The 42,020-nt window shown below is 47.7% G+C and carries 35 protein-coding genes and 1 tRNA gene; 25 read left to right on the top strand and 11 right to left on the bottom strand.

The window, feature by feature from the left end:
* The coding region (locus P771_RS0112915) for a 4Fe-4S dicluster domain-containing protein (protein WP_028575466.1) at positions 1–485 on the top strand (485 nt) is incomplete at its 5' end.
* A 109-nt stretch (positions 486–594) separates the two neighbouring features.
* On the opposite strand, the gene P771_RS0112910 is transcribed toward P771_RS0112915, so the two are convergent.
* The 6 genes from P771_RS0112910 to P771_RS0112885 form a co-directional block, all read right to left on the bottom strand.
* On the bottom strand, positions 595–981 hold the full coding sequence (locus P771_RS0112910; RefSeq protein WP_161635980.1) for a DUF192 domain-containing protein: 387 nt from the start codon (positions 979–981) through the stop codon (positions 595–597).
* Positions 982–1,135: 154 nt separating this feature from the next.
* On the bottom strand, positions 1,136–2,137 hold the full coding sequence (galT, locus tag P771_RS0112905) for a galactose-1-phosphate uridylyltransferase (RefSeq protein ID WP_028575464.1): 1,002 nt from the start codon (positions 2,135–2,137) through the stop codon (positions 1,136–1,138).
* A gap of 49 nt (positions 2,138–2,186) precedes the next feature.
* Complete coding sequence (locus P771_RS0112900) at positions 2,187–4,571, bottom strand: sucrose synthase (protein WP_035244529.1); 2,385 nt, start codon at positions 4,569–4,571, stop codon at positions 2,187–2,189.
* Complete coding sequence (locus tag P771_RS0112895; RefSeq protein ID WP_028575462.1) at positions 4,555–6,711, bottom strand: HAD-IIB family hydrolase; 2,157 nt, start codon at positions 6,709–6,711, stop codon at positions 4,555–4,557. Before P771_RS0112895 ends, P771_RS0112900 begins: the two co-directional genes overlap by 17 nt.
* Positions 6,704–7,630, bottom strand: coding sequence for a carbohydrate kinase family protein (locus P771_RS17615; protein ID WP_035244527.1), 927 nt, complete (start codon positions 7,628–7,630; stop codon positions 6,704–6,706). Before P771_RS17615 ends, P771_RS0112895 begins: the two co-directional genes overlap by 8 nt.
* 123 nt (positions 7,631–7,753) lie before the next feature.
* Positions 7,754–8,290, bottom strand: coding sequence for a hypothetical protein (locus P771_RS0112885; RefSeq protein WP_337833577.1), 537 nt, complete (start codon positions 8,288–8,290; stop codon positions 7,754–7,756).
* Positions 8,291–8,783: 493 nt separating this feature from the next.
* Between P771_RS0112885 and P771_RS0112880 the strand changes: the two genes are divergently transcribed.
* Complete coding sequence (locus P771_RS0112880; RefSeq protein WP_028575460.1) at positions 8,784–9,761, top strand: YheT family hydrolase; 978 nt, start codon at positions 8,784–8,786, stop codon at positions 9,759–9,761.
* Here the strand turns inward: P771_RS0112880 and tilS are convergent.
* A complete protein-coding gene (gene tilS / locus P771_RS0112875; RefSeq protein WP_035244525.1) occupies positions 9,749–10,771 on the bottom strand; it encodes a tRNA lysidine(34) synthetase TilS in 1,023 nt (340 codons plus the stop codon). The two genes, P771_RS0112880 and tilS, sit on opposite strands and share 13 nt — an antisense overlap.
* 34 nt (positions 10,772–10,805) lie before the next feature.
* Entirely contained in the window at positions 10,806–12,488 is a 1,683-nt protein-coding gene (locus P771_RS0112870; RefSeq protein WP_028575458.1) for a peptide-binding protein, read from the bottom strand.
* Positions 12,489–12,746: 258 nt separating this feature from the next.
* Here P771_RS0112870 and P771_RS0112865 point away from each other — a divergent pair, with 258 nt between their 5' ends.
* Together P771_RS0112865 and P771_RS0112860 are read left to right on the top strand one after the other, a co-directional pair.
* Entirely contained in the window at positions 12,747–15,953 is a 3,207-nt protein-coding gene (locus P771_RS0112865; protein ID WP_028575457.1) for a DEAD/DEAH box helicase, read from the top strand.
* The gene (locus P771_RS0112860; RefSeq protein ID WP_422614950.1) at positions 15,943–16,440 is read left to right on the top strand and encodes a tRNA (cytidine(34)-2'-O)-methyltransferase; all 498 of its coding nucleotides are present in this window, start codon (positions 15,943–15,945) and stop codon (positions 16,438–16,440) included. The genes P771_RS0112865 and P771_RS0112860 overlap by 11 nt, the downstream gene beginning before the upstream one ends.
* Positions 16,441–16,471: 31 nt before the next feature.
* Here P771_RS0112860 and P771_RS0112855 read toward each other — a convergent pair.
* Positions 16,472–16,547: transfer RNA gene (locus tag P771_RS0112855), tRNA-Val, on the bottom strand.
* A 211-nt stretch (positions 16,548–16,758) separates the two neighbouring features.
* Between P771_RS0112855 and rfbB the strand changes: the two genes are divergently transcribed.
* The 21 genes from rfbB (at position 16,759) to P771_RS0112740 (ending at position 37,684) form a co-directional block, all read left to right on the top strand.
* The gene (rfbB, locus tag P771_RS0112845; protein WP_028575455.1) at positions 16,759–17,778 is read left to right on the top strand and encodes a dTDP-glucose 4,6-dehydratase; all 1,020 of its coding nucleotides are present in this window, start codon (positions 16,759–16,761) and stop codon (positions 17,776–17,778) included.
* The gene (gene rfbD / locus P771_RS0112840) at positions 17,775–18,632 is read left to right on the top strand and encodes a dTDP-4-dehydrorhamnose reductase (RefSeq protein ID WP_028575454.1); all 858 of its coding nucleotides are present in this window, start codon (positions 17,775–17,777) and stop codon (positions 18,630–18,632) included. The genes rfbB and rfbD overlap by 4 nt, the downstream gene beginning before the upstream one ends.
* A 123-nt stretch (positions 18,633–18,755) precedes the next feature.
* Complete coding sequence (gene hrcA, locus P771_RS0112835) at positions 18,756–19,814, top strand: heat-inducible transcriptional repressor HrcA (RefSeq protein WP_028575453.1); 1,059 nt, start codon at positions 18,756–18,758, stop codon at positions 19,812–19,814.
* A 40-nt stretch (positions 19,815–19,854) separates the two neighbouring features.
* Positions 19,855–20,436 carry a nucleotide exchange factor GrpE gene (gene grpE, locus P771_RS17610; RefSeq protein WP_035244596.1) on the top strand — a complete coding sequence of 194 codons (582 nt, stop codon included), beginning with the start codon at positions 19,855–19,857 and terminating at the stop codon, positions 20,434–20,436.
* Positions 20,437–20,522: 86 nt separating this feature from the next.
* Positions 20,523–22,442 (top strand): molecular chaperone DnaK, encoded by a 1,920-nt coding sequence (gene dnaK, locus P771_RS0112825; protein ID WP_028575452.1) that lies wholly within the window; start codon positions 20,523–20,525, stop codon positions 22,440–22,442.
* Positions 22,443–22,569: 127 nt separating this feature from the next.
* Complete coding sequence (locus P771_RS18460) at positions 22,570–24,549, top strand: type 1 periplasmic-binding domain-containing protein (protein ID WP_051617334.1); 1,980 nt, start codon at positions 22,570–22,572, stop codon at positions 24,547–24,549.
* 29 nt (positions 24,550–24,578) lie between these two features.
* Positions 24,579–24,863, top strand: a complete 285-nt coding sequence (gene gatC / locus P771_RS0112810; RefSeq protein ID WP_028575451.1) for an Asp-tRNA(Asn)/Glu-tRNA(Gln) amidotransferase subunit GatC — start codon at positions 24,579–24,581, stop codon at positions 24,861–24,863.
* 14 nt (positions 24,864–24,877) lie between these two features.
* Positions 24,878–26,344 carry an Asp-tRNA(Asn)/Glu-tRNA(Gln) amidotransferase subunit GatA gene (gatA, locus tag P771_RS0112805; protein ID WP_028575450.1) on the top strand — a complete coding sequence of 489 codons (1,467 nt, stop codon included), beginning with the start codon at positions 24,878–24,880 and terminating at the stop codon, positions 26,342–26,344.
* A gap of 13 nt (positions 26,345–26,357) precedes the next feature.
* On the top strand, positions 26,358–27,404 hold the full coding sequence (mnmA, locus tag P771_RS0112800; RefSeq protein ID WP_028575449.1) for a tRNA 2-thiouridine(34) synthase MnmA: 1,047 nt from the start codon (positions 26,358–26,360) through the stop codon (positions 27,402–27,404).
* Between the two features lie 82 nt (positions 27,405–27,486).
* Complete coding sequence (locus P771_RS0112795) at positions 27,487–28,755, top strand: MiaB/RimO family radical SAM methylthiotransferase (protein WP_028575448.1); 1,269 nt, start codon at positions 27,487–27,489, stop codon at positions 28,753–28,755.
* An 18-nt stretch (positions 28,756–28,773) separates the two neighbouring features.
* Positions 28,774–29,307: a DUF4416 family protein gene (locus tag P771_RS0112790; RefSeq protein ID WP_028575447.1), complete on the top strand. Its 534-nt coding sequence runs from the start codon at positions 28,774–28,776 to the stop codon at positions 29,305–29,307.
* Positions 29,308–29,358: 51 nt separating this feature from the next.
* Complete coding sequence (locus tag P771_RS0112785; RefSeq protein ID WP_028575446.1) at positions 29,359–30,240, top strand: YicC/YloC family endoribonuclease; 882 nt, start codon at positions 29,359–29,361, stop codon at positions 30,238–30,240.
* Between the two features lies 1 nt (position 30,241).
* On the top strand, positions 30,242–30,517 hold the full coding sequence (locus tag P771_RS0112780; RefSeq protein WP_028575445.1) for a DUF370 domain-containing protein: 276 nt from the start codon (positions 30,242–30,244) through the stop codon (positions 30,515–30,517).
* Positions 30,510–31,136 carry a guanylate kinase gene (gene gmk, locus P771_RS0112775; RefSeq protein WP_028575444.1) on the top strand — a complete coding sequence of 209 codons (627 nt, stop codon included), beginning with the start codon at positions 30,510–30,512 and terminating at the stop codon, positions 31,134–31,136. Before P771_RS0112780 ends, gmk begins: the two co-directional genes overlap by 8 nt.
* Positions 31,129–31,827, top strand: coding sequence for an orotidine-5'-phosphate decarboxylase (gene pyrF, locus P771_RS0112770; RefSeq protein ID WP_028575443.1), 699 nt, complete (start codon positions 31,129–31,131; stop codon positions 31,825–31,827). Before gmk ends, pyrF begins: the two co-directional genes overlap by 8 nt.
* An 89-nt stretch (positions 31,828–31,916) precedes the next feature.
* Positions 31,917–32,714, top strand: a complete 798-nt coding sequence (locus P771_RS0112765; RefSeq protein WP_035244522.1) for a tetratricopeptide repeat protein — start codon at positions 31,917–31,919, stop codon at positions 32,712–32,714.
* Positions 32,715–32,790: 76 nt separating this feature from the next.
* Positions 32,791–33,645, top strand: coding sequence for an HDOD domain-containing protein (locus P771_RS17600; RefSeq protein ID WP_051617333.1), 855 nt, complete (start codon positions 32,791–32,793; stop codon positions 33,643–33,645).
* 8 nt (positions 33,646–33,653) lie between these two features.
* Positions 33,654–35,378, top strand: a complete 1,725-nt coding sequence (gene recJ / locus P771_RS0112755; RefSeq protein WP_028575441.1) for a single-stranded-DNA-specific exonuclease RecJ — start codon at positions 33,654–33,656, stop codon at positions 35,376–35,378.
* Positions 35,379–35,425: 47 nt separating this feature from the next.
* Entirely contained in the window at positions 35,426–36,298 is an 873-nt protein-coding gene (locus tag P771_RS0112750; protein ID WP_028575440.1) for a DUF6268 family outer membrane beta-barrel protein, read from the top strand.
* Positions 36,299–36,307: 9 nt separating this feature from the next.
* Positions 36,308–36,967 carry a TVP38/TMEM64 family protein gene (locus P771_RS0112745; protein WP_244147331.1) on the top strand — a complete coding sequence of 220 codons (660 nt, stop codon included), beginning with the start codon at positions 36,308–36,310 and terminating at the stop codon, positions 36,965–36,967.
* A gap of 12 nt (positions 36,968–36,979) precedes the next feature.
* Positions 36,980–37,684 carry a peptidoglycan DD-metalloendopeptidase family protein gene (locus tag P771_RS0112740; RefSeq protein ID WP_051617332.1) on the top strand — a complete coding sequence of 235 codons (705 nt, stop codon included), beginning with the start codon at positions 36,980–36,982 and terminating at the stop codon, positions 37,682–37,684.
* 122 nt (positions 37,685–37,806) lie between these two features.
* Here the strand turns inward: P771_RS0112740 and P771_RS0112730 are convergent, their stop codons facing one another.
* Together P771_RS0112730 and P771_RS0112725 are read right to left on the bottom strand one after the other, a co-directional pair.
* The gene (locus P771_RS0112730; RefSeq protein ID WP_028575437.1) at positions 37,807–40,290 is read right to left on the bottom strand and encodes a radical SAM protein; all 2,484 of its coding nucleotides are present in this window, start codon (positions 40,288–40,290) and stop codon (positions 37,807–37,809) included.
* Between the two features lie 213 nt (positions 40,291–40,503).
* Entirely contained in the window at positions 40,504–41,664 is a 1,161-nt protein-coding gene (locus P771_RS0112725) for an ATP-binding protein (protein WP_028575436.1), read from the bottom strand.
* Between the last annotated feature and the right edge of the window lie 356 nt (positions 41,665–42,020).

The following is a 42,020-nucleotide window of genomic DNA, read 5'->3' as shown; positions in this document are numbered from 1 at the left end:
GCCCGCCCTGTAAAATGGTCGGGGACATGGACGATGAACAGGCCATCCTGGAGGACTGGAACACAGGAGCTATCCTGTTCACCCAGCGCACCCAGAACCTGTTCTTTGATGAAATCCGCAATTCCTGTCCCTATGACATACCCAGGGAAAACGAAAAAAGTCTGATCATGTCCAAGTGTGACATGTGCAATGACCGGGTCACCAACGGACTTGTGCCGGCCTGTGTCAAGAGCTGTCCGACCGGGACCATGCATTTCGGTGATCTGGATGACATGAAGCAGCTGGCTGAAGAAAGGCTGGCTGAAGTCAAAAAGATATACCCCAATGCCGTCCTTGGTGACCCCAATGCGGTCCGGGTCATCTACCTGTTCCATGAACGGCCCAACCAGTTTCATCCCAGGGCTGTCTCAAGCGTGGGACCCAGACTCTACAACCGCAAAGAAGTTTTTGCCAGACTGTTCAGGTCCGGCAGAAACCTGAGCTGACAATGCCCCTCCTCCCGGCCTGAGATTGTTTCAGGTCGTAACTCCGGTCTGCCAGGTGCTGGGTGGCGCCTGCAGACCGGAGTTTAATTTTATCTGGCTTGTGAAAAAATCATTCCCAGGCCTTTATTTTGTTCAGATCAACCTGGTCACCAGGGTTGATTCCATTATTTTCAAACCAGCCCTGATTCATCTCCAGGGCGTAGGCAGCAATTCCCTTTGAATAATGAAGATCAGTGGTCAGTGGCTTCATCTCTTTAATATTTGATATGTATCCATCCTCACAGATAAACGCCACCGACAGGGGTATAAATGTGTTCTCCATCCACATGGCAGTCCTTCTGGGAGGCTCAAAAACAAAAAGCATTCCCTTATCCCAGGGCAAAGTCTCCCGAAACATGAGCCCATGGTTTACAGCTCCCCCCCTGGCCACTTCCACCACTATACTCTGCCCCTTGATGCTGATCTCTTTTCTGGGCAGGCCATTCACTTCATTCATCTGACCATCAAGCACCAATGAAGCTGCAGGCTCAAGAAAAAAGAACAGGTACATAAAAGAAATCAATCCAATAAAGAACAATGCCCAACGCCGCATAATTCTCATCTCCAACCTCTGGGCTGCCATGTACACCCAGGTCTTCTAGTGCCCATGCTCAACCCCTTAAAAACTCCGCATCTAGTTCGGGCATGGATGGATTGATGCACATGCCTGATCCAATTTCAAAGCCAGCCCTGGTGGTAAGCCTGGGAACAATCCTAAGATACCAGTGCAGCTGGGGCTCCCCACTTTTGTATCTGGTACAGGAATTGACAGTAAAGTTATAGTCAGGGTCTCCCAGCCTGAGTTTGAAGACTTTAAGAACCCATTCCATGGCTTCAGCCAGATCAACAAGTTCTGCCTCCTGGGTATCATTGAAATCTGCACAGTGTCTTAGTGGAACAACCCATACCTCAAAGGGGACCTCAGCTGCAAAAGGGACAAATACTGCAAAACCATGATTATCAAAAATCAGTCGTTCTTTTTTGCGGAATTCAAATTCAAGGATATCACACATGACGCATCTGCCCATTTCATCATAGTACCTCTGTTCTTCGCGTTCCCGCTCCCTAATGAATCTGGGGACAACACTGGAAGTAACAATCTGGGAGTGCGGATGAAACAAGGAAGCGCCAGCTGATCTGCCGAAATTTTTGAAGAGCATGACCATCATTATCCCGGGATCATCAGAAAGCATGGAGTAGCAATGGTGGTAGGCCCTGAGCACAGCCATAATCTGTTTCTGGTTCATGTCTCCAAGCTGGAGATTGTGCTTGGGAGACTCCAGGATGACCAGATGGGAGCCATAGCCGCCCCCCTCAAGATATATGCCCCTGGTCTTTCTGGAGCTTTCCCCCTCTGTGGTCAGGGCCGGATATTTGTTCAGGACTGCCCGGGAAGACCAGATTGCTGATCTGTCATCCTTGACCTCATAAACCACCCTGGCCAGGGCGTCTTCATTTCCTGGACAAAATGGACACTCAGGATCATATTCTGGCTGCTCAACCTCCACCACCTCCCTGACAAAGTCCATTGGACGCTTGCGCCTGGAAGGAGCAAATATCACCCATTCGCCTGTAATTTTATTCTGTCTGAATCGGCTTTTCATCTTATCCAAAAACCTGAACCTGAAGCCTATATTTAACTTTATCAGTTATCACAAGCGGTTATACGGACAAGCTTCTCATTTTGAGGGAATAAAACATTTCCAGATATCGCCTGCTCTCTTCGCGTTCCAGGTTGGAAACGTATTTCCAGAATCCGTAAATCCTGGAAAAAGACAGGAGCTTTCGGGCATAAAGCCGCCAGTTGTATTTTTCCTCAACTCTTTTAATGCTGTTCATGGATATTTTGTCCCAGAATTCCGGATCATCCTGACTTCTGGTAAAAAAATCAGCCAGCATTTCAGCTGCCCTATCTCCATGAGTCGGATCAATGTGAAATCCGGAAACCTCATGCTCGATTATTTCCAGGGGTCCGCCGAATATAGTGGCAAAAGTCGGCAGACCTGAACTCATGGCCTCAACCACAGTCAGACCAAAGGCCTCAAAAAGGGCAGGCTGAACAAAAACTCCTCTGGAATCGGCCACATACCTGTACAGCTCGCCAGTCATATTTTTATCCAGCCTGGCTCCAACCCAGCGGACCTGTTCATGAAGGCCGAATTCCTCAAAAAGAGCATGCATCTCATCGATGCAGGAGCGTTCCTCTTCATCCCTGGAGTCATCCTTGTTTATATATCCGGCCACCACCACAAGGTTGGCCAGACTGCGCAGCCTCTGATTCTGTCCATACCAGCGGACCAGGGCAGGAAGGTTCTTGATTTTGTCCAGCCTGGCCATGGTGAAGATTAGAGGCTTGTCCCTGCTTTTTAGCTGTCCCTTGGCCTGACTGCCTTCAGGACCGTAAACAAACTCATCAAGCTCTTCGTGGAGTTCAAGAAGCCGTCGATCCTTTTCATGATATGGAAAGTAGACATTCTCATCTGCCCCTGGCGAGACCACATTGAACTTGGGATCAAACACATCAATGCCGTTAACCACCCTGTAGAGATCGGGCATGGTAAAGGACTGGTATGTCTCATACTGACCAACACTCTCCTCGGTCCCGGCAATCTCCTGGTAGGTGCTGGTAATGATGAAGTCGGTCATGTTCATGGAGATGAGATCAGCTGTAAACTGACTGGAAAATCTGTACTGACTTTCCTTATGTTTCCAGTACTGGGAAGAAAAGAGATATTTTGATTTTTCCAGGGCATGGGCGATATTGCACTGGGTCACTTTGAGTTTTTTGGCCATAAGGGAGGCCACCAGGTTGCCGTCGGAGTAATTGCCGATGATCAGATCAGGTCTGCCCCCAAGTTCGCCTAACACTTCATTGGTGGAATCCAGGGAGAATCTCTCCAGAAATGGCCAGACATGAAACCTGGATATCCAGTGTTTAACAATTTCTCCACTGGGGTAGCGAAACGGGACCCGCAGTATCTTGGCGTTTCTGGTCCCGACAATATCTTCAAGACGCTGATTACAGGTCGTATCTCCAGCCTCAGGAATCAGTCTGCTCAAAACTATGATCCTGGGCTCAATATCCAGGCCCTGATTTCTAATCTGGATATGCATTTCTTTTTCCAGGGCTCTGACCTGATCCAGAATATAGACGATCTGACCGCCTGTATCCGGCATTCCCAGGACCTTGGACTGGCCAAAATATCCATGGGGGGAAACAATCACTATTTTAAAGATCATGGGGATTCTGCTTAAAAACCTTTCAAGAATCCTGGGGGTAGGCGCTTCAAGGATCTCCTGGAGAAGTTCGAAGTTTTCCAGAACATCATCAATTGCCCTGCCCCATCCCGGCTCAAACCCCAGATCTTTCATTTCCCTGGCCACCTCTGGCCAGTTGGTATCCGGGCTTTTCTTTTTAAGGAATTTCATTGCCTTACGCAGGGCATCCCGTAACTGGGAGGGAGAATCAATCCGGTCGTTGAGCATCAATGGACAGCCTTCGCATTGATGCAGGCGCAAAAACTCGTACAGCTTTTCATAACCTTTTTTTGTGGGATGAAAGAATCTGCCGGAAAGATGCCGATTCAAAAATTCCACACCCTTTCCAATATAAGATGAGTCCTTGAGCTTTGGAAATTCACGGTTGAAAGGTTCAAGATCAATTTCCAAAAGAAAATCGTCGGTCCCTGAAGTATTGTTGACCTGCATCTCCTCAAAACGCAGGTAATCATGAACATCAATCTCATCAAACAAGACATCATCCACATGAAACCTAAAATATTGCCATTGTCCGATCTGAGGACGGACCGACAAATAAACCCAGGGGTTGGAAATACAGGCCACCTGGGAACTTTTGAATATATCAAATACCTGCTCGTCTTGAAATTCAGCATGATCCTGATCCTCAAAAAACAGTTCAAGATGGTCTTCCAATTCCGAGCGCAGGATAAAGACCTTTTCCTTTTTTACAAGTTCACGCAAAAAAAGATAAACTATCTTTCTCAGTTCAGGGTCAGCAATTTCTATTTCATCAGTTCTTAGTACCATCAATCTCCTCCAAAAAACCGAAATGTTTCATGCCTTCTATAATCCCGGCTGAATAACCATCTGCAGCAAAGTAAGTGGTTGGCCCCGGGGTAAGAGTTTTGAGTTCCGGGCTGTAATTGCCCACAACAACGCTTAATGTGTTTCCTGAGAGCATTTCCCGGTCATTTCCTGAATCACCTGCCACCAGGACCTTTTTAAAATCAACTCCCCATTTCATGCAGATGTACCTTATGGCCAGCCCCTTGGATGCCCTCAGGGGTAAGAAATCAAGAAATTTTGCATGGGAGTGGATTATCTTGGCATGCAGATCATTCCTGCGCATGAGTTTGCGAATATGCCTGACACCGGGAAAAGCATCGGAATAAAAATTATAACTGAGCTTGAACTCCCTTTGATTTGCTTCTGACTGGAGTTCCACCCCATCGATTTCACGCATTATTTTTTTTATTTTTTCCGGTTTCCATCTGTAGTCGATATGTCGGCTCCAGCCATGATCCTTAAGAATATTCGGTCCATAGTAGATCTCACTCCCTACTGCCGTAATGATGATCTCAGGTATGGGCACGTTTTCCTCAGCCAGGACATTCAACGTGCTTTCCAGGGTTCGGCCCGTTGCCACTCCAAAGACCAGATTGTCCTTATATCTGGTCAGGTATCGTAAAAGTCTTTTCAATGATGCTCTGTTGCCCAGCAGGGTATTATCGATATCAGTGACAAACACCCTGTCTGACACAGGCAGCTTGCTTTTGATTATGGGCAGTCTGGGCATTGGCTCAATCCTGGGGGAGATCAAGGTAAAAATCTCCTTGATGTAGCGTCTGGAATGGGTTTCCCAGGAATAATGTCTCCTGACTCCTTTGATCCCGGCTGTTGAGGCCTGCTTCCACTTTTTCCTGTCCTGAACAAAGGACAGTACTGCCTGTCCCATCTTTTCCTCGTCCAAAGGATCAACCAGAATACCATTTTGACAATTGCCGATAATATCTCTGGGCCCGCCATCGTCAGTAGCCACCAATGGCAGACCACTTGCACCGGCTTCCAGCAGGGTCAGGCCGAAGGGCTCTGTGAGAGCCGGGTTGACGAACACGCCTTTGGTTTTCATCGCCAGACGGTACAGCTCAGGCACGTCATCAGGGTGATGGTTTTTGGGATAAGCTGCCATTCCATAAAGATCATATTTATCAACATCCAGCAAAATGCCGGTCAGGACCCGTTTGGAGCCTGCATCCATGTCTCTTATGTTTTGACGGTTGCCAGCTATCAAAACCAGGTTTGCAGCCTGGCGCAATTCTGGATTATTTCCAAAAGCCTTGACCAACGTGCTGATGTTTTTACGTTCGTCCGGTCTGGACAGGGCTAGAACCATGGGTTTTGAAGGTTTATGAAGAAATCTTTCCAATTCATCTGCGATTGCCGGCTTTTTCTGTCCGCGTTTGTACGGATAAAACCTCTCCAGATCTACTCCTGGTGGAATCACCCTGATCCTTGAAAAATGGTGGTTATCATATTCCAGGTACTGTTCATCCCTTTCTTGCGAGGTACTGGTGATCACCATGGACGCATTGCCAAGGGCCATCTCTTCGGCTTCTATTCTCGTGGATATGTTGTATCTTGATTCGATGAAATCAGTAGTTCTTCCCTTATCAATAAGCTTCTCCTTCTTGATAAGACCCAGGGAGTGGCCAGTAAAAATAAAGGGGATGCCAAGCTGCTGAGCCAGCTTTGCTCCGGCCAGTCCAGCATCGGCATAGTGGCCGTGAATTATGTCCGGAACCATGCGCAGCCTTCTGAAATACTGAAGAACTCTGTCGGTCAACTCATCCAGATGGGGCCAGAGCACTTCCTTGCGCAAATACCTTTTGGGGCCAAAGGGAATCCGGACGATATTGGATTTTTCTCCCAATTTTTCAATGGTTTTCCCGTACACAGGATCGACTTTCTCATCAAGGATCCTCCTGGTAATCAAGTCCACCCTGGCAATCTCAGGACGCCTTCCAAGGGCCCTTGCCAGTTCAACCACATACTTGACCTGACCTCCGGTATCTGCATCCCGGCCGAGCTCCATGTCGTACCCCCTGACCAGCCCATGGATGCTCAGGTGGACAAGATATAGTCCTTTGTTCTTTTTTGACTTAGGCATGCTCCTGCTCCCATTTCTGTCTGATGGACCGGTAAAGAGACCTGTCTTTTGGAACAGCCCCCTTGACCTGGCAGATCCTGGCTGCAAAATAAACAGCTCTGGCAAGAATTTGTTCCCAGGGCCAAGCCTCTACCAGCCCCAGCAGAAAGACAGAGGAAAAGGCATCCCCGGCCCCCACGCTGTCCTGAAAACCGGACACCTCAGGAGCTTCGGAAAAATAATCATCTTCCCCGGCCGGATAAAGTCCTGCACCCTGAGAGCCAAGGGTGACAATCAGGCATTTTAGATTATGCTTGAGCTGCAGTGCTCTGGCTGTTTTCCGAATGTCCGATGATCCTCCAATGCCCGAGACATCAGCAACAACCCTTAATTCATCCTCATTGACTTTCAGGTAGGAACACCAGGAAAGGATATCCCGGACAAGTTTTGTGCTCCACCAGGGATCTCGCAGGTTGATATCGCAGAAAACGCAAGACCCGTTACTTTGGATCATTTTATAAAGGCTTTGAGCAGACACCTGATTTCTGGCAGCCAGAGTGCCATGATAGATAAGCCCTGCGCCCCTTGAACCGGGCAGATTCGGCATTTCCCAAGCTATATAATCATAGGCCACATTGTCCTTGATATCATATGAGGGCTCATCATCTTTGAATCTGATCCGGACTGTTCCGGTAGGTCGCACTTTATCCAGCTGCAGACCACACAGACATAAGGACCAGGAATCCATGGCCCTGACAGCCTCTTTGCCCAGATCATCATTGCCCACCCTGGACATGAAAAGAGGGTCCAGACCAAATCCCTTAAGGTGGCAGGCGACATTAAAGGGAGCCCCGCCAAGAACTCTTTTCTGATCAGGAAATACGTCAAACAGGACTTCTCCAAAGACCTGGACAGAATCAAAACATTTTTCTTTAGTCATCACTCTCCTGAGCTTTGGTTGGCTGTAAAAGTAGGGTCAGTATAGCCCCATCCACTGATTTGTGCAAATCAGTATAAATTATTCACCAGACCACTTTCCCTGGAAGATGAAGAATGATTCCTGTTAATCCTCATCCCTATAGAGCCACTTTTTAAAAGACTCCACCTCACCCTGCCAATGAATGGACAGCCTGAGGTCCACAAACCCGGTGTAAATATCATCAAGAAAGCCCAACGCTTTTTCCACAAGAAACATCTTTTCCAGGAGAATGCTGTCTGGATCATCCCCCTCCTCTACTTTGGTGTCCACCTTTGGAGTCTTCAGTCCTGAAAAGATGAAGTCCGAGGCATCCACCTGCATGATCCATTCGTTGGCGTCCTGCTCCAGCCTTATCTTTGCCTGAGCGACTTTCTTCCCGGTCCGAAGACCGAGCTTGGCTTCACGCAGTTCAGACATCATCCCGGTGCATACAGCCTTTTCCAGACTTTCTCCTTCTCCGCCCTCGACAACGACCTTTTGTTCCAGGTATAGAGAAAAATCCTCTCCACTCCGGGATTTGAACATGCCGTTTTGCTGTTCACTCTTGAACCAGAGCCAGGTCAGAAAGTCCCTGCCCAGAATCACCCTTTTCTCATTGGCCAACTGCAGATCTATTTCCACTTCTTACTTTTCCTCCGTTAAAATTATCAAATTCATGCGAATCAGATTTGGTCCTTATCCCGCCGGGTAGTTACTTTAACTCGTTGGACTGGTCAATTACTGGCTAACATCATTTTAGAGCTTAACCCCAAGCCTGCTCCTGTCTTCTGCTCAATAATCCACTTCGGTATGACTGCCTCTCCCCAATGACATCTACACTACAGACAGCCCTGCCAGCAGCTTCAAGGCATCCTGTTTTCGACGGAAATACTCTTGACCAGTAATACTGGCTGTCATGTTTGACATACCAGCTTTCGAAAAATATCATTTACAATAAATTTCAGGAAAGATGTCGCTTAAAATCCGCTTTTTTCTGGGTTATGGTTCTTTAACACAGTTTCGGTTCATGGTCAGGTTCTGAATCCTGTCTTTTTACAGACCAGAAGGCATTTCAAGAATGGTGGAAGGATTTTAATCTTGAGGTGACTTTAACCAGGATGATTTAAATATCAACATGCCGGTTTTACCAAGCCCCAGCTACACCCCGGTTCAACCGTTTAAAAACGGCCATATACACACTATATATCCAGCCTTGTTTCGTCCTGTGCCGGACACTGATCCTGTCCGGGAACGCATAGATACTCCGGATGGAGACTTCCTGGATATTGACTGGCATCTAAGCCCGCAATCAGATAAAAAAACAGCCGCAATTATAAGTCATGGCCTGGAAGGAAATTCGCGCAAAAAATACCCTCTGGGTATGGCCAGGCGTTTAACCCGGCTGGGGATGGATGCAGTGTGCCTGAATTTCCGGGGATGCTCGGGCACTCCCAATCGTCTGCCCCGCCTGTATCACAGTGGTGTGACTGATGATTTGGATACGGTAATCCGCCATGTTGTCAAACAGGGATATAAGAATGTTTTCCTTGTAGGATTCAGCATGGGGGGTAATCAGCTGCTCAAGTATCTGGGGGAAGCTCCTGAACAGGTCCCTTCCCAGGTCCGGGCTGCTGTTGCCTTTTCCGTGCCCTGCGATTTATCCGCATCATCAGCCAGGCTGGACTCAAGTGTAAGCCGCATTTATGTCATGTACTTCATGCGCAGTCTCAGAGCGAAGATCCGCCTGAAGGCAGAGATGTTCCCCCGGATTGTTGATGCAAGAGATCTGAACAGGATATGGACTTTTCACGACTTTGATAATCGTTACACAGCCCCTTTGAATGGGTTCCGGGACGCTGAGGATTACTATGCCAGGGCGTCCTGCCTGCAATTTTTGCAAAACATTCGTGTTCCAAGCCTCCTGGTCCAGGCCCAGGACGATCCCTTTTTGACTCCATCCTGTTTCCCTCTGGAACAGGCCTCAAAAAATTCAAATCTTTTTCTGGAAATACCTAAATACGGCGGGCATGTGGGCTTTCACCTTCCAGACAGAAAGAACATCTACTGGTCAGAGTACCGGGCAGGAGGGTTTTTGCTTGATCAAGTCGGGTAAATGTCATTTTGTTCAAACAGAATGCCTTTCTTGACTATCCTGGCAATTTTGCTGCCGGGAAACCCCACTTCCCTGTTGCCATCTCCCTTGGCCCAGAGCCGGTCCAAATCCAGAAGGTTGCCTAAAAGGACCTGACCAGGCCCAAGTCTGTCCAGAACATCCTTGTAAAGCCTTAACCTGGCAGCCTGGGACAAGGATAAGAGGCTTTCCTGGGGCAACCATTTTCCATCGCCACTTTCTACAACCTTTACTTGGGAAATTTGTCCGTCCCAGTATTCCGTATCAATCTTTCCCAGCTTCCACAGTCCAGACGCAGACTTTAAAAAACCCGGATTTATGTTTTCCAGCAAAGGGATGAGTTCATGGCGGACCCTGTTGCGCAGAAAACTCATTTCCTTGTTGGATGGGTCCTTGATATATGGCTGATCAATCACATCCAGAAAATCCAGGATACTTTGCTTTGGAGTAAGAATCAGGGGACGGAGCAGCTTTCTCTTTGGATCAAATCCGGACATCCCTGCAAGACCGGGCCAGCCTGTTCCCCTGCACAGTCTCATAACCATATCTTCAGCCAAATCATTCAATTGATGACCCGTCAGGATATAGTCAGCATTATCCCGGGATGCAGCCTTGAGCAGATGTTCATATCTAAGTTTTCTTCCAGCTTCTTCAGTTCCGATTTTTTCTGCCTTTGCAAAGGATCTGACATCTACTTCAACCCACTGGATGGGAATGCCAAGGCGGGAACATTCCTGAACAGCAAAATCCTGCTCAGTCCTGGCCTCATCCCGAAGCATATGATTGACATGAAAAGCACTTAATCTAATTCTGGCCCTTTGCCTGACAAAATCCAGAATCCTCAGAAGAGCCATGGAATCAGGTCCTGCTGAAAAGGCAATAAGCAGATGGCTGTCCTTAATGGGCTGGCCAGTCATTTCTTCCATGCAGGACTGGATATTCAGGCAAAATCTGGCCCATTTCGGCGGGAGTTCCTGAAGCTTGGAATACATACTCACTCGACCACTATTTTATCTTTTCCCATCATTACTTGAGCATAGCCGGCTGGAGTGAAAACCTCTGCAGCTCTCTAGGAACCCACCAGTCCCTGAAATTGTGCATAATCCCGGCCGGAGCCGGCTCAATCCCCGTGAATCTGCCCTGAACAACAGGCAGAGCATTGGAAACAAACAAAAACATATACGGCTGCTCATAATGTAAAATTTCCTGGATTTCATCATAGGCCGTTTTCCGGACCTCAAGGTCAAAACTTGTTCTGCCCTTTTCCAGAAGTTCATCCACCCGGTCATTTTTAAAACCAATGAAGTTAAGCCCATTCTCCACAGCCTGAGAAGAGTGCCAGACATTATACATATCCGGGTCCTGGGGTGTACTCCAGCCAAGCAGGATTGCGTCAAACCGTCCTTTATCCACAAACTCCCGAATAAATGTGGCCCATTCAACAGTCCTGATCCTGACCTTTATGCCGATGGCAGCCAGACGGTGCTGAAGTATGGTTGCTGTTCGAATCCTCAGGTCATTGCCCTGGTTGGTCAAAATGGTGAACTCAAACCTTGTCCCGTCCTTTTCCAAAACCCCCCTGTCATTCATGGTCCATCCCTCTTCAGCCAGTATGTCCAGGGCCTTTTGTGGATCATAGGGGTAATCTTTGATTTGGTCATTATATACCCAGGTCCCGGGCATATAAGGCCCAATAGTTGGAACCCCCTCCCCAAGAAGAACTCCTCTGACGATTTCATCCTTGTCTATGGCGTGAACCAGGGCCTGTCTGACCCGGGTACTGGAAAAAAAAGGATGCCTGAGGTTATAACCCAGGTATGTGTATCCGGAAGTGAGGTAGCTGAATTTCTGAAAATTTCTTTGCCAGTAATCATCTACGGTCTGAAAAAGATGCTGCTGGGGAGTAAGATTCATCATGTCCAGGTTGCCGGACTTAAGCTCAAGGAACATGGTGGCCAGGTCTGGAACAATCCTGTAGACAACCTCGTCAATGCGCGGTCTGCCCTCAAAATAGTCTGGATTCGCCCTGAGGACAAGCTGCCGGCCGGCATCCCAGCGATGGAGACGATAAGGGCCAGCACCAACCGGATTTCGACTGTATCTGGTGTCCAGCAAGTCCTCTCCCTCAAGCACGTGCCTGGGCAGAATCGGAAGGGCCCAGGTTACCAGAGACCTGGCAAAGGGTTGATCATAAACCGCTTCAAAAGAATACCTGTCCAGAACCCGAAGCTCTTTGATGGCCAGATAATCCTGGGCATAAGCCGTGGGTGTGGCTGGATCGATCATCATTTCATAAGTAAAAAGAACATCCTTGGCTGTCAGTTCCTGCCCGTCGAACCATCTGATACCGGGTTTCAGCCGGATGAAGATTTTTTTTCCTTCATCTCTTATTTCCAGTTCTTCTGCAGCCCACTTTACCAGCTCAATATCCTTGTTATATCTAAGGGGAGCAACATAAAGATGGGCATTGATATCGCTTGATGCACTGTCCGAAGCCAGAGGAGGAATCAGGTTGCTGGGCTCACCAGTGGCCCCCATGATGATCCGCCCTCCAAAGTCAGGAGTTCTGTCAGAAAAAGCCTGGACTTTGGAGCCATCTTCCCCATCTTTTTGCAGGTTGCCCGTTAATTCCTGATTGGTGTTGTCACAGCCGAAAAAAAAGAGTATCAGAAAAAATATCAACCCAAACATGAGGTGTTTTAAAGTCATTGCTTTGCCTGTCAGATCAGGGTAAATTATAGTTTTGAACTTTACTCAAAAGCTTTGCCAATGGAATTTGTTATTATATTTTTTTTAAATGGAATAAAACCCCAAATACTTAAGGGTGATTCATGGTTATTTCGGACTTAATAACAGTTTTTCACTTGAAAAACTTTAAAACTTTGATTAGATGATTCAATCCCATTTTGCCTGTGTGATTTTTGATATAATCTCTGATGCAGGCTTTGGCAGGAGACAACGAATAAAATGCTCAGCACCGAACAAAAAAAAGTCAAGGAAATAGTCCAGCGGTTTGTCAATGAAAACATACCAGAATATATCTTGGAAAGCGCCAAGGGACTATTTTCCGATAATGGAAGCCATAAGGTCAGTATCAAGAAAAGAGATCAGTACTGGGACCTGGAGGGCAGGATCCAGGGAGATGATTTCCAGGTCTATAATTCTGAACTGGGTCTCAACCTGGACAATGAGACCATTAATTTTTACTGCAACTGCCCTGATTCCTTTTCAGGGGTCTGCAAACATGTCGGAGCCACCGCCCTCAAATTCCTGGCTTCGTTAAGTGAAGATGACAAGAAAGAACTGCCCAAGACCAGGACTGACTGGCGGCATAATTTCCGAATCTACTTTTCTACTGAACTGGAACCTGAACCTGGCCAGCATTATCTGGTCTACAGGTTTTTCCCGGAACCTGGAAGGCTTCAAATTGAGTTTTTCCGGGCCAGACAGAATAAGACAGGTCTTTCAACAGTACATAATCCGGTCACCCTGGAACAGATCATCAGAAATCCCAATTGGTGTGAAACCTCACCCCAGCTCCCGGATATCCTCGGCCAGATAGGCCATTCACTTGACTACTACGGTCAGCGGGTTGAAATCCCCTTTGGACTCATGACCTGGTTTTTCTGGTCTATTAAAAATGAATACTACCTGTTCTGGGAAAATACTGAACAGCCAGTCAGGATAGAAACTACCCCCATGAGGCTCCAGCTAAGCCCCAGGCTTTCTGAGGACGGCCTGAATTTCGATATCATGCTGGGCAGGGAAGGCAAGCTGCCCTTTTCCATTTCCGGTGAAAAGGTCTTTTTTTACGGACAGCTTCCTTTGTGGGTATGCTGGAAAAACAGCTTTTACCCGGTTCAGACCGGCCTTCATCCAAACCTTGTCCAGGAATTGGTTTCAGAATCACCCATCATTCCTCATAGTGAAATCTCTGAATTCCTTGACCGGGTCTGGACCGGACTGCATGCCTCTGATCTTTTTGGCCAGGAAGAATTTCTGGAAAGGATGTCGCCAATCTTTGTCCCGGCCAGTTTCAATCCCAAGCTCTATTTGGATGAGGAAGGAAGCCTTCTGACCCTTCAGGTCCAGAACACCTATGAAACCGAGCATGGTGAAATCACGCTGTCCGGACCTGACCAGGATCTGCAGACCGGGAGCTATCAGTTTGAAGGGAAATCATTTCTTGTCAGAAGGGAACAAAAAAAGGAGGAAGAACTCCTTTCCAGCCTGATGGAAATGGGATTTCAGGCCAGAAGCAACTCCATGTGGTTTCTGGAGCCTGAAGAAGCCATCAACTTCCTGTTGGACTCATATCCCAAGCTGATCGAAAAATACCGGGTTTATGGCGAAAAAAACCTGACCCGGTACAGGGTCAGACTAAGTCCGCCCAATGTTGTGGCCAAGGTTGAAACCAGTGAAGACGACAAATGGTTCAACCTGGATATTGCCGTGGAGTACGATGACATCCGGGTCCCAATTGACAAGATATGGAAGGCCTGGACCCAGGGGAAAAGGTACGTCCAGCTTAAAGACGGGTCATACACAAGCCTTCCAGAGTCTTGGTTAAAAAAACTTGGACACAAACTCCACGCAATGGGCTTTGATCCGGAAAAGCCTCCCAAAAAGAAATTCCAGAATCATGAAGTTCCAGTTTTGGACAATATTCTTGACGACATCGGGCAGGTTCAGGCTGACTCCTTCTGGACCGAGCTCAGAGAAAAAATCCATTCGTTCAAGCAAATACGGCAAATTAACCCTCCCCAGGGTCTCAATGCCCAGCTCAGGCCATATCAGCTTCAGGGACTCAGCTATCTCAACTTTCTCAAAGAATACAAATTCGGTGGTATCCTGGCTGATGAAATGGGGCTTGGAAAGACAGTCCAGACCCTCTCATTTATTCAACACATGCGGGAAAAAGGGGCCAAGGGTCCAACCCTGATTGTTGTGCCTACCTCAGTGCTGCCCAACTGGGAAAGAGAAGCCCAGAAGTTTGTCCCGTCTCTGATCCGGCTGGTCATCTATGGAGCCAGGCGTTCTGGAATGTTCAAAAAAATCAAGGATTCCGACCTGGTTCTCACAACTTATGCCCTGCTCAGAAGAGACCTGGATGAACTTATGGAGTACGAATACAGTGGCATTATCCTTGACGAGGCCCAGAACATCAAAAACCCCAATACAATCACTGCCAGGTCGGTCCGCAGGCTCAAGTCAGACTTCAGACTCTGCCTCTCGGGAACACCAATAGAAAACAATCTGCTTGAGCTCTGGTCTCTGTTCGAGTTTCTCATGCCCGGCTTTCTTGGCTCACAGCATGCTTTTCAGAAGGGTTTTGTCAAACCTATCAAAGACGGTGATGAAGAAAGCCTGGGCTATCTTCGTTCCAGGGTCAAGCCCTTCATCCTTCGCAGGACCAAGTCCGAAGTAGCCAAGGATCTGCCGCCAAAGGTTGAGAGCGTATACTACAGCGCCCTCATGGATGAACAAATGGATCTATACACCGCCCTGGCCAAGAAACTCAAAGAACAGGTCCTGCAAAGAATCGATGAAAAAGGTATTGCAGCCAGCCAGATGTCCATCCTGGACGCCCTGTTAAAACTCCGCCAGATCTGCTGTCACCCCAGACTGCTGAAGATGGATATGCCTGGTGTGAGCACCAACCTGCCTTCAGGAAAGTTCGAAGCCTTCAAAGACCTGGTGACCAACATTGTGGAAGACGGCCATAAGGTCCTGGTCTTCTCCCAGTTCGTCCAGATGCTGCACATTATCAGGTCCTGGCTAAGCATGAACAAGATGCCTTTTTCCTATCTTGACGGCTCGAGCAAGAACCGGCTGGAAGAAGTGGACAACTTCAATAATAATCCGGACATTCCGATTTTTCTTATTTCCCTCAAAGCTGGTGGTACAGGACTGAACCTGACTTCAGCTGATTATGTCATCCACTATGATCCGTGGTGGAACCCGGCAGTTGAGAACCAGGCCACTGACCGGACCCACCGCATTGGCCAGACCAGGCAGGTCTTTGCCTATAAGATGATTTGTGAGAATACTGTTGAAGAAAAAATCCTCAAGCTTCAGGACATGAAACGGGGTGTAGCTGAGTCGGTTATACCCGGACAAAACGCCTGGAAGGGTTTGACCAGAGACGATCTGGAAATGCTTTTTGAAATCTAATTCTGGCAGATCCCTCAGCCAGCCCAGCTTTGCAATGCAGATTGTCCTTTACCAGCCCAGAATCCCGCCCAACACCGGATCCGTAGCCAGATTATGTGCTGCTACAGACACCGTACTGAACCTTGTTGGACCACTGGGATTCAGTCTTGATGATAAGCACCTCAAAAGGGCCGGTCTTGACTACTGGTCTCATGTCCAGGTCAGGACCTGGGATAACTGGGACGATTTCATCCATAAGTTGCCTGAAAATTCCAGGCTGATCATGACCAGTGCCAGAAAAGGGATATCTTATCCCAAGCACTGCTATAAGCCCAATGACCACCTGGTTTTCGGCCCGGAAACCTGGGGACTCCCCGACAGCATCATTGATCAGGGAAACACACTGATCAGGATTCCTATTTGGGGACAGGTCAGGAGTTTGAATCTGGCCAATGCAGTGGCCATAGTCCTTTACGAAGGGTACAGGCAGATGGGAAAGCTTTCCTGATTTGACGTTAGACTGCAATTAAAGACAATGGTGGTGGGCGGTCGGAGATTTGAACTCCGGACTTCCACCGTGTGAAGATGGCACTCTAACCGCTGAGTTAACCGCCCACAAATAAATATTAAGCCCAATCCAGCTTCCAGGGCAACTCTTTTTTTACCTCCAGCACCCACAACTTGAATCCTGAAGATTTTTCAACTACAAAACCAGAACTATTCTCAATGCCGGTCAAAAGAAATGCCTGTATCCAAAACAGCTGATCTGGCATGGCCAGTCAACCATCCCGGTTAAAAGTCGGGGTATTCAGAACGGGAGATCCATATGAACATCCTGGTCACAGGTGGATGCGGATTCATCGGTACTAACTTTATTTACTACATGCTCCATGAGCATGACCATACCATCATCAATCTGGACAAGCTCACCTATGCTGGAAATCTTAAGAATCTGATTTCGGTTGAAGGAAGATACAATGGTCAACGCTATTTTTTTGAAAAGGGCGATATCTGCGACACCCCTCAGGTGATGAACATTTTAAAGGAATATGAAATAGATGCTGTTGTAAACTTTGCGGCTGAATCCCATGTTGACCGATCCATCAGTGCGCCTGACCAGTTCATTGAGTCCAACATCCAGGGGACCTACAGCCTTTTGACCGCTTCATCCAAGGCTGGAATCAAAAGGTTCATCCAAGTATCAACTGATGAAGTCTACGGTAGCCTTGGGCCAGAAGGCCTTTTCACAGAAGAGTCCCCTCTGGCTCCCAACAGCCCCTACGCAGCCTCCAAGGCTTCAGCCGACCTTTTGTGCCGGTCATTCTTCAAGACATACGGCTTCCCGGTTATTGTTACCAGATGCTCCAATAATTACGGTCCCTTCCAGTTCCCGGAAAAACTTGTTCCCCTCTCTTTTCTAAGGGCCAAAGAAGACCGTCCTGTCCCGGTTTATGGAACCGGATCCAACGTCAGGGACTGGATCTATGTCTCAGACCACTGCAGAGGCATAGACCTTTGTCTGCGCAAGGGCAGACCTGGAGCCATCTATAATTTCGGAGGCGATGCTGAATATGAAAACCTGGATGTAATCAAAAAAATCCTGGATATCATGGGCAAGTCCTATAAACTCATTAAATTTGTTAAAGACCGGCCAGGCCACGACCAGAGATATGCCATGGATTACAGCCTGGCTAAAGATGAACTGGGTTTTGAGCCTCAGGTCCGGTTCTCTGAAGGCCTTGAACTGACCATTAACTGGTATCTGAAAAATGAGGAATGGGTGGACGGAATAAAGTCCGGAGAATATATTGAATTCATGGAAAAATGGTACAAGGAGCGTTCATGAGTGATATGAAAGCCTTGATCCTTGGAGGTAAGTCCGGTCTGTTGGGCCAGGCCCTTGACCAGGTTTTGCAGAAGCATGAGTGGCAAACCATGTGTCCGGACCGCAATGAACTGGATGTCTTCAACTCATCAAGCCTGACTGAATATATAGAAAAAAATCGGGTCCGGATCGTATTCAATGCCATCGCCTACACTATGGTGGATCAGGCAGAGGAAGAGGATGAATCTGCCTACGACCTTAACAGGAAGCTGCCTGCAGTCCTGGGTAAAGTATGTAAAAGCAGTAACATCGGCCTGGTTCATTTCAGCTCTGACTTTGTTTTTGACGGGAAAAAGAACACTCCCTACACAACCGAGGATTCTCCAAATCCACAATCAGTTTATGGAAAATCCAAATACGAGGGAGAAAAAGTTCTTCTGTCCAAGCCCTGGGACAAACTACTGGTCATCAGAACTGCCTGGCTTTTTGGTCCGTTCAAAACCAATTTTGTGGACAAAATAATCAGCCTGGCCAGGAAAAAAGACTCCCTGAATGTTGTCCACGACCAGGTTGGTTCACCAACCTACACCCTGGATCTGGCGCGGTACACCTTGAATCTGGTCAATAAACAGACCAGCGGGCTGTACCATCTGGCCAACAAGGGCCGTGCTTCATGGTGTGAGCTTGCATCCGAAGCCATAAAATGTGCAGGGCTGTATTGCCGGATCAACCCCATTCAATCAAGCGAATATCCCCAAAAGGCCAACCGGCCACCCTACTCTGTCCTGGACTGTTCCAAGTACAACATGGTCACAGGAAAATCTCCAAGACCCTGGATTCAGTCCCTGAGAGACTACATCTATCACTACCAGTAGTCCCACAATTCCAGTTTCACCAGGCCAAAACATCCTTTAATCCCTTGGCTTATCTTGACATGGCAGGCAACCGTTGTTACCTGATTGGCACTCTATCAACCAGAGTGCCAACGAGGTAATTAAATGGCCCTTGATCAAAGACAAACAGATATACTCCTGACCATCGTCAAGAACTATATTTTAACTGGACAGCCTGTGGGCTCAAGAACTGTGGCCAAGGATTCCAGCTTAAGCCTGAGTCCGGCTTCCATCAGAAACATTATGGCTGACTTGACCGATGCCGGGTATATCGAGCAGCCCCACACCTCTGCTGGAAGAATCCCCACTGCACACGGACTCAGATATTACCTGGATTCCAACCTGGAAGTAGAGCCTGTTTCTCCTGAGGTCAGGGAAAAAATCAAGTCCAGCCTGACCAGTGTTGGACCGGATTTGTCCCAGACCTTGAGCCAGACCTGTAAGATCCTGTCTTCTCTTTCCAACCAGATAAGCTTGGTAATAACTCCGGATCATCAGGCCATCCGCTGGCAGCGGATTGACTTTGTTCTGCTCAGACCGGGACTGATCATGTCCATTCTGGTCATGGAGGGTGGACTAATCCGGAACAAGGTCATCAGCGTGGACAAGGAAATATCTGCAGATGATCTTGTTAAGTTCGGCAACTATCTTAATGAACATTACCAGGGCAAAACCCTGCACTATGTACGCTCAAGTGTGCTTGCCCAGATGAAAAACGCCAGAATCCAGTTCGAAGGACTTTATGAGAAAGCCTTAAAGCTGGCTCATGAATCCTTTGATGACTCAGGAAGACAGGTGTACATGGAAGGGACCCACTACGTGTTTCAGGGTAGTGATTCTGCAGACATAAACAAAATGCGCGAACTCTTCAGAATGCTGGAGGAAAAATCAAAGCTTCTTAAGCTACTTGATAAGACCATCGAAAGCAAAAACATTAGCGTAATCCTCGGTCAGGAGGAAAAATGGGACGAACTGAGTGATTTCACCGTAATTTCTTCACCATACAGCCTTGGTGGGTCCAATATTGGAGCAGTCAGCATTATTGGTCCAACAAGGATGAACTACTCGAAAATAATTCCAGCAGTTGACTTGACAGCCAAAATTCTTAGTCAATTGCTCCGGGAAATATATGAAAACAAAGCTGGACAGAATCTGCCCGGCTAATGCTTGCTCAAAAAATATTGTGTCAGGGAGGTTGAAATACATGGCCCAGGATAGGGACAAACTGGAAAAGGAAGAACTTGAAAGTAAGGATAATGGCAGAGACTCAGATGATGAAAAGACTGAATCAGAAATTTCATTAGATGATCTCCAAACCCTGTGCGAAGAGCATATTTGTCCTCAATGCGAACTTCTGGCTGAACAAAAAGACAAAACCCTCAGAGCTCTGGCTGATTCAGAAAATTATAAAAAGCGCCTGACCAGAGAAAAAGAGGAGTTCTGCAAGTTTGCAGTATCATCATTTGTTGAGGAAATCCTTCCTGTACTGGACAATCTGGAGCTGGCTCTTGAGCACGGGCAGAAAAACCCCGCCTGTAAAGATCTGGTTCAGGGCGTTGAGATGACCATGTCCATGTTCAGACAGATCCTGGAAAAGAACAACCTGGTCCAGGTGGGTCAAATCGGTGAGGAATTCAACCCCGGCCTGCACGAAGCTCTGGCTCAGGAAGAACGCAGCGACATGGAAAACGGCCTGATCTGCCAGGTAATGCAGAAAGGGTACGTCCTGAATGATCGCCTAATCAGACCAGCCAAGGTCATGGTCAGTAAAAAATGTCCTCAATAAAAGTGCCGTTACAGTCTTTACATCTTTTTTTTGATAATTATGAAACCTATCAGTTACTTTGATAAATTCTAAGGAGGCTTTCAAATATGGGAAAAATAATCGGAATCGACCTGGGAACTACTAACAGCTGTGTCTATGTAATGGAGGGCAAGGAAGCCAAGTGCATTTCCAACCCTGAAGGCGGAAGAACCACACCTTCCATAGTTGCTTTTACCGACAAGGAACGCCTGGTTGGCGAGATTGCCAAAAGGCAGGCTGTGACCAACTCGGAAAAAACCATTTTTGCCTTTAAAAGGCTCATGGGACGTAAATTCAATGAATCAGTCCTGTCAAACTGGGTTAAAAGCTGCCCGTACAAAATAGTCGAAGGAACCGCAGGTGATGCACATATCCAGGTGGGAGACAAAAAGTACAGTCCTCCGGAAATATCAGCAATGCTTTTACAGAAACTGAAAAGTGACGCTGAAGCATACCTGGGTGAAAAAGTCACTGAAGCCGTAATCACTGTTCCGGCCTATTTCAATGACAGCCAGCGTCAGGCCACCAAAGACGCAGGCAAGATTGCCGGTCTTGAAGTCAAACGGATCATCAACGAGCCCACAGCCGCTTCCCTGGCTTACGGAGCTGACAAAAAGGCCAACGAGAAAATAGCTGTCTTTGATCTTGGCGGCGGAACCTTTGACATATCTATCCTGGAAGTCGGCGACAACCTGGTAGAAGTCAGGTCCACCAACGGTGATACCTTCCTTGGCGGTGAAGACTTTGATCACCGGGTGATCGACTACCTGGTCAGCGAATTCAAAAAAGAAAACGGAATAGATCTGTCCCAGGACAAGATGGCCCTGCAGCGCCTCAAGGAAGCAGCTGAAAAGGCTAAAAAAGAATTGTCCACCACCATGGAAACCGACATCAACCTGCCCTTCATCACTGCTGACCAGAATGGTCCCAAGCACATGAACATCAAGCTTTCCAGAGGCAAGCTGGAAAAACTGGTGGAAGACCTTGTGGAAAGAACTATCGAACCCTGCAAAAAAGCCCTTTCCGATGCCGGACTCAAGGCTTCCGAGGTCGACCAGGTACTTTTGGTAGGCGGCATGACCAGGATGCCCCTGGTTCAAAAGAAAGTGGCTGACTTTTTTGGCAAGGAGCCTAACAAAAGCGTCAACCCTGATGAAGTCGTGGCCATGGGAGCAGCAATTCAGGGCGGAATCTTCACCGGAGACGTCAAAGATGTTCTTTTGCTGGATGTCACGCCTCTGTCACTGGGCATTGAAACCATGGGTGGTGTATTTACCAAGCTCATCGACAGAAACACCACCATACCCACCCGCAAAAGCCAGATATTCACAACTGCTGCTGATAATCAGCCTTCTGTGTCCATTCATGTGCAGCAGGGCGAAAGACCCATGGCCGGGGACAATATGACCCTGGGGCGCTTTGAACTGGCCGGAATTCCTCCGGCTCCAAGGGGGGTTCCCCAGATTGAGGTCACCTTTGACATTGATGCCAATGGCCTGGTCAATGTTTCAGCCAAGGATACCGGAACCGGCAAAGAACAGTCCATCAGAATTACTGCATCCAGCGGACTTTCTGAGGAAGAAATCAACAAGCTGGTCAAGGAAGCTGAATCCCATGCTGAAGAAGACAAAAAGAAGCAGAAATTAATTGAAGCCAGAAACCATGCCGATACCCTGATTTACACTACTGAAAAATCCCTTCGTGACCTGGGCGACAACGTTGATGCTGAACTCAAGGCCGACATAGAATCCAAGATTGAGGCCCTGAAAAAGGTCATGGATGGAGACGATGAAGAGGCCATCCGCAAGGCCACTGATGAGCTGTCTCAAGCCTCGCACAAGCTGGCTGAAAAGCTCTACTCCCAGAAAACTCAGGAAGGTCAGCCCGGAGCCCAGGACCAGGCTGGAGATCAACCCGGCCCTGAATCCGGACCAAAACAGTCCGGTGACGACGATGTGGTGGATGCCGATTACACTGAAGTCAAATAATGTCTTGACAGTCCATTGATACCGTTTCTATTCTGGCCCGGCTCAAAATCTGAGCCGGGCCTTTTGTTTTTCCAGTCTTTCTTTGGAAAACCTTTCAATCCAATTAGTTCCGGAGAATTCCAGCATAATGCATTTAATCAGAATATGTTCCATTTTACTCTGTTTTTTCATGGTGCTGGCCTGTGCCGAAAAAAGAGTTATCCCAGAGCCAGTGAGCCCTGAAGCCCAAATCCTGAAAGAGGCAGGCATGTTCTGGGACCGCAAAAATTATCGTCAAAGCCAGAACCTGTACCAGACCCTCTCTCAAAAACCCGGATTGACCCAGGATCAGCAAACTTTAATCTGGCAGCGTCTGGGTATCAGTGCCTTCTACAACAAAGATTTTGAAACCGCACACCAGGCTCTTGAAAAATGGGAGCTTCTTGATCCCAGAGCTGCTCAGTCCTGGCAGTGGCATGAATATTATTCGATCTCCTTAAAAAAAGCTGTAGGCGAAAATGAGTTCCATCAATACCTGGAAAAATTAAGCCGAGATCAGGACCGCCCATTTGAAATCAGGGCAAATGCCGCTTTATCCTTGGCCTTTTACCATTTTGAGCAGGAAAGATTCCCTGAGTCCATGTCAGTTATGGAAAGGATATTTACTGACGCTGACACGCGACCCCAAAAAATCAGACTGGAAAATAAGCTTCAGGACTACCTGTCAGACCTGCCCCTGCAAAGCCTGGAAAAGGCCCTGCCCTTTGTGGATCATGAAAGGCAGAACCAGTTTCCTCAAAACATATTTTTCTGGACTCTTTATTCCGGGCAGTTGAAAAAAGATTCTTCTCTATGGGACTCTTTGTGGCCTAAACTGAGTACCCTGAGCCGAAATGGCGGCTTTATTGACCCTGACCCTTTTGTCACTCAGGTGGAGAAATGGCTGGATGAATTCGGCATGCCCATACCTGAAATAGTCCTGCTTCTGCCTTTAAGCGGACAATTTTCATCTGCAGGCTGGAAAATCATGCGCGGAGCAGGAGCAGCCCACTGGGAACTGCTTCTGGACGGGGTTAGAGTCAATGTCAAGACCTTGAACACTGATCAGGATGGATGGATTAACGAATTAAAAAAACTGGATACCGTTTCCGTTGTGGGAGGACCTGTATCAAGGTCTGACTGGGAAAAAATAGTTGATTCCGGGCTGAACAAAAAAAAGGTCTTCTTCTCTTTTCTGCCCTCCATTGACGAGGAAGGGTCTGCTGGGTGGAGGTTTTTTTCCAGCCCGGCTGACCAGGTCCGGTCCATGCTGGAGCAGACAGTAAGCTATCTTGGTTTTACCGACTTTGGTGTATTCTACCCAGAAGATGATTTTGGCCGGGCCTACGCCCAGGTGTTCTGGGAAGAGGCGGCCAGGATAGGAGCCCGGATAAGCGGACTTCAAAGTTACCCGCCAGATCAGCCAGCCAGATGGAACGATATTGTAGCCTCGTTTCTCAAGGTCAAGGACAAAGATGATCCTACCAAGAATCCTCCCCCTGACTTTCAGGCTGTATTCATTCCGGACAGCCTGTCCAGGGTTAAGGGCATGGTCCCCCAATTCTTTTATTTTGATCAGAACCAGCTGCTGTTCATGGGCCCGATGCTCTGGTCCCAGGCTTTTTCTCCCCAGGACTTTGAGCAGCAGTATTTTTCCCTGTCCATGACTCCAGGAGCCTGGTGGGATGATAATCCCTCATCAAGGGTGGACAATTTAAAACAGGGCCTGGCTGACACTTTGCAAGGTGAACCTGATTTCTGGGTCGCCCTGGGATATGACTTTGTCAGATTTGCTTCCCAGCTTGGCACCCTCCCTTCTCCATCCAGGCACAGGCAGGTCAATCAGAAATTAAGCCAGATCAATTTCAACGACTGGAGCATGGCCCCCATCTCATGGGACGGTCAGGGCAAGGCCCGTCAGGACCTTTATCTGTTTCAGATGACCAGAAGGGGACTGGAACAGGCCGACCTTGACTATTTTTACTCTCTGATTGAGCTTAGGAAAGCCAGAAAGGCCCAGTGGCTGGAGATGCTCAGGGATGGAGGGCAAAAAGAAAAAGTCAATCCTGAACACTCCCTGCAGCAATAACAAACCAACTCATCCGGAGCAGATGCAAGATGGAAATCACACAGAAACAGGTGGCCAAGATCGCCGCCCTGGCAAGACTGGATCTTGATGAGCAGAGTCTTGAGAAATTCGCTCACCAGTTCAGCGAGATCATTGCTTACATGGATAAAATGAACACTCTGGACACCAGTGGGGTTGATCCACTTTACTCTCCCTCTGAAAACACCTCTGTCCTCAGGGAGGACTCTGTTCAAAAGGAGTACCAGCGGGAGGACCTTCTGGCCAATGCCCCTGCCAAGGACGAAAAGTTCTTTATTGTACCCAAGATTTTATAATTATCAGAACCAAGATGGAAAACATGCTTGAAAAAAAACTTGTTGAACTCCGCAATCTTCTTCATAAAGGCGAGCTGACATGCCTGGAAGTAGTCCAGGCCTGTCTGGAAAGGATAAAAGTTACCGAACCTGAAATTAACGCCATGCTGAGCTTTAATGAAGAAAAATCACTGGAAGAAGCCGGCAGGATGGATGATCTGGGACCTGATCCCCAAAAGCCGCTATGGGGGGTCCCCATAACCATAAAGGACGTTATCTGCACCAAAGATTTTCCTACGACCTGCGGCTCAAAAATACTTGAGAACTACCGGCCATGCTATGAAGCAACCCTAGTGGAAAAGCTGCGTGATGCTGGAGCAATCATAATAGGCAAAAACAACATGGATGAATTCGCCATGGGATCGTCCACAGAAAACTCCGCCTTTAAAACCACCAGAAATCCATGGAACCTGGAACGGGTTCCAGGCGGTTCCAGCGGGGGATCAGCTGCTGGAGTAGCTGCCAGACAATGTTTTGCCTCCATTGGAACCGACACTGGAGGGTCAATACGCCAGCCGGCTTCATTTTGCGGGATCACCGGACTTAAACCCACCTACGGCAGGGTTTCACGGTTCGGTCTTGTGGCCTACGGATCATCCCTTGACCAGGCTGGCCCCATGACCAGAAGCGTTGCCGATGCTGCCCTCATGACCCAGGTCATCTCAGGTTATGATCCCAGGGATTCAACTTCTGCTTCTTTGCCTGTCCCTGATTTCTCAGCTGAACTTGCAAGGCGAAGTGATCTGAAAAATGTGCGTGTGGGGCTGCCCAGGGAGCACTGGGAAGAAGGCCTTGCACCAGAAGTCCTGGAAGTATGTCAGGAGGCAGTTCAGGCTGCCCGCTCTGCCGGAGCCACCATCGTGGACATAGATCTGCCCCACTCCGATTACGGCATTGCAGCCTACTATATCATTGCCATGGCTGAAGCATCATCCAATTTAGCCAGATATGACGGGGTAAAATATGGAGTCAGGGAGGCAGGCAGGGATCTTTTGGAAATGTACTGCCAAACCAGGTCCAAAGCCCTTGGAGAAGAAGTACAAAGAAGAATAATGATCGGGACCTATGTCCTGTCTGCCGGATATTACGACGCCTACTACAAAAAAGCTGCCCAGATCCGACGGCTCATTCTCCAGGATTACCAGAAGGCTTTTGATAAATGTGAGGTCATCTTTTCACCTGTTGTTCCCACAACTGCCTTTAAAATAGGTGAAAATATTGATGATCCTTTACAAATGTACCTGACGGATATCTTCACCACTTCCCAGAACCTGGCAGGACTTCCCGGCTTGACCATTCCGGCTGGACTGGGCAGACCTAGCAACATGCCTGTCGGCATCCAGATTATTGGTCCGGCTTTTGAAGAAGGACTCATCCTGCAGACAGGAAACATCCTGGAAAAAATCCTTCCGGAACTGGGACGGCCTGCTGGTTTGGCCTGAGAAACAATTACCCATGAAAACAGCTGTAGCCCTGAGCGGGGGGACAGACAGCCTGGCATCCCTTATGCTGCTGATGCAAAAAGGGTATGAACTCATACCGTTTCATGCCAGGTTCTTTCCTCCAAGTGAGACTGGAAAAAAAATTGAAGAAGACCTTGCCCGGATATGTTCAGCTTTTAAGCTAAACCTGCACATTCTGGACCTGGTCCAGGACTTTGACCGACTGGTGGTCAGACCTTTTGTTCTAGACTACCTTAATGGGCTTACTCCTAATCCTTGTGCCCGGTGCAACAGGCAGATCAAGTTCGGCCTCATTCTGGAACAGGTGACCCTGCTTGGAGCTGATACCCTGGCCACTGGTCACTATGCCGGGGTAAGACCAGGACCCAAAGGTCCCTCTCTTTGGAGAGGCTTGGACCATACCAAGGATCAAAGCTATTTTTTGTCTTTAGTGCCAAACCATGTCTTTGCCCGGGTAATTTTTCCCCTGCATGGCACAACCAAAAGCAATGCCTATGAAATCCTGAAAAAGAACAGGGTTACTACTCCGGTCAAAGCTGAAAGTAATGAAATCTGCTTTATAGATGATGACTACAGGACCTTTATCTCTTCAAGAATTGCCCGCCATGAAGGCGGCTCTTCAGGACCAATAAAAGACACTCAGGGGGTTATTCTTGGCTGGCATCAGGGACTGTGGAGGTATACCCAGGGGCAGAGAAGAGGGCTTGGAATTGCTTATGATCATCCATTATATGTCATCCAAAAAGACGTGAAAACCAACACCCTGATAGTGGGTTCATCCCATGAGCTGAAAACTGACCGTTGTTCTGCCGGTAAGTTAAACCTGCTTTGCCCGGCTGATGAGTGGCCAGATCAAACCTATGTCCAGACAAGATATCGCCAGCAGCCTGTGGAGGCTCAAGTTACCATGTCCGGCCAAAGACTGGACATAGTCTACAAGAATTCAGCCGAGATACCAGCCCCCGGCCAGATAGCTGCAGTGTACTCTGGTCAGGGCAGAGTCCTGGCTGCTGGAATAATATCCAGCCCTGATCAGTAAAATTTAACTGCAAGTAGAAAATAAACAATTGGCAATCCTTAACCATACCATAAAAAATTTTAATTCCAACCATCTGAAGGATATGCGCTTTAATATCATAACCATGGGCTGCAAGGTCAACCAGTATGAGTCCCAGGCCATTTCCGAATCCCTTCAAAAACTGGGTTACATTCAGGAAAAAAACCCTGCCCTGGCATCAACGGTTATTGTCAACAGCTGTGCAGTAACCGCAAGGGCTGTTCGTGACCTTAAAAAAACATGCAGACAGGTTGGCCGGGATTGTCCTGAAGCAAGGCTGATAATCACCGGCTGTGCAGCCCAGGTGTTTGAGCAGGAATTAACCATGCTCGATGAAGTACACCTGGTTGTGCCTCAAAAAAACAAAAGAAGGCTTCTTCAGGGTCTGGAGCAGCTTGGATTTCAAAATGACCAGGCAGATGACTACCTTATCTCAGACTACTACAGGGCCAGGGCTGTTGTTAAGGTTCAGGACGGATGCACCCACAACTGCAGCTTCTGCATAGTGCCTGAAACCAGGGGCAACTCGGTCAGCAGGCCTTTTCAGATCATTCTGAATGAGATCAGCCGGCTTCTAATTAAGGGCATTACAGAAATCAGTCTTTGCGGCATTAACCTGCGCCTTTATGGTCAAGATCTTCCCCATAAACCTGACTTCTGGGATCTCATATCATATCTGGAGGAAAATCTGCAGCCTGACTGGGGCCATAAAGCCAGGTTCAGAATCAGTTCTCTTGACCCGTCCCAGCTTAACCAAAAGGCTTTGGAGGTGCTGGAAAGTTCCCGCATGATCTGCCCTCATCTGCATATCTCTGTACAAAGCGGCAGCCCTATTATCCTTGAAAAAATGAACCGGTCCCACTACTCGCCGGAAACTATCCTGGAATTTTCTGATAATCTTTCCAGGGTCTGGCATCTTTTCTCCATGGGGGCAGATATTCTGGTAGGATTCCCGGATGAAAGCCCAGCCGATCATGACCTGACCAGACGTCTTATCTCCAGGCTGCCTCTGAGCTATGCCCATATCTTTCCTTTTTCACCCAGGCCAGCTACACCTGCGGCCAGATTTTCAAACCAGATCAATCAAGAAACCAAAAAAAACAGAGCCTGGGATCTAAATCAGATTATCAGGGCTAAAAGAAAAGCTTTCATGAACAGGCTGCTTGAACAAAAATCCCTGGACATTGTCATGGAAGACAATTTCAAAGGTATGTCAGAGTATTATATGGAGTGCAGAGTCAACAATCTTGCCCCCGGACTAAGTCCCAGGCAAAGGATCAAAGCTCTGCCCCTGGAGATCAGAGATGATTTCTTGCTGGTCAAACAAATCTAGAGTAACCAACCAGAAGCCATGAGCATTCCGACCATTCCCAAGCCAGGTAAACCCTTTCTCTCGATATTAAGCTCCAAATGGGAACTTTTCTGGCCAGCTCTTCAGAAGAAACTCGAAGAACATCTAGGTCCTGCAGATTACCTCACAGACCCCTTTTGCTTTACTGAAACATCCTACTATGATGATGAACTGGGTCTTCCCATCTCAAGAAGGATCCTGAGCTTTGACAGGCTCTGCCAACTGGATTCCCTGGTTTGGACCAAGCTTTTCACCAACACCCTGGAACAGGAACATACCCTGAAGGGCAAAAGAATATTCAACCTAGACCCGGGGATCTTGAGCATGGAAAGGCTGGTTCTGGCCACGGGAAAAAACTTCACCCACCGGATTTATCTTGGCCAGGGAATCTGGGCTGATCTTACCCTGATTTTTACCAAAGGTGACTGGCAGGATTTGCCCTGGACCTTTCCAGACTACAAATCAGAAAAAATTAAAACTCATTTAAGGACTATCAGAAACAGGTATCACCAACAACTTTCACTTTTAACTTGAAAACATAGTTATGCACCAGACTTCAAATTGCGGATAAGGGGAGTTATTTTTATGAGCAAAAGCATGACCGGATATGGCTCAGAAACTATTTCCAGGGATGGGTGGTCAATTTCCTGGGAAATCAAAAGCGTGAACAGCAGGTTTTTGGATCTGAAGTGGAGAATCCCCCCTGCTCTTTACTTTTTACAGGGAAAATGGGAAAAAATCATCAGGGAAAATGCCTCCAGAGGCAGGGTGGACATCAATTTAAACCTGCAGATACTTGATCCTGATATTTTGGGTATCAGTCTTGACCGGACCATGGCTATGGCCATGATCAAACAGCTTGAAGAGCTTGCCGGTGACATGAGCCGTGACTTTGAGCCTGATTTGAACATGCTCATTAGAAACACTTCCCTGTGGAGGGAAAACAAGGGTGGTATCTCAGATGAACTGGAAAAAGATCTGGCTGACTGTCTTAAAGCAGCCCTGGACTCCTGGAATAAGACCAGACAAAGTGAAGGAGCCTTGCTGATCAAAGATATCCTGGACAGAATCAAAAGCCTTGAAATCATGGCCAAAGAACTGGGAGAACTGGCCAAGGACAATGCACCCAGCCGATTCAAGGACCTAAGGCTCAAGCTGGAAAGAATCATGGAAGAAATGGCTGTTGAAATTGATGAAAACAGACTTCTCCAGGAGTTGATCATTATGGCAGACCGGCTTGACGTATCTGAAGAAATGACCCGGCTTGAAGCTCATTTAGGAGCCATGGAGGATCTTCTGGCCATACCTGGACAGATTGGCCGGAAACTAGATTTCATCTTGCAGGAGACCTTCAGGGAAATTAACACCTGTGCCAACAAATGTCAGAATACGGATATGATCAGAATCACTGTGGGCTTCAAGGCTGAACTTGAAAAATGCCGGGAGCAGGCCCAGAACCTGGAGTAGGATGAATATGCCGTCAGACAGACTGAAACTTTTGAATATCGGATTTGGCAATTCAGTTGTCAGCACCAGGGTGGTGGCCATTGTAAATCCATCATCCTCACCCATGCGCCGCCTGCGGGAGGATGCCAGGGTCCAGAATATGCTCATTGATGCAACCCAGGGAAGGAAAACCAGATCCTTGATAATCACCGACTCCAACCATGTAATTCTATCAGCCATCCAGCCGGAAACCATTTCCCAGCGTCTGGAAAACATTGAGGTGGGCAGTCATGCGTAAAGGCATGCTTTTAACCATAAGCGCTCCATCAGGAACCGGGAAAAGCACCCTCATCAATATGCTGATGGAAAAGCATCCGGAATTCTCTTTTTCCGTATCATACACCACCAGATCTCCGCGACAGGGAGAGGTTGAAGGAAAGGACTATTTCTTCACCCAGCGTGAAAAATTTTTATCCCTGAAAGACCAGGGGTTTTTTGCTGAATGGGCTGAGGTCCACGGCAACTTTTACGGCACACCCAGGCAAAAGGTCCTGGACGCTTTGGAAAGCGGCCAGAGTCTGATTTTTGATATAGATGTCCAGGGTGCTTCCCAGCTTAAAAAAAACCTGAACACTGGTCTTTTTCTATTCATCTTTCCCCCTTCTTTAAAAGTACTTGAGAAAAGGCTGGTTAACCGTGGGACCGATGACCTTGAAACCATAAAAAAACGAATCCACAATGCAAAGCAGGAGATCTCCCTGAGTCACATGTTCGACTTCTGGCTGATCAACGACGATCTGGGCCAGGCTTTTGCCCAGCTTGAAGCACTGGTGTCGGCAGAAAAGATGAGACCTGTGTATAAGCCTGACCTGCCTAAAACGGTCCTTAACAACACCTGGAGTCAGGATCATGAGTAAAGTTATTGTAGCCCTTGATTTTGACTCTCAAGCTAAAGCACTGGATTTTGCAGAAAAAATCAGGCAAGAAACAGACTGGGTCAAGGTTGGGCTGGAACTTTTCATCAGCTCGGGTCCTGAAGTAATAGCAAAGCTTAAAAAAAATGGTTTTAATATTTTTCTGGATCTGAAACTTTTTGATATTCCAAATACAGTTGCCGGTGCAGTGCATAGATGCATGGCCCTTGGAGCTGACATGCTCACTCTGCACACCCTGGGTGGTGAGCAAATGATTCGCAGAGCTGTTGAAGCCAGGGATCAATTTAGTCCCAGGAGTCAGCAAAGGACCATGCTTTTAGGAGTCACCCTATTAACCAGCCTGAGCAAAGATGACCTTCCCTGGCCTGATCCAAGGGAGTCTGCCTTGATAGCCAGGGATCTGGCTGAAAAGGCCTTTGACTGGGGAATGGACGGATGCATCTGCTCAGGACTTGAAGCCGGCATAATCAGGGGTTTTTCCGGTGACGCCTTCACTCTGGTCACTCCCGGGATTAGAAACCAGCCTGCTGCTGATGACCAGAAGAGGACGGTCACTCCGAAACAGGCCTTTAAGGCTGGAGCTGACTATCTGGTGGTGGGGCGTCCCATAACAGGGGCTTCAAATCCGGTCCAGGCTCTCAAGGACATCAAGCAAAATCTTACTGGGAGCTGATTGGTGGATCAGGGCAGCTAGACCTTCTAAAGACCATTTTCCAGCAGAAAGGCAAGCCAGTTTGTTATATTTTTAGGGAGGAAGCGTTTATGTCATCCAGGGAATCCGACATCATTTCTGACTTAAAGGACGAGAAGTCCAGAATTCAGGGGGTATTTTCCTCCCAGAGTCTGGTTAAAGTCGGAACCGGCTCTACCCAGAAAAAAACCATTCAGAAGACCTACTGGTTTGTCAAAGAGCTTGACGACGATCAAGTGGAGATTCAGCCACTTAACATCAATTACGTTCCATCCGGCCCCAAGAGTCAGATTCCCAAAGACGAACTCCTGGAAAAATTTTCACCAGAACCTGAATTCTACACTTATACCGTATACCCCAAGATGCGGGAACTGAATAAGACAGTTGCCAGGGCAGACCGGCACAGGCAAAAGGGTGAAAGTTACAGTGCAGAATATGAGTACAGCAATGCCTTAAAAGTGGATGAAGAAAACATTCGAGCCAATTTTGGGCTCGGCCTCACCTACCTGGAGCGCGGAGATAAGGATAAAGCCAACAACATATTTGAAAGACTGGTCAAGCTTGATGCGGCCTTTGAAAAAGAGCATAAGCACCTGTTCAATGATTTCGGCATAAACCTCCGGAAGCAGGAGATGTACGAGCAAGCCCTGAAGTATTATTCAAGAGCACTTGAGTTGGTGGAAAACGATGAAAATCTTTACTACAATGTGGCCAGGGCCAGCTTTGCCTTTAAAAAGTACGATCAGTGCTTTGAACATTTGAAAAAAGCCTTAGAGATCAATCCTGAGTTTGAGGAGGCTAAAAAATTCATCATCTATCTGACTAAAAACAAACTTGTTTCAAACAAAAGCCTCAACGCAAAGGGTTAATCCGCCATCAGCCCGGCATGGCTGGTGAGTACCTTTCATCTTGACAATATGTAAAACATCATCAGGGACACGAACCATGGAGCATGAAAAAGCCCAGTTTTTTTTGCGCAAACTTTCCGGAATCAAAAATGATCTTCCGGTATCAGCGCAGTTTTTGGGTGACTTGTTCAGGCAGACTTCCCCTGATTCAATCTCCAGCCTGGATGAAATCGCCAGAACCATCTCCAGGGACCAGGGTCTGACTGCAAAAGTCCTGTCCAGAGCCAATTCTGCATATTACGGATTTCAGGCCCAGATATCCTCCATTTCAAGAGCTGCCAACCTGCTGGGATTTTTTGAAGTAAGAAAAATCATCCTGGCTGTTTCTCTGTCTGATCTAGGGGCCAAAGTGGACAAAACTGTTTTCAATCTGAGCCGATACTGGGAACACCAGTGTTTTGTCGCATCCTTGGCTGAAGAAATCGGCATTATGTGTGGACGCAATGACTCGGCTGACCTCTTTACCATGGGCATTCTTCATGATCTGGGCAAGCTCATGGTTGTACTTTATGCCTCAAAGGACTGGCTGGAAATAGTAAAGCTGGCCCACATGGAAGATATATCCCTGAACCAGGCTGAAGATAAATTCTGGGGCATGGACCATGCTCTTATCGGGGCTATGGTTCTCAGACAATGGAATTTCCCGGAATCCATAACCGAGGTTGTCAACTGGCATCACAACCCTGACATGTGTGATCCAAAATATTTACAACAAGCTGAGATCATCAATCTGGCTGATTTTATCAGCCGAAACCTTGAAGAGAATACCTTTTCCAGAGTGACCAGGTCTTTTTCCAAACTTGGACTGGACATGGACAAAACCCTTTCAACCGCCAAGACCATGTTGACCGGTCCTGAACTCATGGAACTCAAAAGCCTCTTTTCCAACTGACCATCCATATGAACCCCGTTACTGATCAGAATATGCCAGCCTGGCGCCTCAGGGAGCCTGAACCTCCGACTGAATCTATCAGATCCCTGGCCAGGGATCTAGAGATATCCCCTATTCTTTGCAGACTGTTGTATCAGCGGGGCATGACCACATACGATGACATGCACTTCTTCTTGAGCCCTGGCCTGCGCTACCTTGGATCTCTTGAGGACTGGGAAGGCCTTTCCCAGGGAGCAGAGATTATTGCTTCATCCATAGATAAAAACGAAAAAATTGCGGTATGGGGTGATTACGACGTTGACGGTATTACATCCGTGGCTTTGATCAAAGACTTTTTTGCCCAGCGGGGCCTGAGTATCCTGGCTGTTCTTCCACATAGGCTAGAAGACGGATATGGCCTTAATTGCAGAGAAATTGAAACCCTGGCCCGGGAAGGAGTCAAAACCCTCATCACAGTTGATTGTGGCATCTCCAACTTTAAAGAGGTGAAAAGAGCCAGGGAGCTTGGCATCAAAGTTGTTCTAACTGATCATCACCAGCCCGGCGAGATCCTGCCCCAGGCTTGCGCCATCATCAATCCAAGACTTGTATCCTGCCCTCATTCGGAACTGTCCGGAGTGGGAACCGCTTTTTTTCTCATGGCTGCCTTGAACAGAATACTTCCAGGACAGAAAACCGATATCCGCCGCTTCCTTGACCTGGTTGCCCTGGGAACCATTGCCGATCTTGTCCGGCTGGACCGGACCAACAGAATACTGGTCAAAAACGGCCTTTTACTTCTAAACCAGGCTGAAAGGCCAGGGATATTTGCCCTCAAAGAGGCAAGCGGGATAAATGGAAATGACGGCATCGGAGCCGGTGAGGTTGGATTCGGTCTGGGACCAAGGATTAATGCTGCAGGAAGGCTTGATGACCCGGTTATCGCCCTGGAACTTCTGCTGACCAAGGATCTGTCTCTGGCTAGAAAGCTTGCTTCCAGGCTGAACAAGCTCAATGATCAGAGAAGAAAAACTGAAGAAGAAATACTTGCCCAGGCAAGGGACATGGCCGAATCCATGTCTGAATACAGAGGACTGGTGCTTTTCAACCCTGACTGGCATCCCGGAGTGATTGGTATTGTTGCTTCAAGGATTGTTGATGAGTTTCACCGTCCATGTTTTGTCTTGACCAAAGAAGATGGAATGATAAAAGGTTCAGGCCGAAGCATTGGAGAGTTCAACTTGTATGAAAACCTGTGTTCTTTAAGCCGGATACTGGAACGCTTTGGAGGGCACAGCCAGGCTGCAGGGCTTTCTCTTGTTCCAGAGCGCCTTGATGATTTCAGGGAAAAATTCAATGATCAGGTCATCAGCTCCATAGGACCAGAACCCATAGCCAGGGAAATAGTTCTGGATGCAGGCCTTGATTTTGACCAGCTTTCTCCTGAACTCATCTCTGAACTGGAACTTCTTCAGCCTTTTGGACCTGGAAACCCCCGGCCGGTGTTCCTGTCTTCTGAACTTCTGGTTCAGGACCAGGTCTTGTTTGGGAACGACAAGCATGTCAGATTCAGCTTCAAGGAAGAGAAATCAGGGATTATCCTCAAGGGACAATTCTGGAGACAAGGCAAAAAATGGGCAAAAACCTCCATAACAGGCAAAAAGGCGATCCTGGCCTATACTCCTGCTGTTAACACCTATCGTGGAGTTACCAGCATCCGCCTCAACATCAAGGAAATACTTTCTGTCAGATAGCCTTCCGCCTGTCTAATCCAAACCACTTCCAACACCGGACAATCAATATGAAAAACATCACTAAAATTCTTATCTGCAGTGTAATTGTCACAATCTTTTTCAGCACAGGCCTGGCCCAGGGCGAAACCTTGAGAGACATCTCCATAACCACCAGCCTGGATCACAGATTCAAGACCGAGATAAAAAATTCCGATGCCAAGGTTTCTTCGACCAGGTATGGCCTTGAGGGTACATTCTCCCACTTTACCCTTGCCTATGATTACATTGATTATTCCTGGGACAAAGCCGGGCAGTCCGGGTTGACCTCTAACAGGAAAAAACCATGGGACCAGCTGCACTTCATATCTCTTGGTGCAAATAAATATTTCATATTAAACCAGGATTGGAGCCTTAATCTGGGCGGCGGGATCAGCAGTGCATTTGAAAAAGAAATGTCTGATTCTTTCGGAGCCAGGGCATTTTTTTTCCTGGTAAGATCATTTGAGCATGGATGGTCAGCCGGTCTGGGACTGGCTGGTTCTTACCATCCGGTCAAGAGCTCGGTCTTTCCAGGCTTTGTCCTGGGATACGCTCCCACTGGAACCCAAGGGTTCTCGGCCAGGGTGGGTTTTCCTGAAACCGGAATCAGGTATGGCTTCAACAGGAATCTGGCCCTTGATGCCAAGGTTGGGTATACATCTGGAATATTCAGACTTGAAAATAACAGCCCTGTGGAAAGAAAAGGCTACTTCAGGGAGCAGGCAGTTAAAACAGGGGTAAGTCTTGAAATCAGTCCAACTGAATCACTTTTTATTACCCTTGGCCCTTACCTGCTTTTGGAAAGACAATGGCGGATTTACGATAAAAGTAAAAACCGTGTTTCAAGGCAAAGACTTGACAGTGGAGCTGGAGCCGAAATTGCCCTGCTTTGGAGATTCTAGATCTTGATCATGAAGGCAAATGTCAAGCTCATTGCCCTTGCTGCTGTACTGGGCGCAGGCATTTATGCCCAGCACGCAGGCCTCTTGGACCTGTCCCACCGGCTGGACCAGCTGGAGAATCTGGCTGAATCATGGTGGGCTCCTTTGGTGGCTGTCATTGCCCAGATCATCCTGTACATGTTTGCATTTCCAGGATCTGTACTGATGTGGACCATTGGGGTGCTCTATCCTCCATGGGCAGCCGCAGGCCTGGTAGTGGCCGGAGGAGTACTGGGAAGTCTGTCTGCTTACTTTTTTGCAGTCCGCATGTCTTATTCATGGAACAAGAAACTGGTGGACTCCAAGATCTACGGGCTGATCCGCAACAATTCAGGATTCCTGCAGCTTTGTGCCTTGCGCTGTCTGCCTGGTTTTCCCCATTCATTCATCAACTACAGTGCCGGGATTCTGAGGATCAGGCTTGTGCCTTTCATCATCAGCACGTCCATCGGCTTTGCTGTCAAAGGTTTCATCTATTGCTCAGCCATATACGCAGCCTTCCATCTGGAGGAAGGGGAACCCGCAGTTTCTTTTTCAAACCTCTGGCCCTTGATGGTTTTGGTTCTTTTTTCCCTGCTGGGGATATTGATTCAGAAAAAATACTTCAGTGGCCATGACAAACATAAGTAACCGTCATTTACTATGAAAAATCTGGAAAATCTGCTCACAAAGGCAAACAGTGCCAACATTTTGCCCTGGGATCTAAATCAGGAAAAAATCATCTTCTTTGATTTCACAGCTGACAATCCGGAACTGAAAAATATCGACGTTGCAGACCCGGACAGCTTCACAAAATATATTTTTACAAAGCTTTCCAATGCCGGCGCCCGGATCGGCATTGGAAGGTATAATGAAAACAGGACAATTTATGATAAAAGCCCTGTATTTGCCGCATTAGAGGACCACAGCCAGAGGCGCACTCTGCATATAGGCCTGGATTTGTGGGTTGCTGCCGGGACCCCTGTCCTGGCTCCTTTGGATGGAGTGGTGCATAGTTTCCAGGACAACAATGCTTTTGGCGACTACGGGCCAACCATCATTCTTGAGCACAGCCTGGAAAAGAGAACCTTTTTCACCTTGTATGGACACCTGAGCCGAAAGAGCCTGGAAATCCTCAGCAAGGGTCAGGCAATTACTGCAGGTCAGCAGATTGCTGCTGTGGGGGAAAGGCATGAAAATGGCAGCTGGCCGCCTCATCTTCACTTTGAAATCATTAAGGACCTTGAAGGACGAGCAGGGGATTTTCCTGGTGTGTGCACTTTAAAAGACAGGGACAAGTTTCTGGAACATTGCCCGGACCCCAACCTGCTCTTGAAAATCAAAGGTCTAAAAAGACCTGAGCCATGAACATGGTTTTAATCACCAAAGCCTTAGATGCCCCTGAAATAGACTGCAACGCATCCATACTGCAGTCCTTTGCCATATGATCAGACAGGTCTCGGATTCAGGCTGTCTTTGCCCCTGTGGTCTTACCTGCTGCCAGCAAGAAAAAAATCTTTATTGCTTTTAACTACCAGCCCTCTGACTGGAACAACAGGATGCCCTTCTTCCTGGCTGATCCCTTCTGGCCAGACAAAACCCGGGGCCAGTTTTTGATAATAGTCAAGGGTATAGGGCAGAAGCTTCATCCAGACTTGCTCATCCCCTTTCCCGGAGCCGTAATCTCCAATCCTGACCACTTTGGCGGTAAAATTGAAATCAGCATCACCCAGGGGTGTCTTGACAGCGTAAAGAGGAACCTCCCGGCCACTCTGGTAACGCCTCAAATGGGTGGCAATGTGGATGACCGAAGAGGCATCAATGGGCCGGCTGGCATTCCACCTGTCCTGAACAGGCATTCCAGCAATATAAAGAAGCATAAGCTCTATCCCGACCTGTCGACATCTGTAGCAGATCCTTTTCATCTCTTCCGGGTTATCGTTGATCCCGGAAAGTAAAAGGATATTGTTGTAAACCGTGACTCCCCTGGCAATAAACTCCCTGATCAGGTCTCCGTGCAGCTCGGTCAGTTCGCTTGAATGAATAAACTGGGTTTCCAGCTCCACCCGGGTAGGATTGGCCGGGTTCAGATTATTCAGGTTGCAGATGGTATCCAGTACTTCAGGAGTATAAAGCTCGGGTGAATAGGCAAAGGTCAGGCTTCGGATGCGCATCGCCTTGACATGAGGGACGGTCTGCAACTCTCTGGAAAACATTCCCAGCATTTCAATGGAGTTTAAGATGCTCTCCTTGGCGGTCAGGACAACATCGCTGATACTATTATCCTTTGCTATATATTCTATGGAATCATGAAAATCCTCCAACGCCTCAATATCCATCTCCACTGTAGTCAGATGGGTCCGTTTCAGGGCCTTTACCCCTGTATCTACGATGGAATAAGCCAGACGCTGGTCCTTCCTGATCTCCTGCTGGAGGGTACTTAAATTGGCCTCGCTGAAGGGTTCAGGTTCAACAGGCTGCTCTGTGAGTCCTCCAAGATAAAGGGTATGATCCCCTATTTCAGCCATGAAAGCCGAGTCCAGAGTCCCTCCCCTGTTTGCCCTGGAGTCCTGAAGCTCAAACTGGGGAGCAAACTCCTTGAAATACTCCTCGGTATAAGGCGTTCTTATCCAGATTTTACCTGGATGCTCAGTGCAGGGCTCAACAGCCCAACCACTGGTATTCCAGTCGATCTTGCCAATTTTTGTGGCAGTACAGATGATAGGAATAGCCCGATCAGAAAGGTATGCCCGCATGTAGGCGGCAGCCTTATGTCCGGATGAGATGGGAGCCCAGTAAATCCTGTTGCCCTGAATAGGGCTGCACGGGATGTATACGTAATGAATTTCTGACCCAACACTGCGCAACTCGTTGTACAGGCTGGTCAGTTCCCGGCCGGAATCATTGCAGTCTTTCAAAAACGGAGTCTGGGTGTACACTCCCACGCCCTCACTGACCAGTTTGGAAATAATGTCCAGGCTATAATGAGATATTTCATCCGGATGAATGAAGTGGGTTGCAATTTCAATTCGCTTTTTGTCGGCCTGCAAGGCCCTGTTCTTCTCAATGAGATAGTTGAGCCAGAATGAATCATGGGCGTAAAAAAGCTGCGGATAATAAGAAATGCATCTGGAAGCGATCCTGATGGTCTGGATGTGGGGAATCTGCTCCAAACCTTCTATGGCACAGGTCAAGGTCTCCATGTTCAGCAAGGGCTCACCACCGGTCAGGACAATCTCCTTTATCCTGGGGGATTTTTTAATGTGCTCCAATGCTTCCAAAACATCTTCTATCTTGGGGGTGGGCAAATTGCGGCAGTCCTTGTGCTTGCGGAAACAGAACCGGCAATAGACCGGGCAGCTCATGTGCAGGACAAATATAGGCCGGTTCTGGTACATCTGCTCCAGAAGACCCTTGTGGAACTGACCAACCCAGGTATTCTTCAGCCCTGACTCATCAAGCTCCTGAACAAAGGGCATGAACTGATAAGCCACGTTCCTGGACAGCCTTGACTGCCTGATCACATGCTTGGACAGCCGCACCGGATACTTGTCCATAACCTTTTGCAGATCCTGACGCTGATCATCTGGAACCCGGATATTGGTCAATTGCTCGTAAGTATCAACATCCTTAATTGCCGAGAGATTATCCCCGGGAATAATTACTTCCAGAATGGGCAGAAGAAGTCTGGAAGGGAGTTCAATACCGCCCACAACAACCCTGGTTTCGGTTTCGTGGTTGGCTGGCTCAAGCTGGGAGATGACCTCTTTGAAAAAACCGTATTCGTCCTTGCCTGTAGCTTCAAGAAGAGCGGCAAACTTGTTGTCCCCCTGGATAAACTGGGAAAACTCTTCTCCCAGAAAGGCCGGATCACCGTACATATCCAGAAAACCCAGCACGGCATTTTTCAGTTCATCAATAAATACCTCAATTTCTTCCTGAGAATGAGTGAAGCGGACCTGGATTTCCTGCATGAGACCTTCCTTAAGGCTTGATTCCCGGCTTTTCTTAAAGGGGCTGTTCTGGTGGACTTACACTTGCCTCACAAATCAAACGCCGTCCGGAATATATTATTTCGGACGGCGTCGTTTTTATGGAACAACAAAAGTGCAAAAGTCAACTAAAATCGACCAGATGCCTGATTGGCCACAGAAGCCTCAATTCCTGGATGAGTTAATGCTGAATCGTCATTCATGAAGGATATCATGGACCTTGGCTGCCAGATCTGAGAGCATGTACGGTTTGCCGATATACCCAGTTGCTCCTGACCTCACGGATTCCCTTGAATGTCCATTAGACAAATACCCGCTGGCAATCAGCACTTTTGCCTGAGAATCCATACTTAGAAGCTTTTCAAGACATGCATGCCCGCCCATACCCGGCATGTTCAAATCAAGAACAACCATGTCTATTGACTGCCCGGAACTGCTATAAAGTTCAAGGGCCTGCTCGCCGCTTTCAGCAGTAATGACCTTATAGCCCAGGTAAGCAAGGGAATCCCTGGTCAACTCCCTTATATCTGCTTCATCGTCCACCACCAAGATAGTCTTGGACGGTTTTCCTTGCTTAAGTTCAGGTTTTAGCTTCTTACAATCCGCCTGAACAGTTGCCTCAGGCAGTGCAGGCCAGTAGATTTCAAAACACGTCCCTATCCCGGGTTCACTGCTACAGGTTATGTGGCCATGGTGAGCCTTTACGATCCCATAAACACAGGCCAATCCCAACCCGATCTTTTTACTGCCTTTTTTGGTCGAAAAAAAAGGATCATAAAGATGATCCAGGCTTTCCTTGTCCATTCCGCATCCAGTATCTGAAACACTCATGGACACATATGATCCAGGCTCAAGATTAGGGAATTCATTGCTATCAAGGGTAATATTTTTAGTCGTTAAACTCAGCTGGCCCTTGCCGTTCATGGCTTCCACAGCGTTGGAAACCAAGTTCATGACTACCTGATCAACATAGACCGGATCGGCCTTGATTGGCCAGGTCCCATTGTCCAGTGCGAGTTCAATATCCAATTTCCCGGATACACTGTCCTCCAGGTTGTCAACACTTTTTTTTATTAACTCAACGAGGTTTGTTGGTTTTCTGTGAACTGCGACCCGTCCGCTGAATAAAAGCAGTTGCCTGATCAAAAGGGAGGCCCGGTCAATAGATTTTTCCACAACCTGCAGTCTTTTTTTGTCTGAACAATCATCAGCCATTTTCAGACAGACCAGCTCCACGTTCCCAAGCATGGATTGAAGAAGGTTGTTGAAGTCATGAGCTACACCTCCGGCCAGAATGCCTAATGATTCCATTATCCTGGCCTGAAAAACCTGTCTTTGAAATTCTTCATCACTCATAACTAAAACCCCTTGCCTGAGTAATTTTGACCGTTCCGTTACGGCATTATCTAAGACTATTCTTAAAGATTCATATTGTCAGCTTGACACATTTTGTAAAGTCAACTCTATGTAAACCTTTCCCATTTTTGTAAACCTTTTTGTCAACTTTCAGTTAAAAAGGAACCAAGCTGTTCTTTCCCTATGAAAAAGATAGCCTTCATTGTCAGCAGCTATAAAACCTAGGAAGTCTCAGGGCAGTCCCTTAAAATGCCTGGTCTTGTCCTGAAGCTGGCCGAATATAACTTATCGAAATGACAATCTAACTACGCTTAAATAATAGTAACAATTAAATGTTTTATTAAAAATATATTGTT

This window comes from Desulfonatronovibrio hydrogenovorans DSM 9292 (genome assembly GCF_000686525.1).
In the GTDB taxonomy this organism is placed as follows: Bacteria; Desulfobacterota; Desulfovibrionia; order Desulfovibrionales; family Desulfonatronovibrionaceae; genus Desulfonatronovibrio; species Desulfonatronovibrio hydrogenovorans.
This window is presented reverse-complemented; position numbering and strand designations above follow the sequence as displayed.

Coding starts and splice junctions, on each gene's coding strand:
- P771_RS0112910 (WP_161635980.1), bottom strand. CDS start 981: ATGAATGAAGTGAATGGCCTGCCCAGAAAAGAGATCAGCATCAAGGGG.
- P771_RS0112900 (WP_035244529.1), bottom strand. CDS start 4,571: ATGGTACTAAGAACTGATGAAATAGAAATTGCTGACCCTGAACTGAGA.
- P771_RS0112895 (WP_028575462.1), bottom strand. CDS start 6,711: ATGCCTAAGTCAAAAAAGAACAAAGGACTATATCTTGTCCACCTGAGC.
- P771_RS17615 (WP_035244527.1), bottom strand. CDS start 7,630: ATGACTAAAGAAAAATGTTTTGATTCTGTCCAGGTCTTTGGAGAAGTC.
- P771_RS0112880 (WP_028575460.1), top strand. CDS start 8,784: ATGCCGGTTTTACCAAGCCCCAGCTACACCCCGGTTCAACCGTTTAAA.
- tilS (WP_035244525.1), bottom strand. CDS start 10,771: ATGTATTCCAAGCTTCAGGAACTCCCGCCGAAATGGGCCAGATTTTGC.
- P771_RS0112870 (WP_028575458.1), bottom strand. CDS start 12,488: ATGACTTTAAAACACCTCATGTTTGGGTTGATATTTTTTCTGATACTC.
- P771_RS0112865 (WP_028575457.1), top strand. CDS start 12,747: ATGCTCAGCACCGAACAAAAAAAAGTCAAGGAAATAGTCCAGCGGTTT.
- rfbB (WP_028575455.1), top strand. CDS start 16,759: ATGAACATCCTGGTCACAGGTGGATGCGGATTCATCGGTACTAACTTT.
- rfbD (WP_028575454.1), top strand. CDS start 17,775: ATGAGTGATATGAAAGCCTTGATCCTTGGAGGTAAGTCCGGTCTGTTG.
- hrcA (WP_028575453.1), top strand. CDS start 18,756: ATGGCCCTTGATCAAAGACAAACAGATATACTCCTGACCATCGTCAAG.
- grpE (WP_035244596.1), top strand. CDS start 19,855: ATGGCCCAGGATAGGGACAAACTGGAAAAGGAAGAACTTGAAAGTAAG.
- dnaK (WP_028575452.1), top strand. CDS start 20,523: ATGGGAAAAATAATCGGAATCGACCTGGGAACTACTAACAGCTGTGTC.
- P771_RS18460 (WP_051617334.1), top strand. CDS start 22,570: ATGCATTTAATCAGAATATGTTCCATTTTACTCTGTTTTTTCATGGTG.
- gatC (WP_028575451.1), top strand. CDS start 24,579: ATGGAAATCACACAGAAACAGGTGGCCAAGATCGCCGCCCTGGCAAGA.
- gatA (WP_028575450.1), top strand. CDS start 24,878: ATGGAAAACATGCTTGAAAAAAAACTTGTTGAACTCCGCAATCTTCTT.
- mnmA (WP_028575449.1), top strand. CDS start 26,358: ATGAAAACAGCTGTAGCCCTGAGCGGGGGGACAGACAGCCTGGCATCC.
- P771_RS0112795 (WP_028575448.1), top strand. CDS start 27,487: ATGCGCTTTAATATCATAACCATGGGCTGCAAGGTCAACCAGTATGAG.
- P771_RS0112790 (WP_028575447.1), top strand. CDS start 28,774: ATGAGCATTCCGACCATTCCCAAGCCAGGTAAACCCTTTCTCTCGATA.
- P771_RS0112785 (WP_028575446.1), top strand. CDS start 29,359: ATGAGCAAAAGCATGACCGGATATGGCTCAGAAACTATTTCCAGGGAT.
- P771_RS0112780 (WP_028575445.1), top strand. CDS start 30,242: ATGAATATGCCGTCAGACAGACTGAAACTTTTGAATATCGGATTTGGC.
- gmk (WP_028575444.1), top strand. CDS start 30,510: ATGCGTAAAGGCATGCTTTTAACCATAAGCGCTCCATCAGGAACCGGG.
- pyrF (WP_028575443.1), top strand. CDS start 31,129: ATGAGTAAAGTTATTGTAGCCCTTGATTTTGACTCTCAAGCTAAAGCA.
- P771_RS0112765 (WP_035244522.1), top strand. CDS start 31,917: ATGTCATCCAGGGAATCCGACATCATTTCTGACTTAAAGGACGAGAAG.
- P771_RS17600 (WP_051617333.1), top strand. CDS start 32,791: ATGGAGCATGAAAAAGCCCAGTTTTTTTTGCGCAAACTTTCCGGAATC.
- recJ (WP_028575441.1), top strand. CDS start 33,654: ATGAACCCCGTTACTGATCAGAATATGCCAGCCTGGCGCCTCAGGGAG.
- P771_RS0112750 (WP_028575440.1), top strand. CDS start 35,426: ATGAAAAACATCACTAAAATTCTTATCTGCAGTGTAATTGTCACAATC.
- P771_RS0112745 (WP_244147331.1), top strand. CDS start 36,308: ATGAAGGCAAATGTCAAGCTCATTGCCCTTGCTGCTGTACTGGGCGCA.
- P771_RS0112740 (WP_051617332.1), top strand. CDS start 36,980: ATGAAAAATCTGGAAAATCTGCTCACAAAGGCAAACAGTGCCAACATT.
- P771_RS0112730 (WP_028575437.1), bottom strand. CDS start 40,290: ATGCAGGAAATCCAGGTCCGCTTCACTCATTCTCAGGAAGAAATTGAG.
- P771_RS0112725 (WP_028575436.1), bottom strand. CDS start 41,664: ATGAGTGATGAAGAATTTCAAAGACAGGTTTTTCAGGCCAGGATAATG.